The 57,671-nt window shown below is 59.2% G+C and carries 51 protein-coding genes and 2 tRNA genes (2 of these 53 running past the window's edge); 35 read left to right on the plus strand and 18 right to left on the minus strand.

Annotated elements, in window-relative coordinates; genetic code table 11:
- On the plus strand, window positions 1–1,051 hold the 3' portion of the coding sequence (locus GOB90_RS01560; protein WP_146890106.1) for a hypothetical protein. The gene continues 1,034 nt to the left of window position 1, outside the view; the window shows 1,051 of its 2,085 coding nt (coding positions 1,035–2,085); its start codon lies off the left edge, out of view; its stop codon occupies window positions 1,049–1,051.
- A gap of 127 nt (window positions 1,052–1,178) precedes the next feature.
- Here the strand turns inward: GOB90_RS01560 and leuD are convergent, their stop codons facing one another.
- The 7 genes from leuD to ffh form a co-directional block, all read right to left on the minus strand.
- Window positions 1,179–1,802 (minus strand): 3-isopropylmalate dehydratase small subunit, encoded by a 624-nt coding sequence (gene leuD, locus GOB90_RS01565; protein ID WP_146890109.1) that lies wholly within the window; start codon window positions 1,800–1,802, stop codon window positions 1,179–1,181.
- A gap of 23 nt (window positions 1,803–1,825) precedes the next feature.
- A complete protein-coding gene (leuC, locus tag GOB90_RS01570; protein WP_146890112.1) occupies window positions 1,826–3,235 on the minus strand; it encodes a 3-isopropylmalate dehydratase large subunit in 1,410 nt (469 codons plus the stop codon).
- A gap of 232 nt (window positions 3,236–3,467) precedes the next feature.
- A complete protein-coding gene (rplS, locus tag GOB90_RS01575) occupies window positions 3,468–3,860 on the minus strand; it encodes a 50S ribosomal protein L19 (protein ID WP_146890115.1) in 393 nt (130 codons plus the stop codon).
- Window positions 3,857–4,585 carry a tRNA (guanosine(37)-N1)-methyltransferase TrmD gene (gene trmD / locus GOB90_RS01580; RefSeq protein WP_146890118.1) on the minus strand — a complete coding sequence of 243 codons (729 nt, stop codon included), beginning with the start codon at window positions 4,583–4,585 and terminating at the stop codon, window positions 3,857–3,859. Before trmD ends, rplS begins: the two co-directional genes overlap by 4 nt.
- Entirely contained in the window at window positions 4,582–5,121 is a 540-nt protein-coding gene (gene rimM, locus GOB90_RS01585) for a ribosome maturation factor RimM (RefSeq protein WP_146890121.1), read from the minus strand. Before rimM ends, trmD begins: the two co-directional genes overlap by 4 nt.
- Window positions 5,122–5,154: 33 nt before the next feature.
- Window positions 5,155–5,502 carry a 30S ribosomal protein S16 gene (gene rpsP / locus GOB90_RS01590; RefSeq protein WP_146890124.1) on the minus strand — a complete coding sequence of 116 codons (348 nt, stop codon included), beginning with the start codon at window positions 5,500–5,502 and terminating at the stop codon, window positions 5,155–5,157.
- Between the two features lie 52 nt (window positions 5,503–5,554).
- A complete protein-coding gene (gene ffh / locus GOB90_RS01595) occupies window positions 5,555–6,952 on the minus strand; it encodes a signal recognition particle protein (RefSeq protein ID WP_146890127.1) in 1,398 nt (465 codons plus the stop codon).
- 265 nt (window positions 6,953–7,217) lie between these two features.
- On the opposite strand from ffh, the gene GOB90_RS01600 reads away from it, so the two are divergent.
- Window positions 7,218–8,030: a deaminated glutathione amidase gene (locus GOB90_RS01600; RefSeq protein ID WP_146890130.1), complete on the plus strand. Its 813-nt coding sequence runs from the start codon at window positions 7,218–7,220 to the stop codon at window positions 8,028–8,030.
- A gap of 148 nt (window positions 8,031–8,178) precedes the next feature.
- Window positions 8,179–10,701 carry an excinuclease ABC subunit UvrA gene (locus GOB90_RS01605; protein ID WP_146890133.1) on the plus strand — a complete coding sequence of 841 codons (2,523 nt, stop codon included), beginning with the start codon at window positions 8,179–8,181 and terminating at the stop codon, window positions 10,699–10,701.
- Between the two features lie 252 nt (window positions 10,702–10,953).
- Here GOB90_RS01605 and GOB90_RS01610 read toward each other — a convergent pair whose 3' ends face one another.
- Both GOB90_RS01610 and serB read right to left on the minus strand, forming a co-directional pair.
- The gene (locus GOB90_RS01610; RefSeq protein ID WP_146890136.1) at window positions 10,954–12,849 is read right to left on the minus strand and encodes an N-acyl-D-amino-acid deacylase family protein; all 1,896 of its coding nucleotides are present in this window, start codon (window positions 12,847–12,849) and stop codon (window positions 10,954–10,956) included.
- A gap of 152 nt (window positions 12,850–13,001) precedes the next feature.
- The gene (gene serB / locus GOB90_RS01615) at window positions 13,002–13,898 is read right to left on the minus strand and encodes a phosphoserine phosphatase SerB (protein ID WP_146890139.1); all 897 of its coding nucleotides are present in this window, start codon (window positions 13,896–13,898) and stop codon (window positions 13,002–13,004) included.
- Between the two features lie 50 nt (window positions 13,899–13,948).
- Between serB and miaA the strand changes: the two genes are divergently transcribed.
- The 4 genes from miaA to ilvC all read left to right on the plus strand — a co-directional run bounded on the left by miaA (window position 13,949) and on the right by ilvC (window position 18,640).
- Window positions 13,949–14,935, plus strand: coding sequence for a tRNA (adenosine(37)-N6)-dimethylallyltransferase MiaA (gene miaA / locus GOB90_RS01620; protein WP_146890142.1), 987 nt, complete (start codon window positions 13,949–13,951; stop codon window positions 14,933–14,935).
- Between the two features lie 117 nt (window positions 14,936–15,052).
- Entirely contained in the window at window positions 15,053–16,867 is a 1,815-nt protein-coding gene (gene ilvB / locus GOB90_RS01625; RefSeq protein ID WP_373322015.1) for a biosynthetic-type acetolactate synthase large subunit, read from the plus strand.
- 168 nt (window positions 16,868–17,035) lie between these two features.
- Window positions 17,036–17,572: an acetolactate synthase small subunit gene (ilvN, locus tag GOB90_RS01630; protein ID WP_146890173.1), complete on the plus strand. Its 537-nt coding sequence runs from the start codon at window positions 17,036–17,038 to the stop codon at window positions 17,570–17,572.
- A gap of 48 nt (window positions 17,573–17,620) precedes the next feature.
- Complete coding sequence (ilvC, locus tag GOB90_RS01635) at window positions 17,621–18,640, plus strand: ketol-acid reductoisomerase (RefSeq protein ID WP_146890176.1); 1,020 nt, start codon at window positions 17,621–17,623, stop codon at window positions 18,638–18,640.
- A 108-nt stretch (window positions 18,641–18,748) separates the two neighbouring features.
- On the opposite strand, the gene acuI is transcribed toward ilvC, so the two are convergent.
- The gene (acuI, locus tag GOB90_RS01640) at window positions 18,749–19,729 is read right to left on the minus strand and encodes an acrylyl-CoA reductase (NADPH) (RefSeq protein ID WP_146890145.1); all 981 of its coding nucleotides are present in this window, start codon (window positions 19,727–19,729) and stop codon (window positions 18,749–18,751) included.
- 258 nt (window positions 19,730–19,987) lie between these two features.
- On the opposite strand from acuI, the gene GOB90_RS01645 reads away from it, so the two are divergent.
- Window positions 19,988–20,338, plus strand: coding sequence for a RidA family protein (locus tag GOB90_RS01645; protein WP_146890148.1), 351 nt, complete (start codon window positions 19,988–19,990; stop codon window positions 20,336–20,338).
- A 203-nt stretch (window positions 20,339–20,541) separates the two neighbouring features.
- On the opposite strand, the gene GOB90_RS01650 is transcribed toward GOB90_RS01645, so the two are convergent.
- The 4 genes from GOB90_RS01650 to GOB90_RS01665 form a co-directional block, all read right to left on the minus strand.
- Entirely contained in the window at window positions 20,542–21,471 is a 930-nt protein-coding gene (locus GOB90_RS01650) for a hypothetical protein (RefSeq protein ID WP_146890151.1), read from the minus strand.
- A gap of 202 nt (window positions 21,472–21,673) precedes the next feature.
- Window positions 21,674–22,888, minus strand: a complete 1,215-nt coding sequence (gene metC / locus GOB90_RS01655) for a cystathionine beta-lyase (protein WP_146890181.1) — start codon at window positions 22,886–22,888, stop codon at window positions 21,674–21,676.
- A 19-nt stretch (window positions 22,889–22,907) separates the two neighbouring features.
- Window positions 22,908–23,762: a sulfurtransferase gene (locus GOB90_RS01660; protein WP_146890184.1), complete on the minus strand. Its 855-nt coding sequence runs from the start codon at window positions 23,760–23,762 to the stop codon at window positions 22,908–22,910.
- Window positions 23,763–23,816: 54 nt separating this feature from the next.
- Window positions 23,817–24,689, minus strand: a complete 873-nt coding sequence (locus GOB90_RS01665) for a helix-turn-helix domain-containing protein (RefSeq protein ID WP_173571878.1) — start codon at window positions 24,687–24,689, stop codon at window positions 23,817–23,819.
- Window positions 24,690–24,951: 262 nt separating this feature from the next.
- On the opposite strand from GOB90_RS01665, the gene GOB90_RS01670 reads away from it, so the two are divergent.
- The gene (locus GOB90_RS01670) at window positions 24,952–26,019 is read left to right on the plus strand and encodes an AI-2E family transporter (protein WP_146890154.1); all 1,068 of its coding nucleotides are present in this window, start codon (window positions 24,952–24,954) and stop codon (window positions 26,017–26,019) included.
- 80 nt (window positions 26,020–26,099) lie between these two features.
- A complete protein-coding gene (locus GOB90_RS01675; protein ID WP_338077391.1) occupies window positions 26,100–26,729 on the plus strand; it encodes an endonuclease/exonuclease/phosphatase family protein in 630 nt (209 codons plus the stop codon).
- Between the two features lie 50 nt (window positions 26,730–26,779).
- Here GOB90_RS01675 and GOB90_RS01680 read toward each other — a convergent pair whose 3' ends face one another.
- The 3 genes from GOB90_RS01680 to GOB90_RS01690 form a co-directional block, all read right to left on the minus strand.
- A complete protein-coding gene (locus tag GOB90_RS01680) occupies window positions 26,780–28,135 on the minus strand; it encodes a class I SAM-dependent RNA methyltransferase (protein WP_146890157.1) in 1,356 nt (451 codons plus the stop codon).
- Window positions 28,119–30,104, minus strand: coding sequence for a DEAD/DEAH box helicase (locus GOB90_RS01685; RefSeq protein ID WP_408737223.1), 1,986 nt, complete (start codon window positions 30,102–30,104; stop codon window positions 28,119–28,121). The genes GOB90_RS01680 and GOB90_RS01685 overlap by 17 nt, the downstream gene beginning before the upstream one ends.
- A 405-nt stretch (window positions 30,105–30,509) precedes the next feature.
- On the minus strand, window positions 30,510–30,959 hold the full coding sequence (locus tag GOB90_RS01690) for a hypothetical protein (protein WP_146890160.1): 450 nt from the start codon (window positions 30,957–30,959) through the stop codon (window positions 30,510–30,512).
- A 172-nt stretch (window positions 30,960–31,131) separates the two neighbouring features.
- Here GOB90_RS01690 and GOB90_RS01695 point away from each other — a divergent pair, with 172 nt between their 5' ends.
- From GOB90_RS01695 to GOB90_RS01810, 24 genes are all read left to right on the plus strand, one after another.
- Entirely contained in the window at window positions 31,132–32,574 is a 1,443-nt protein-coding gene (locus GOB90_RS01695; protein WP_173571879.1) for an NAD(P)H-hydrate dehydratase, read from the plus strand.
- A gap of 115 nt (window positions 32,575–32,689) precedes the next feature.
- Window positions 32,690–32,774 (plus strand) — tRNA-Leu (locus tag GOB90_RS01700).
- Window positions 32,775–32,895: 121 nt separating this feature from the next.
- The gene (tig, locus tag GOB90_RS01705; RefSeq protein WP_146886901.1) at window positions 32,896–34,227 is read left to right on the plus strand and encodes a trigger factor; all 1,332 of its coding nucleotides are present in this window, start codon (window positions 32,896–32,898) and stop codon (window positions 34,225–34,227) included.
- A 267-nt stretch (window positions 34,228–34,494) separates the two neighbouring features.
- A complete protein-coding gene (gene clpP, locus GOB90_RS01710; RefSeq protein WP_146886899.1) occupies window positions 34,495–35,133 on the plus strand; it encodes an ATP-dependent Clp endopeptidase proteolytic subunit ClpP in 639 nt (212 codons plus the stop codon).
- 143 nt (window positions 35,134–35,276) lie between these two features.
- A complete protein-coding gene (gene clpX, locus GOB90_RS01715; protein WP_146886896.1) occupies window positions 35,277–36,542 on the plus strand; it encodes an ATP-dependent Clp protease ATP-binding subunit ClpX in 1,266 nt (421 codons plus the stop codon).
- Between the two features lie 238 nt (window positions 36,543–36,780).
- Window positions 36,781–39,294 (plus strand): endopeptidase La, encoded by a 2,514-nt coding sequence (lon, locus tag GOB90_RS01720; RefSeq protein WP_146886894.1) that lies wholly within the window; start codon window positions 36,781–36,783, stop codon window positions 39,292–39,294.
- A 152-nt stretch (window positions 39,295–39,446) separates the two neighbouring features.
- Entirely contained in the window at window positions 39,447–39,731 is a 285-nt protein-coding gene (locus tag GOB90_RS01725) for an HU family DNA-binding protein (RefSeq protein WP_146886892.1), read from the plus strand.
- Between the two features lie 168 nt (window positions 39,732–39,899).
- Window positions 39,900–39,974: transfer RNA gene (locus GOB90_RS01730), tRNA-Val, on the plus strand.
- A gap of 429 nt (window positions 39,975–40,403) precedes the next feature.
- The gene (locus GOB90_RS01735) at window positions 40,404–40,781 is read left to right on the plus strand and encodes an NADH-quinone oxidoreductase subunit A (RefSeq protein ID WP_373322116.1); all 378 of its coding nucleotides are present in this window, start codon (window positions 40,404–40,406) and stop codon (window positions 40,779–40,781) included.
- 47 nt (window positions 40,782–40,828) lie between these two features.
- Complete coding sequence (locus GOB90_RS01740) at window positions 40,829–41,401, plus strand: NuoB/complex I 20 kDa subunit family protein (protein ID WP_146886890.1); 573 nt, start codon at window positions 40,829–40,831, stop codon at window positions 41,399–41,401.
- Between the two features lie 43 nt (window positions 41,402–41,444).
- Window positions 41,445–42,056: an NADH-quinone oxidoreductase subunit C gene (locus GOB90_RS01745; RefSeq protein WP_194300815.1), complete on the plus strand. Its 612-nt coding sequence runs from the start codon at window positions 41,445–41,447 to the stop codon at window positions 42,054–42,056.
- A 13-nt stretch (window positions 42,057–42,069) separates the two neighbouring features.
- Window positions 42,070–43,347: an NADH-quinone oxidoreductase subunit D gene (locus tag GOB90_RS01750; protein ID WP_146886888.1), complete on the plus strand. Its 1,278-nt coding sequence runs from the start codon at window positions 42,070–42,072 to the stop codon at window positions 43,345–43,347.
- A complete protein-coding gene (locus GOB90_RS01755; RefSeq protein ID WP_146886886.1) occupies window positions 43,344–43,997 on the plus strand; it encodes a complex I 24 kDa subunit family protein in 654 nt (217 codons plus the stop codon). Before GOB90_RS01750 ends, GOB90_RS01755 begins: the two co-directional genes overlap by 4 nt.
- Window positions 43,991–45,322: an NADH-quinone oxidoreductase subunit NuoF gene (nuoF, locus tag GOB90_RS01760; protein WP_146886883.1), complete on the plus strand. Its 1,332-nt coding sequence runs from the start codon at window positions 43,991–43,993 to the stop codon at window positions 45,320–45,322. Before GOB90_RS01755 ends, nuoF begins: the two co-directional genes overlap by 7 nt.
- A 5-nt stretch (window positions 45,323–45,327) precedes the next feature.
- Window positions 45,328–47,364 (plus strand): NADH-quinone oxidoreductase subunit NuoG, encoded by a 2,037-nt coding sequence (gene nuoG / locus GOB90_RS01765; protein WP_146886881.1) that lies wholly within the window; start codon window positions 45,328–45,330, stop codon window positions 47,362–47,364.
- A 4-nt stretch (window positions 47,365–47,368) separates the two neighbouring features.
- On the plus strand, window positions 47,369–48,391 hold the full coding sequence (gene nuoH, locus GOB90_RS01770) for an NADH-quinone oxidoreductase subunit NuoH (protein WP_146886878.1): 1,023 nt from the start codon (window positions 47,369–47,371) through the stop codon (window positions 48,389–48,391).
- Window positions 48,391–48,879: an NADH-quinone oxidoreductase subunit NuoI gene (gene nuoI / locus GOB90_RS01775; protein WP_146886876.1), complete on the plus strand. Its 489-nt coding sequence runs from the start codon at window positions 48,391–48,393 to the stop codon at window positions 48,877–48,879. The genes nuoH and nuoI overlap by 1 nt, the downstream gene beginning before the upstream one ends.
- Window positions 48,880–48,972: 93 nt before the next feature.
- Window positions 48,973–49,707, plus strand: coding sequence for an NADH-quinone oxidoreductase subunit J (locus tag GOB90_RS01780; RefSeq protein WP_173571880.1), 735 nt, complete (start codon window positions 48,973–48,975; stop codon window positions 49,705–49,707).
- Window positions 49,704–50,027 carry an NADH-quinone oxidoreductase subunit NuoK gene (gene nuoK / locus GOB90_RS01785; protein ID WP_173571881.1) on the plus strand — a complete coding sequence of 108 codons (324 nt, stop codon included), beginning with the start codon at window positions 49,704–49,706 and terminating at the stop codon, window positions 50,025–50,027. Before GOB90_RS01780 ends, nuoK begins: the two co-directional genes overlap by 4 nt.
- A gap of 6 nt (window positions 50,028–50,033) precedes the next feature.
- Window positions 50,034–51,977 (plus strand): NADH-quinone oxidoreductase subunit L, encoded by a 1,944-nt coding sequence (gene nuoL / locus GOB90_RS01790; protein ID WP_146886873.1) that lies wholly within the window; start codon window positions 50,034–50,036, stop codon window positions 51,975–51,977.
- Window positions 51,978–52,023: 46 nt separating this feature from the next.
- On the plus strand, window positions 52,024–53,448 hold the full coding sequence (gene nuoN / locus GOB90_RS01795; RefSeq protein ID WP_146886870.1) for an NADH-quinone oxidoreductase subunit NuoN: 1,425 nt from the start codon (window positions 52,024–52,026) through the stop codon (window positions 53,446–53,448).
- Complete coding sequence (locus GOB90_RS01800) at window positions 53,441–54,259, plus strand: biotin--[acetyl-CoA-carboxylase] ligase (RefSeq protein ID WP_194300814.1); 819 nt, start codon at window positions 53,441–53,443, stop codon at window positions 54,257–54,259. The genes nuoN and GOB90_RS01800 overlap by 8 nt, the downstream gene beginning before the upstream one ends.
- Complete coding sequence (locus GOB90_RS01805) at window positions 54,243–55,055, plus strand: type III pantothenate kinase (protein ID WP_146886868.1); 813 nt, start codon at window positions 54,243–54,245, stop codon at window positions 55,053–55,055. Before GOB90_RS01800 ends, GOB90_RS01805 begins: the two co-directional genes overlap by 17 nt.
- A gap of 8 nt (window positions 55,056–55,063) precedes the next feature.
- Window positions 55,064–56,710 (plus strand): ribonuclease J, encoded by a 1,647-nt coding sequence (locus tag GOB90_RS01810; protein WP_146886866.1) that lies wholly within the window; start codon window positions 55,064–55,066, stop codon window positions 56,708–56,710.
- Window positions 56,711–56,862: 152 nt separating this feature from the next.
- Here the strand turns inward: GOB90_RS01810 and GOB90_RS01815 are convergent, their stop codons facing one another.
- Entirely contained in the window at window positions 56,863–57,024 is a 162-nt protein-coding gene (locus tag GOB90_RS01815) for a hypothetical protein (RefSeq protein WP_173571882.1), read from the minus strand.
- On the opposite strand from GOB90_RS01815, the gene proS reads away from it, so the two are divergent.
- On the plus strand, window positions 57,023–57,671 hold the start of the coding sequence (proS, locus tag GOB90_RS01820; protein WP_146886864.1) for a proline--tRNA ligase. The gene runs 668 nt beyond the window's last position; the window shows 649 of its 1,317 coding nt (coding positions 1–649); its start codon is at window positions 57,023–57,025; its stop codon lies off the right edge, out of view. The two genes, GOB90_RS01815 and proS, sit on opposite strands and share 2 nt — an antisense overlap.

A 57,671-nucleotide genomic window follows, 5' to 3' on the forward strand; every position in this document is an offset into this window, starting at 1 on the left:
GAATTACGGTGCGGTCGCAGTGACGTGTCGCCCGGATCACCTGAGCGATCAGGCTCTGTCGCTGCTGGGCCACGTAACGCATCCGGAAACGGTGTGGAGTCTGCTGAAACGCAGTAATCTGCAGGAGCTTCTTCCTCTGGTTGCTGATCTTATCAGCCTCTTCGGTTCCCTGGATGCAGACGTATCCCCCGGGTCAGGATCGGCGAAGTTTCAGAACTGTCTGCAATCTCACTCGGAAATTGTTTATGGGCATCTCCGCCAGATCCTGACGGCGACATTATGTTATTTTCGCCAGGAAGGTCTTCACGAAGGGCGGGCTGGCATTGTCGATATTGGCTGGCACGCCTCTATGCAGGCTGCTGCTGGCGATATTTTGCGTGATGGCGGGCACTCACCGATGCTCTTTGGCCTGTATGCCGGGCTGCGGCAGGGGGCGCAGGCCAACAGGGCACGCGCCGGGTGGATCGAAGGCGCATTCAGCAACGATTACATGCGGGCAGAGCGTCTTTACGGCCTGTCTAATGCCGTCGCCATTCTGGAAAATGCATTCTCATCTCCGGAAGGTGTCACGCTTGGTTATGAGTGGCGGACGGGAGCCATGTGGCCTGTTCTGGGAGAACGGAGTTCACCGGACAGCCAGTATCATGATCTGATTGCTCCTTTTCAGGAGATGGCACTTTATGAAATCGGCCATATCTTCGCGGGAACGCATCCTTCCGGGCTGACCGAAGAGGATCTGACCCCGGAAGCAGGAAATGCGGCGATTGGCAGACTGGCCCTGTCACCGACACCACAGGAACTCGCTGTCCTGGGGCAGCTTCATCATGCACCGGATCTGGCGCACCATCATGTCGCACCGATGGTTCCCGAGTTAGAGCCTGACATGGCAATCGGGGAGCATCTGAATCTGGAGCAGTGTGAATGGGCCGTGGGCTCTGCTCTTGCGGCGCTCCGGCGCTGTGGAGACCCGATAAAACGCGAGCACATGGCGCATGATTTCCGAAAACAGTGCGGGTATTATGACGCCCGGACTCTCAGGCAGTTTACATAGATGTCATTTCTGAGAGGCAGACATGCCAGGATTTCTGCTCAGGGGACATTGTGACTGACGCATAATATGTGACAACTGTGATCGGTTTCCGCAGTGGTTCAAAACCGGCTTCCGGACATTGTGCCGATTAATCCAGGGTAACAGACGGAAACCAGGGTTCGTCTTTTTTCCGCTTTACCTCAAAATTTTCAATGGCATTTTCGTGTTTGAGGGTCTGACCGATATCGTCCAGACCCTCCAGAAGCAGATGCTTGCGAAGCGGATCAATTTCAAACGAAATTTTGGACCCATCCGGGCGGATAACGACCTGACGAGCGAGATCGACAGTGATGCGGCTGTTTGCACCAAGCTGAGCATCGTCAATTAACGCGTCACAGATTTCGCGCGGCAGACAGATCGGAAGAATGCCATTCTTGAAGCTGTTATTAAAGAAGATATCAGCAAAGGAAGGCGCGATAACGCAGCGAATGCCAAAATCGAGCAGCGCCCAGGGGGCGTGTTCACGGGAGGAACCACACCCGAAATTCTCATGCGTAATCAGAATTTCCGCTTTCCGGTAAGGCTCACGGTTAAGCACGAAATCCGGGTTTTCAGATCCGTCATCGCGATATCTCATGCTGTCGAAAGCATGGACACCCAGTCCGGTACGCTTCGTTGTCTTCAGAAACCGGGCCGGAATGATTTTGTCCGTGTCGATATTGGCTTCCGGCAGAGGCGCCGCGATAGCTGAAAGGGTCGTGAATTTTTCCATCGGATCAGATCCTTTCTGCCGGATTATGCCGCAAGTTCACGCGCATCGGTGAGCATGCCTGTTACGGCGGCAGCGGCGGCCATGGCGGGCGAAAGCAGATGCGTCCGCCCGCCCGGCCCCTGGCGGCCTTCAAAGTTACGATTCGATGTAGAGGCGCAGCGCTGACCCGACGTCAGCTTGTCAGGGTTCATGCCGAGGCACATGGAGCAGCCGGCTTCGCGCCATTCAAAGCCTGCATCAAGGAATATCTGATCCAGCCCCTCGTCTTCAGCCTGGGCTTTAACCAGACCGGAGCCAGGGACGACCATAGCCCGTACACCGCTGGCAACCTTGCGGCCGGCGGCAATGGAAGCAGCTGCGCGCAGATCTTCAATCCGGCTATTGGTGCATGAGCCGATGAACACGACATCGACCGGGGTACCCGCAATTTTCTGTCCGGCTTTCAGATCCATATAATCCAGCATCCGCTGAAGCTGAATACGCCTGACCTCATCGGGTTCACTGGCAGGATCGGGAATTGTGCCGCTGATCGGCAACACCGTTTCCGGACTGGTGCCCCAGGTCAGACAGGGCTCGATATCTTCGGCACGCAGAGTGACTTCGGTGTCGTAAACGGCGCCTTCATCGGAAGGGAGCGTGCGCCAGTAGGCCACCGCAGCATCGAAATCTTCATTCTTCGGGGCGAAGCGACGACCACGAACATACTCAAATGTGGTGTCGTCGGGCGCGATCAGACCCGCGCGGGCGCCCGCTTCAATGGCCATGTTGCAGACTGTCATGCGCCCGGCCATATCCAGACCGCGGATAGCAGACCCTGCGAACTCGATGATATGACCGGTGCCGCCTGCCGTGCCAATTTTACCGATGATGGACAGCACGACGTCTTTCGCCGTTACACCGGGATTAAGCTCTCCTTCGACGGAGATACGCATATTTTTTCCAGGCTTCTGCAGAATGGTCTGCGTGGCCATTACATGCTCGACTTCGGACGTTCCGATGCCGAAAGCCAGTGAGCCCATGGCGCCATGGGTCGAAGTATGAGAATCGCCGCAGACGATAGTCATACCGGGCAGGGAAATACCCTGTTCCGGTCCAACGACATGTACGATGCCCTGATTCGCTGACAGCAGCGGAAAATAGGGCACGCCGAATTCTTTTACGTTCCGCTCAAGCGTTTCGATCTGATTCCGGCTTTCCGGTTCCTCGATCGGCTTCGTGCGGTCGGATGTCGGTACATTATGATCGACAACAGCAATCGTGGCATCCGGATGACGCAGTCTGCGGCCGGCAAGACGAAGGCCCTCGAAAGCCTGAGGACTGGTCACTTCGTGAACGAGATGGCGGTCGATATAGAGAATAGCCGTGCCGTCTGACAGGGTATCGACGATATGGCTGGCCCAGATCTTGTCGAACAATGTGCGCGGCGACGACATGATAATTCCCTCAAATGGATACAGAGCAGCAAACGGCCTTTTGGCTCAAGCCCGAACCCGAAAGAGGCAGCCGCCTCCCTTAGCCCCGGATCAGGTTTAGGAAACCGGTTTTCAGAAGGCCGCGATCTCTGGCGGGATCAGGAACAGAGTTCCCGATAACCTGTCCGGCGAAAATCGGTTCTGGCCGGAGCTTTTGCAAGTCCGGCCAGATAACGGTTTACTTGTCCGCCAGTTACTTTTTGGCGGCAGCCGCTTTCTCACCCGTGTCACGGGCGCGCTCGGCGATACGGGCAGACTTACCGCTGCGACCACGTAGATAATACAGCTTTGCACGACGAACTTTACCGCGACGCACAACGTGGATTTCAGCAATGGTCGGCGCATAGAGCGGGAACACGCGCTCGACACCTTCACCATTCGAGATTTTGCGAACCGTGAAGTTGCTGTTCAGACCCTTGTTGGAGCGGGCGATGCAGACGCCTTCATAAGCCTGCACGCGCTCACGCTCGCCTTCCTTAACGCGAACGGACACGCGGACGGTGTCGCCCGCCTGGAAGACAGGAACCGCGCGGATGGCGCTGAGACGAGCGATTTCGTCGGCCTCATACTGCTGGATAATGTTCATATCGGATGTCCTTCCTGAACCGATGATCGGGTTGTATTCGACAGGTGGGCTGCCCACAGATCGGGCCTGCGCTCACGCGTGACCCGTTCGGATTGTTCGTGCCGCCAGCGTGCGATGGCGGCGTGGTTGCCGGACAGCAGGATGTCCGGCACCGCACGGCCATTCCATTCTGCCGGGCGGGTGTAATGGGGGTATTCGAGAAGACCGTTCGAGAAGCTTTCTTCGACACCGCTTTCCGCCGATCCCATGACACCCGGCAAAAGCCGGACGCAGGCATCGAGCAGAACGAGAGCCGCCGTTTCGCCGCCGGAGAGGACATAATCGCCGATTGAAATCTGCTCGACGGCGTGCGCTTCAAGAACGCGTTCATCCACACCTTCATAGCGGCCACAAAGCAGGGTAACCCCCGGTCCTGCGGCATAACGGCGAATATCGGCCTGAGTCAGCGGGCGACCTCGCGGAGTCAGATAGACACAGGGCGCTCCATCGTTCCGTGAGGCCGCTGTCAGGGCGGCATCCACCACATCCGGCCTCATCACCATGCCCGCTCCGCCACCACAGGGCGTATCGTCCACGGCGTGGTGCCGTCCGAAACCGAAAGCGCGCAGATCCCGCGTATCGCAGCACCAGACGCCGGAGTTCAGGGCTTTGCCCGCCAGAGACTGGCCAAGCGGACCCGGAAACATATCCGGAAACAGCGTCAGGATCGTTGCTGTCCAGCTCATGTCAGGCCTCCATGAGCTTTCGCTCGTTTCGGCTCCTGATCGGCTTCACCAATGACCTCGACCGGACGTGAAATCGTCAGGTGTCGGCCGGCAAAATCAATCTCCGGTACGCAGGTCCTGGTGAACGGAATGACCAGACCGGAATCGAGTTCAAGACTCGCTCCCGCGCCGTAGTCATGCACGATGGCAACGTGACCCAGGGTCTCACCATTTTCCCGTGCGTCCAGTCCGATGAGATCCGAATGATAGAACTCATCAGCATCCGGTTCCGGCAGTTTGTCCCGGCTTACATAAAGCTTGCGGTTGACGAGAGCCTGCGCCGCGGTGCGATCGGCCAGGGAGCCTCCCCGTGCGTCACGCAGTTCGGCCACGCCATCGCCACGCCATGACAACGTCCACTGTGCGCCATGATCGTCCGTCAGCATGCCATATGAAGCCAGAGAAGACGGATCGGCCGCGAGGCTGTGCACATGCACCAGCCCCCGCACACCGTGCGGTCTTCCTATAACTCCGATCTGGATGCGAGCATCTGCCATGGTGCGTGAGCGGCTTTACGGTCTTTCCGGTCCTCAGGCCGCGGCAGCCGCTTTTTCAGCAGCAGCGGCGCGTTCCTGGGCCTTCTTCTTCGGTGCGGACTGCTTCGGCTGCTCGTTCCAGGTCGGCTTCGCGATCAGGCCGGCATTACCGAGAAAGCGGGCGACGCGATCGGTCGGCAGGGCGCCCTGAGACAGCCAGTGCGTAATACGCTCGCTGGTCAGACGGACACGCTCGGCGTGGTCGGATGGCAGCATCGGATTGTAGGCACCAACTTTTTCGATGAAACGGCCGTCGCGGGGAGAGCGGCTGTCGGCAATGACGATGTGGTAATAAGGGCGCTTTTTTGCACCGGCGCGGGCGAGACGGATTTTAAGGCTCATTCAGACTACTCCGGAGATTGTCAGAAAAGGGAAAACGGGTGGGGACAAAGGGTCAGCCGAAAGGTGGCCGGCCACCGGGAGGGCCGCCACGGCCCCCGCCGCCCCCGGACATGAGCGCGGATGCCTGACGCATGAGGCCCTTCAGCCCCATTTTGTTGATCCGCTTCATCATGGTGGACATATCATCGAACTGCTTCAGCAGCTTGTTGACGTCCTGAACTGTGGTGCCGGACCCCGAGGCAATGCGCTTCTTGCGCGAAGCCTTGATCATGGCGGGCGTTTTGCGCTCCGTCTTCGTCATCGAGGAAATGATGGCCTGGTGACGTTTGAAGACCGTCGTGTCGATGTTTTTCTCATCGACCATGTCTTTCAGCTTGCCCATCCCCGGTAACATGCCAAGGATACCCGAAATCGACCCCATCTTCTGGATCTGTTTGAGCTGGGAGACATAGTCGTCAAGATCGAACTTGCCGGCCATCATCTTTTTGGCCAGCCGCTCGCCTTCTTCCTGATCAAGCGTATCGGTGGCTTTTTCCACGAGACCCGCGATGTCACCGAGGCCAAGGATACGGCCGGCAACGCGCTCGGGGTGGAATTCTTCGAGCGCATCGAGCTTTTCGCCCGAACCCGTCAGTTTGATCGGCGCGCCGGTAATGGCGCGCATGGACAGCGCCGCGCCGCCACGGGCGTCGCCATCCATGCGGGTCATGACGACACCGCTGACGCCGATCGCCTCATTGAAGTGCTTTGCCGTGTTGACGGCGTCCTGACCCGTCATCGCATCGACGACAAGAAGGGTCTCGGCAGGCGACGTGACATCGCGGATCTGCCGGACTTCCTCCATCAGGGCTTCGTCGATCGACAGGCGACCGGCGGTGTCGAGGATGACAACGTCATAACCCTGACTGCGCCCGGTCTCCATTGCGCGTTTCGCGATTTCAACAGGCGTCTGACCGGCGATGATCGGCAGGGACGTAACCCCCGCGCGTTCGGCAAGCTGCTGCAACTGAAGCTGCGCAGCGGGACGCTGCGTATCAAGCGAAGCGAGCAGGACTTTCTTCCGCTCGCGGGTCGCGAGACGGAGAGCGATCTTGCCGGATGTAGTGGTTTTGCCGGACCCCTGGAGGCCGACCATAAGGATCGGCACAGGCGGGACGGCATTGAGGTTGAGCGGAACGGCGCCCGCGCCACCGAGCGCATCAATCAGCGCATCATTGACGATCTTGGCGACAGCCTGACCGGGAGAGATGCTTTCCAGCACTTCATGCCCGACCGAGCGTTCCCTGACCTTGCTGACAAAATCCCTGACGACCGGCAGCGCGACGTCGGCGTCCAGCATCGCCAGACGGACTTCGCGCATGGCTTCGGCGACATCGGCCTCGGTCAGCGTGCCACGCTTGCCGAGATCACCAATAACGCCGGAGAACCTGTCGGAAAGAGACTCGAACAAGAACCGTTTACCCCAAAAGATTACGCGCCACTGCGCGAATACTCGCGAGGTGACGGGACTTATGCTGGACCGGGGCTTTACCCGCCTGACGGGAGGGGTGTCAAAGGTTTTTGTCGGATTCCCATGCACGGGGCCGTTGTCCCTCGCGGGGCCGGGCAAAATCCCTGCATCTTCCACCGCCCGAAAGGTGGTAGTTGGCGACTCCGCTCCGATGTGACTTCATGGCGGTATCACCAGTGTCCCATTATGCCGGGGAGAAAAGCCGATGAAAGTTGCTCTGGGTCAGTTCGCGGTGGCGTCCGAATGGAGCGTCAACCTTGCGCATTGCGTCTCTCTTGTCGAAAGAGCCGCAGCCGAAGGCGCCGGATTGCTGGTGCTGCCGGAAAGTATCATCGCGGCCGATATAAAGGACCCCGGCATTACCGTGCGGACAGCGCAGCCGCTGGACGGCCCGTTCGTGACCGGACTGGCAGAGGTACTTGAGGGAACGGAGCTGACCCTGATCGGCTGCATTTCAGTGCCGGCGCGACCAGGTTTCGCCTATAATTGCCAGATTGTTGTGAACGGGACCGGCGTGGTTGCAGTCTATCGCAAGCTTCATCTGTACGACGCGTTTTCGATGAAAGAGTCAGATCATTACGTGCCAGGGAATGAAGTTCCGGCGCTGGTCAGGGTCGGGGACATCAATGTCGGGCTGATGACCTGTTACGATGTGCGCTTTCCTGAACTCGCGCGCCGACTGGCTCTGGACGGCGCGGATCTGCTCACTGTTCCGGCAGCCTGGGTGCGTGGCCCTTCCAAAGAATGGCACTGGGAAGTGATGGTCACGGCGCGGGCGCTGGAGAACACCTGCTATGTTGCAGCGGTCGGGGAGTGCGGCCTGCGCAATATCGGGTGCAGCATGATGGTCGACCCGCTGGGCGTGGCTGTCGTGCGCGCCGGAATCGCGCCGGACCTGCTATTCTGTGATGTGAGCCGGGATCGAATTGTCGCGGCGCGGCAGGCGTTGCCGGTGCTGGCGAACAGGCGGTTCGCGGAACCGGAACTGCATGCACAGACTGTGACAGAGCGTCATTGACGCAGGTCACTTTAATATCCCCAAGCACTGATTTCCCGGGTTGCAGCAGAAAGGGTGCTTCGCCGGGCCATTTCTCTTTAGTCAGGATCTGATCTGAGGCCAGGCCGCGTGACGCGCACCGGCCCGTTCAGGGTTGCGGAGTTGCCTGATGTCGAAAGTTCAAACGCCCCCGGGTCTGGCGGCAGACAGCTTCGTTCGTGTGCGTGGCGCGCGGGAACATAATCTGCGCGATGTCAATGTGGACATCCCGCGCGATAAGGTCGTGGTATTTACAGGGGTTTCCGGATCGGGGAAATCCTCGCTTGCCTTCGGAACGCTCTATGCGGAGGCCCAGCGACGTTATCTGGAATCCGTTTCTCCTTACGCACGCAGGCTGTTTCAGCAGATGCCGGTGCCGGAAGTGGATTCCGTCGACGGGCTGCCCCCCGCGATCGCGCTTCAGCAACAACGGGGCGGGAGCTCCGGTCGTTCATCCGTAGGCAGTATCACCACGTTATCGAACCTGCTCCGAATGCTGTATTCCAGAGCAGGCACTTATCCGGCAGGGCTGGAGCGACTGGAGGCGGAAGCTTTTTCGCCCAACACACCCATGGGCGCCTGCAAAACGTGTCATGGTCTTGGCCGTATCCTTGACGTGACAGAAACCTCGATGGTGCCGGATGACAGCCTGTCCATTCGTAACCGTGCCGTGGCCTCATGGCCGACAGCCTGGCAAGGGCAGAATCTGCGCGACATCCTGATTACGATGGGGGTGGACGTGGACTGCCCCTGGCGCGATCTGCCCCGCAAAACGCGGGACTGGATTCTTTACACAGATGAAACGCCTGCGGTGCCGGTCTATCCGGGTCTGACACATGAAGAGGTCCAGGAGGCGATCGGGCAGAAGAAAGAGCCCGGATATAACGGGACCTTTACAGGAGCGCGGCGATATATCCTGCAAACCTTTGCCCGTTCGCAGAGCGCCACGATGCGTAAGCGGGCGGAATCGTTCATGACAGCTGCGGAATGTCCGGAATGTCATGGTCAGAGACTGAATGCCGATGCGCTGCGCGTGACATTCGGAGGTCTGAATATCGCTCAGCTGACCGCTTTTCCTCTGGAAGAGATTGCCATAAAATTATCCGATTCAGCGAAGAGTTATCAGAATGAGTCCGGAAGTGCGAAAATAATCGCGGCTCAGCGGATTGTTGCGGATATGAGCGCCAGAATCGGCGTACTGCTTCATCTGGGACTTGGCTATCTGCAAATGGATCGCGGCGTGCAAACGCTGTCGCCAGGCGAGTATCAGCGCCTGAGGCTGGGAACGCAGATTTATTCCAACCTGTTTGGCGTAGTCTACGTGCTGGACGAACCGTCATCCGGTCTGCATCCGGCGGATACGGAAGCCCTGCTGGAGGCATTGTCAAAACTGAAGGCCGCCGGGAACTCTCTTTTTCTGGTCGAGCATAATCTCGATATCATTCGTCAGGCTGAATGGATCGTCGATGTCGGGCCAATGGCTGGTGAGGCCGGAGGGGAAGTGCTGTATTCGGGGCCGCCGGACGGATTGCGGAACGTGGCAGCCTCCAGAACGCGAACCTATCTGTTCTCGCCTCAGAGTCTGCCGCACAGAACGCCCCAGACACCGACAGGATGGCTGAAACTGAACGGTATTTACAGGAACAATCTGAATGATCTGTCAGTGTCGTTTCCGCTTGGTGTGTTTACATCGGTAACAGGTGTATCCGGATCGGGAAAATCGTCGTTGGTGAGCCAGGTTCTCACGACTGTGGTCGCGCAGGCTCTGGGGCAGTCACTGCCTGACACGGAAGATGGTGATGGTGACACATTATCTTCACTGACACCCGCAGGATCTCCCCGGGGACGAATTATCTCCGGTCTGAATGAGGTACATCGGCTGGTGGTGATCGATCAGAAACCGATTGGCCGGACGCCACGGTCGAACCTCGCAACTTATACCGGGCTGTTCGATACGATCCGAAAAATTTTCGCACGTACGAAGCTGGCGCGGGAGAGGAAATATGATGCGGGCTGGTTTTCCTTCAACATTGCCAAAGGCCGCTGTCCGCATTGTGAGGGTGCCGGGTCCGTCATGGTGGAGCTTCTGTTCCTGCCGGGTGTTTACGCACCATGCCCTGTTTGTCACGGCTCTCGATATAAGCCGGAAGTTCTTGAAGTTACATATCGTGGCAAATCGATCGCGGATGTGCTGGCTATGAATGTGGAGGAAGCAGCGGCTTTCTTCGCTGATGATCCGGCGCCCTCCGCGGCTCTGTTGACATTGATGAAAGGCGGCCTGGGGCATCTGCGTCTCGGACAGCCTGCGACCGAACTGTCAGGGGGTGAGGCGCAGCGGATCAAACTGGCAACAGAATTGCAGAAACAGCGACGTGGTCACACGCTTTACGTTCTGGATGAGCCGACAACAGGTCTGCACCCGCTGGATGTGGACCGTCTGATGGACCACCTTCAGGAACTGGTGGACAGCGGTAACACAGTCATCGCGGCGGAGCATGATATGCGACTTGTAGCGCGTGGAGACTGGGTGATCGATATGGGGCCGGGGGCAGGAAGCCGGGGCGGGCATGTCGTTGCAGCGGGAACGCCGTCGGACGTGGCTGCGACAGCAGGAAGCATGACCGCCCCTTTTCTGCAGAAGTATATAACCTGAAGATAATTCTTAAGCGGGTCATCCGATAAAGCAGACCGGGAGTGACCGGAGCAGACTTTTCGGGAAAGTGTTTTCTCGTCTCCGACGGCTCTGTTAGCCTTCAGGTTTTGAGGGCTCTGTCCGAACCCGGCAGGGGCCTCAGGCCCCTGCACCCCGATTTGTTGATAATATAAACAGGTTTCCAAAGGCCTCGGCCTTCTCTCCGAAGGCCGGTTTACCCGAATAAGCTGAAACCCGGGAAAGTTTTCAGAACTACGCTGAAATTTTTGCCTGTTCCACAGGATGGTCCTTCGCTCTCAGCACACGCCCGAACGCGGATTTCCCGAAACCTGCTGTATAAACACCATCATTCCACACGACCTTACCCGCGATCATGACCTGTTTCACGACACCCGCCGGCCGGTTAATGACCTGTCGGCAACCAAACTGAGTACGATAAACGAACTCATAGGTGCCTTTCGGGTCCCAGCGGCGAAGAGCGTCAGGGTCGATCACGCACAGATCGGCCTGAGCGCCGACCCGTAATACACCGGCATTGATGTTAAAAAACTTCGCGGGAAGACCTGTAAGTCTGTAAACCATCTCGGAAACTCTTTCCGGTCCGTCCTCCTGCGCGAATTTCAGAGCGCGCAGATTGCCGTCGTAGAAAGCGATATTCGCGAGATGAGCGCCGCTGTCATTGAAGCCGGGAACTGTCTGAGGATGAAAAAGCAGCTTCTTGACTGTCTTCGGATTGCAGTTTGCAACAGTCGTTTCCCAACGAAAATCCGTATCCCATTCGCGAAGGAGATGAAGGAAAAATTCCGCATCATCCATAATGGGGTTTGGGAAATGCGAAAAAAACTCTGCTTCGGCGGCATTCGTGGCGCCCCGCTTTCCGCCCGATTTCTGCCAGCGGCGGAGACGGCGATATGGCGTTTCCAGAGTCTCGCCATTCCAGTTGCTCAAAGGACAGTCCGAAACAGTCATGTCCTTCAGATTGCGGGTCAGGACGACATCTTCCAGTCTGATCAGGCGCTGCAATGTGGCGATTGAAAAGCCCTTTTTCCCTTTAAGCCACATCTTCCTGAACGCGACAACCCAGTCCGGATCGCTGAGGATACGGGCGCGGCCTGCCCGATCTTCCGGTTCCAGTTCATTAAGTTCTCTGAATTCAACAATCTCGTCAGCCATCAGGTTAATAGCGCCATCACTCCACAGCCGGAACGACGACGGCATCGCCTGAAAATGAAAAGAACCCTTCAGAACACGCGAATTCAGAATCCGCGAAAGCATCAGGCACAACGCGACAGCCGAGCGGTTGGTCCTCAGATCAATGGCAGCCAGAACCGTTGTCTTCAGCGGGCGGCCAAAAATCCGGCCACTCGTCAGCAAAAAACTGCGAACCGCTTCGAAGATATCTTCTTTCGGGGGCGTTGCCTGCCAGACGCGACCATGACGGCGTACGACACTCGTCAGACGTGAGAGTTCACGGAAACTGGCATACTGCGTCGGTATCCGTTTTTTCTTATGCGGATCATTGGCCAGAAAATGAAAAGGCAGCGCGTCTGTCGAGAGCCCGAGATAACCCTGATTCATGCCGGCTTCGACCATGTCCCGCATGCAGTCGAGCTCGCGCGGCGTGGCCAGTCGGGAAATGGAATCGTCCAGTCCCATGACAGCCACGCGCAGCATGGAATGGGGAATCAGCGGAACGACGTTCGGGCCGAGCGCCTGACCATCAAGATGATCGAGATATCCCTGGGAGTCAGTCCAGGTGCAGGCCTCCGCAACCTTTGTCAGCACGCATTTCGGCATGTTCTCGACCCGGGCGAAACAGGAGACGATCGGATCATCTCCGTTACGGCGCAGATTACCATAGGTAATGCCGAGGGAGCAGTTGCTGATGACAACGGTTGTTGTGCCGTGGCGGACCACTTCCGGCAGCTCCGGCGCGATTTCAAGTTCGAGATCGAGATGAGTGTGGATATCGAGCAGGCCAGGCATCAGCCACAGACCCTTGCAATCGACTTCGGCAGTTTCGGCTTCAACGTTGAGATGAGAACCGATTGCGGAAATTCTGCCGGCAGTTACAGCGATATCTGAAGTTACCGGGGCGGAACCCGTGCCGTCGAAAAAGAGTGCGTCACGGTAAACGGTATCTGTCACACAGGCCTCCGGGGGTGGCGAACAACGCAATGTGACAGTCCTGGTGTGAGACGTCGATGCCTGTCTGAATCACGAGATATGTCAGATTGCGTTTTCTTATAAACAGCTGACCCCCCTTCCGGTTTCCTGGACGCAGATGGAGGCATCTGCTTTTAAGAGGTGAGGAATTCATCGGCTCTGTAGCCCTGCACGAACAGCGCACTGCGAAGCGAAGTATGATCGATACGGTTGACGATCTGCTTTCGCACGACAGGTTTGGCGTGAAAGGCGATCCCGAGGCCTGCCGCCCGCAGCATGGGCAAATCATTCGCGCCATCACCAATGGCCAGGGCATCCGTGAGCGGGATATCCGCGGCATCGGCAATCCGGGTCAGGTGGCAGAGTTTCGCATCCGGCCCCAGGATCGGCTCTTCCACTGTTCCGCTCAGCACCTGCCCGGAAATATCAAGCCGGTTGGCATGATGTTCCGAGAAACCGCAAAGACGCGCCACGCGGGACGTAAAAAAGGTGAAACCACCCGAAACCAGGGCGGTAACGGTCCCGCTGGCGTTCATCGTGGCAACAAGTGTCCTGGCGCCTTCATTCAGTCGCATGTGTAAAGCCGCGTCTTCCAGCAGAGACGCCGGCAGACCTTCCAGCAGGGCCACGCGGTTGCGGAGCGAGGTCTGAAAGTCGATTTCGCCATTCATGGACTGCCGGGTGACAGCCGCGACCGCCTCGCCGATACCCGGCCGGAGGCGCTCGGCTTCCGCCGCGATATCATCGAGCGTTTCAGAAGCAACCATGGTGCTGTCCATGTCCGCAACGAGCAGGCGTTTACGCCGTCTGACGCCGGAGGCGAGCAGAACATCGACCGGACGCGTGCCAAGAGCCTCGCGGATGATGTCGAGTTCTTCCGGCGAAACCGGACCGCAGGCAATATCCACCGCCTCCCCGGAAGAAAGAACCGTCTCCCTCTGCCCCCGGGACAAAGTCGAAACGGTGTCGATATCGAGCGGTGTCAGGGTCGTGGCTTCGCGGTTCGCGACGAGTGTCAGTATAGCGTCCATAATGTTTTGCGTGTGGCAGGGTTGGGGTGAAGAGGCAAGCGGACGGAAAGATGGATCAAGGACGGGACAGACAGATAGCTCTGATTGTGGCGGGGCCGACCTGCTCGGGGAAGTCGGCGCTGGCGCTGACGCTCGGGGAGCGGTTCGGCGGGACGGTCATCAATGCGGACTCGATGCAGGTTTATCGTGAGTTGCGTATTCTGACGGCCCGGCCGTCACCGGAGGAAGAACGACAGCTGCCGCACCGGCTTTACGGAATCAGTCCCGCGGTGAAGGCGCGGAGCGTGGCATGGTGGCGACAGCAGGCCCTCGTCACGATGGACGAAGCCTGGCAAGCGGGACGATTGCCGATCCTCTGCGGGGGCACGGGTATGTATCTGCGGGCGCTGACGGACGGTCTCGCGGAAGTTCCGGACCCCGGTCAGGAAGCCCGCGCCGAAGCCCGTCAGTTCTCGGCTGATCCGGCAGCGTTGCACGCCCGGCTGACGGAAGCTGATCCGGAAACGGCCGCAGCGCTGAAACCCGCCGACACACAACGCCTGGCACGCGCGTGGGAGGTCTGGCGGGGCACCGGACATGGCCTGGCATGGTGGCGCGCGCAGCCGGGATTGCCGGCCGCGCCATGCCGGTTCATCGCCGTGCGGCTCGCGCCGGATCGCGCGGAACTGCGTCAGGCGATCGCAGCCCGCTTCAGCAACATGATCGCCCGGGGCGCCGTGGACGAAGTGCGCGCCCTGCTCGAACCCGGGCTGGATTCCGCCCTCCCTGCGATGAGAGCGCACGGCGTGCCGGAAATCGCGGCAGCACTGCGTGGTGAAATCACCCTGGCGCAGGCGACGGAGCAGGCCGTGCTGGCGACAGGTCGTTACACGAAACGTCAGACGACCTGGTTCGGGCACCATCCGCTGGCAACAGAAAACGATACAGTTATTTTTGAAAATAGAATCACATCATCTGAGCAATATATGGAAAGAAAATACGATAAAATTATCTCTTTCGTGCATGAGCGCATTGACGCGGCTCGTTCAGGCGCTTAAACCCGCGCTCCCGTCACCGGCATCGGGTCCGGAGGCGAACCGTGCTGGCCAGACAGAACGCAGCAGAATGCCAGGCTCACATAACCCGGGAACGAAGGCCCCGGGGGAGAAGATAACATGAACGCCACCACACAGATGACCGCCACTCACTCCAGAACAGCCACGACGCTGACCGGAGCCGAGGTGCTTATGCGCGTCCTTGTGGATCAGGGCGTTGAGGTTGTCTTCGGCTATCCCGGCGGTGCGGTCCTGCCGATTTATGATGCCCTGTTTCAGCAGGATCGCATTCGCCACATTCTGGTGCGCCATGAGCAGGCCGCCGTTCACGCAGCGGAAGCCTATGCACGGTCGACAGGCCGCGTCGGAGTGGTGCTGGTCACGAGCGGGCCTGGCGCCACCAATGCGGTCACCGGTCTGCTCGATGCGCTGATGGATTCCGTGCCGGTCGTCTGTCTGTCCGGGCAGGTGCCCGTGCCTCTGATCGGTAATGATGCATTTCAGGAAGCCGATACGACAGGAATCACCCGGCCGGTCACCAAGTATAATTATCTGGTGAAGCGTCCGGAGGATCTGGCGCCGGTGGTAAACGAGGCCTTCGAGATCGCCCGTTCAGGACGGCCCGGCCCGGTTCTGGTTGATCTGCCGAAAAATATCACGGTCGGTCCAGCCCCTTACGCGCCGCCGTCCGGCGCGACCCGACGCTCCTATCAGCCACAGACCGAACCGGACCGGGAAGCTGTCGCGCGTGCCGTGGCCGCGATGAAAAAGGCAAAGCGGCCGCTGTTTTATGTCGGCGGAGGCGTGATCAATTCAGGGCCACAGGCCTGTGCCGATCTGACACGCCTGATCCATATGACCGGCTTCCCCTGTACGGAAACCCTGATGGGGCTGGGAGCCTTCCCGGCCAGCGACAGGCAGTTTATCGGCATGCTCGGCATGCATGGTACATACGAAGCCAATCTGGCGACGCATGACTGCGACGTCCTGATCGCGCTCGGGGCCCGTTTCGATGATCGGGTGACTGGTCGCGTGGACGCGTTTTCTCCGCATTCGTTCCGGATTCACGCCGATATCGATCCCTCCCAGATCAATAAGATCATTCATGTCGATGTGCCGGTTGTCGGCGATGCCGGACGCACCATCGCAATGATGATCGAAGCCTGGGAAGCGGATGCGACCCGCCCGGATCAGGCTGCGCTGAAAACCTGGTGGACGCGCATCGACGCCTGGCGCGGGCTGGACTGCCTGCGCTTCACCCAGGATCAGGCGCCCGATGCCGTCATCAAACCCCAGCAGGCGATCCGGCGGATCTACGAACTGGCGGTCGAAACCGGTCGCGATACCTTTGTGTCCACGGAAGTCGGCCAGCATCAGATGTGGGCCGCTCAGTTTTTCAAATTCGAGAAACCAAACCACTGGCTGACCTCCGGTGGTCTGGGAACGATGGGATATGGATTGCCGGCCGCCGTCGGCGCGCAGGTAGCGCACCCCGATGCGCTGGTGATCGATGTGGCGGGTGAGGCCTCGACCCTGATGAATATTCAGGAACTGGGCACGATCGCGCAGTATCGCCTGCCCGTGAAGATCTTCATCATCAACAACCATTATATGGGCATGGTCCGGCAGTGGCAGGAACTCCTCCATGGCTCGCGCTATTCGGAGAGCTACAGCGATGCCTTGCCGGATTTCGTGAAACTCGCCGACAGTTTTCATGCAAAAGGCTTCCGCGCCACGAAGCTGAGTGAACTGGATGACACCATCCGCGCGGCTCTGGAGCATGACGGTGCCGCTGTTATCGATATCTGCGTGGCGGAAGGCGAGAACTGCTTCCCGATGATTCCGTCAGGGGCCGCGCATAACGAAATGATTCTGGGACCGGAGCAGGAAGCGCAGGGTGCCCGGATCACGGATGAGGGCAAGATGCTCGTCTGACAGGCACCGTCCGGATCATGGCTTTCGGGTCATGATCCATTGGAGTGGCGGGCTGATCTGCCCGATCCTCTCTTTCCTTTTGTTCCGTTGGCGATTACAGCCCCCGGGACGTCGTAACGGTTCGGATTCCGGATTCAGTCGATGAAATATACTCCCGGCCTGCCCCCGATGGTGGCACCGTCTTCTTCTTCCGATGCTTCGGATGAACCCGCCAGCCGGGCCGTGATGTCGGTCCTGGTCGACAACGAAAGCGGCGTCCTTGCCCGCGTTGTTGGCCTGTTTTCAGGGCGCGGCTATAATATTGAGAGCCTGACCGTGGCGCCTGTCGCAGCCGATGGCGGTCTGTCACGGATCAACATCGTGACCTCCGGTACGCCGGCGATCATCGAACAGATCCGCGCGCAGCTCGAGCGGCAGGTGCCTGTCGCCCGTGTCGCCAATCTGACGACACTCGGTTCGCATATCGCCCGCGAAATGGTTCTCGTAAAGGTCGTTTCCACCGGCGAGGCCCGCACGGAGGCCCTCCGGATTGCCGAGGCGTTCCGGGCGCGGGCAGTCGATACGACGGCAAGCTCGTTTGTGTTCGAGCTGACTGGCGCGAGCGACAAACTCGACAGTTTCGTCGAGCTGATGGCGCCGCTCGGTCTGGCCGAGGTTTCCCGCACCGGCGTTGCGGCTCTCACGCGGGGGCCACGTACGCTCTGACGGCTTTCCGCTGAATTCTTCTTACTGAAAGGCAAAAAAACGATGTCCATGCGTGTCTATTATGATCGCGATGCCGATGTGAACCTGATCAAGAATAAAAAGGTCGCCATCATCGGCTACGGCAGCCAGGGCCATGCTCACGCCAATAACCTCAAGGACAGCGGCGTGAAGGAGATCGTGGTCGGACTGCGTCCGACCTCGTCAGCTGTTGCAAAAGCCGAATCCGCCGGCTTCAAAGTGATGACCCCGGACGAAGCTGCGAAATGGGCCGATGTCGTGATGGTCCTGACGCCGGATGAAGGTCAGGGCGCGCTCTACAAAGAGTCGCTTGAAAAAAACCTGAAACAGGGCGCCGCCCTGGCCTTCGCGCATGGCCTCGCCATCCACTTCCGCATCATCGAAGCACGTCCCGATCTCGATGTGTTCCTGATCGCACCAAAGGGCCCGGGCCACACGGTCCGTTCCGAATATCAGCGTGGCGGCGGCGTGCCTTCCCTGGTCGCCGTGGCGCAGAACGCTTCGGGCAATGCGCTTGAGATCGCTCTGTCCTATGCATCCGCCAATGGCGGTGGTCGCGCGGGCATCATCGAGACGTCGTTCAAGGAAGAGGTCGAAACCGATCTGTTCGGTGAGCAGGCTGTGCTGTGTGGCGGTCTGGTCGAACTGATCCGCGCCGGTTTCGAGACGCTGGTCGAGGGGGGGTATGCACCCGAGATGGCTTATTTCGAGTGCCTGCACGAGATGAAGCTGATCGTGGATCTGATCTACGAAGGTGGCATCGCGAACATGAACTACTCCATCTCCAATACCGCCGAGTACGGAGAGTATGTGTCCGGTCCGCGCGTGATCACGCCGGAGACGAAGGCCGAGATGAAGCGTATTCTGACCGACATCCAGGATGGCACTTTCGTGCGGAACTTCATCCTTGAGAACCAGTCAGGCAATATCGGCTTCAAGGCAGTGCGCGCCCGCAACGACGCGCACCCGATCGAGGCGACCGGCGAAAAGCTACGTGCGATGATGCCGTGGATCGCGAAGTCCAGACTCGTCGACAAAGCAAAGAACTAAGCAAGACGCTTTCGGATTTTGTCCGAAGCCGGGCAGGGGTCACAGACCTCTGTCCGGAAGCACTTTATCTCTGGCGGATGTCAGCGCGGAGCCGTGAAGAATTCCGCGTCATTGCATACGGACGATCACCCGCCCGTGCATCTTCCCTGCGAGCAGATCGTTTGCCGCCGCAACCGCGTCCGACAGCAAACACTCACTGACGACAGAGTCCAGTTCTTTCGGATCAATCAGGTCCGCCAGACGGCGCCATGCCTCCTGCCGTTCCGCCTGCGGACAGGATGTGCTGTCGATACCGAGCAGGCTGATACCACGCAGAATAAAGGGCGCGACCGTGAGAGGGAGATCCATCCCTCCGGCAAGACCACAGGCCGCAACAGCGCCGAGAGGCAGAATGGCCGCACAGAGACTGGCCAGCACCTGTCCTCCGGCAACATCAACAGCCCCTGCCCATTGAGCCTTTTCGAGTGGTTTGCCTTTATGGGTAAATAACTCACGGTCGATAATCTCGTCGGCTCCAAGGCTTTTGAGGTAGTCTGTCTCTGCCGGCCGGCCGGTCATGGCGACAACGGTATACCCCAGCCTGCCAAGCAGCATGACAGCAATGCTCCCGACGCCACCCGACGCCCCTGTCACCAGGACAGGGCCTTTGTCCGGAGTCACATTCGCATTTTCCAGCGCGATGACGCACAGCATGGCGGTGTATCCCGCCGTCCCGAGACTCATGGCTTCCCGCGTGGTGAAAGCAGACGGAACAGATGTCAGCCAGGCGCTTCTGACACGCGCGTGCCGGGCGAGACCGCCCCAGTGTTTCTCTCCGACACCCCAGCCGTTGAGCAGAACCCTGTCACCGGGTCTGAACTGCCCGGACTCCGAACCGATGACTTTTCCGGCCAGATCCACGCCCGGAACCATCGGAAAGGATCTGACAACCGGACCTTTACCCGTAATGGCAAGAGCATCTTTATAATTGATCGTGGACCACTCGACATCAATGAGCACGTCGCCCTCGGGAAGCATCGCGTCACTGATCCGTCGGACCGATGCGGTTTGTCCTTCTCCGTTTTTTTCGATCAGCAGCGCATCGAACATATGAGAGGCTCCTTGATACCGCGTTTTCGGGAGTGCTTTCTGTCTTCCTGCAATCTCGGATATATCGACGAAAAGCGTCAATCGGTCTGACAGAGTCAGACCGCATGAAGCGTTTCACAGATGCGTGGTGCGATATCGGAAGCAGCGTTTAATTGCTGTCCGAAATCCGTTTTTCGTGCGTTACCGCGCCAGGAGGCATAAGCGGGGACGCATGAGCACCCCCCGGTTTCTGGGTTTTTTTATCCTCGGAGTCTTTTCATGACCATCACACGCTTACTGCCTGAAGAACGTCTGAGCGGCGCTTCTGTTCATAACGGACTTGTCTATCTGGCCGGGCAGGTTGCCGACGATGCGAGTCTGGATGCGGAGGGGCAGACAGCGGATATCCTGAAGCAGATCGATGCGTTGCTGGCTGAAGCCGGCACCGGCAAAAGCAATCTGCTGTCTGTACAGATTTTTCTGGCAGATATATCGGATATGGCAGCCATGAACCGGGCATGGGACGCATGGCTCGATACTGCAAACAAGCCGGCCCGTGCGACAGTCGAGGCCAGACTGGCCGACCCGGCATGGAAGGTCGAGATAACCGGAATCGCGGCAATCAGATAAGCCGGGCGACAGACATCGAAGGCACTCCCGGTATCTTCCCGCTCCGGAATCCGGTTTTGCCCGGACCCGGTAAAGTGCGCTGCACACCCTGCGACCCTTAATAAAACGGATTCCACAGAACCCGGACCCGTGGCGGGGGCAGAGCAGCCTCAATGAATGACCCCGGCAGAGCCCGGAGGCCGGTTCACTGAGGCTGCCGTCTGTTAACAGACGTTCGCATCCTCGTTTCGCGCGCGGAAATAGCGTTCGATTTCCCGACGAAGACGTGGCTTATTCCCCGCCAGCTCCCACACGCTCCAGATATTGCGAATCAGATCTGTTTCCGGATCAAAGTGGTTGCGCGTCAGAACATCCCACCGGCTCTGATAGGCACGATCGCTCTTTGAACCGTGAAAACGATGTTCAACCGTTCCGGGCAGAGCACCGATATTCCCCGCGATATGGTGGCGGGCTCTCTCCTGCCAGCGCAGAAGCGGGCGTTTGTAACCCTCTGTCACGTTGGAAGGATAGCTTTCGCGGACCCGGTCGATCAGCGCCAGCGCCATATGATGATCGGCCGATCCGAGAATGGCCGTATCAATCAGACCGCCAAGGCGATCCAGGGCGCCCCGCGTTGCCGCCCAGGCGTAGCCGGGATGAGCAAAGCGATAGGGCGAACGATGCGCGCGTGGTCCCTGCAGGATCGGCTCATTGTCCATCCACAAACGACAGAATGAACGATGCAGGAACATATGCTCGCCAGTCGGGCCAAGATCGTAACAGTCCGACCAGGGCTGGATAACATCGAAATGCTGGAGCGCCTCGACCGTTTCGCTGGCCCAGTCCGGCTGGCGGAAAAAGATATCGCTGTCGATCCATGCGACATATTTCCAGTCCTGAGGCAGGCTGGAGATACCGATATTGAGGCAGCGTTCCTTGACCCATGTCAGTGTGCGCGCCCGGACGCCAACGTGATTGACGCCCGGCATCTGGCAGGTAAACGGGCGATCACCATACTGACATTCGACAACGGTGAGCGAGGCACCGCTGGCAAGAATATGTTCAGCCCACTCGCGATAAATCCTGTCTGGAACAGTCCAGCGAAGAGGATTGGCGCGGGCGGTGATAACGTGAAGCTGTGCCGCTTTCATCACGTCCGGTTCCGGACGCCGGATGGAACGGGCGCAAGAGTGGCGATAAAAACATTCTGTGCGTCAGGAGACGCGCAGACGGCGATAAGATGCATGAATACTGATTTCCTGGACGATGAAATAACCCGGCGCGGGCCTGTCCAGAAATAGCTGTCTCATGCGGTGTACTGGTGATGCCGGGTCGTATTTTCCGAACAGTCGTGTCTCAGAGACGTGCCAGGCCCTGCTGAAGATCGGCAATAAGATCGGCAGGATCATCAAGCCCGATTCCAAGACGAAAAGCCGGGCTGTCAGCGTGACACTCCGGCAGTGAGCGCGTGACTCCGCCTGTAGTCGGCAGCACAAGACTTTCAAAGCCACCCCAGGAAGCACCGATTCCAAAACGTGACAGGGAATTGACCATCGTTTCCATGGCCGCCCGAGAATATGAGGGCTGAAGGACCACACTGAACAGCGGCCCGGCTCCGGAAAAATCGCGCTGCCAGAGAGCATATCCCGGATCATCGGGAAGAGCCGGGAACAGAACGCGGCGCACTTCCGGACGATCGGCCAGCCATTTAGCGACGATCAGGGCTGTGCGGGCCTGGCGTGCCAGACGAACGCCCATGGTGCGCAGACCCCGAAGGGTCAGCCAGCATTCATCAGGAGCGGCGAGTTGTCCGAGTTGAATCGCGGCATCACGCAGACGGTGCCATTCTTCCTCTTTCGCGACAGTGATGGCGCCGATTACAACGTCGGAATGCCCCCCTGCATATTTGGTCAGCGCCTGAACAGAGACATCCACGCCGTGATCGAACGGTGTGAAAATCCCGAAACCCCAGGTGTTGTCGAGAATAAGGCATGCCTTATGCGCGTGGGCGACGCGGGCAAGCATCGGAATATCCTGGATTTCAAATGTATGGCTTCCCGGACTTTCGGCGAACACAACCTGCGTCTCCGGTCGCATAAGCGCGCGAAGCCCGGCTTCGGAAATCAGAGGATCGTAATAGGTCGTCTCCACTCCGAAACGACGAAGCATGGTGTCCGCGAAACGGCGTGTCGGTCCATAGCAGGAATCCGGAATCAGACAGTGCCCGCCGGAAGCGGTCCATGTAAGAAGCGCGGTCGTGCAGGCAGCCAGACCCGATGAAACAATCTGCGTGTCACGACCGTTTTCAATGGCGGCGACAGCGCGTTCAAGCTCATGCTGCACCGGTGTTCCCATCGCGCCATAAATCGCGATGTGGTCATAGCGACCATTTCCAACCCGTCGCATGGTATCGAGATCGGGAAACAGTACGGTCGAGCCGCGCGTGACAGGCATGTTGACCAGTGTCCCGGTGTTTCGGAACGGCGCGTCATGCGGGGCGGGTCGGGCAAGCCGCACGAGAAGAGAATTGAGTCTTTCCCATCCTGCCGCGACCTTGTCTTCGTCTGTCATCATCCCGTTCTCCGCCGGATTATGCCTGATTGGTTTTTTCGATCGGAGCGCCTGGCATGGCAGCCCATTCAGCCCAGGAACCGTCATAAAGCGATGCAGGGCCAAGACCTGCTATTTCCGCGCCGAACACGATCGCCGCCGCGGTCATGCCGGACCCGCATGTCGCGACAAGGGGCATGTTGCCATGCACACCTGCTTTAGCGAAACGCTGTCTGAGGACATCCGGAGGCAGGAAAAGCCGTTCCTCTGTCAGAAGCTCACCAAAAGGCAGATTTGCAGCGCCCGGCATATGTCCGGAGGACAGACCCGGACGTGGCTCAGGGGCTGTCCCGTCGAAACGACCGCGTGAGCGGGCATCGAGGATAGCGGTTTCGCCACCTCCGGCACAGAGCGCGAGCATATCTCCGAGACCCTTCAGAAAGCGCGTGTTAAGACGGGTTTCGTAACGGGCTTCAGGAACAGGAGCCGGAACACCTGCTTCAACCGAACCTCCGGCGTTGCGCCAGGCCGGCAGGCCACCATCAAGGATGCGAACGCGTTCATGTCCGAAAAGCCGCGCAAGCCACCAGGCCCGACATGAGGAAGCGATATTTCCCTGATCGTAAAACACGATCTCTGTATCCCGCGTCAGTCCCAGTCGCCCGGCCTGTCGGGCGAATCCTGCCGCGGAAGGCGCCATATGAGGCAGCGGATTTTCCGGATCAGAAAATAATTCGATATCGAATCGACGGGCGCCCGGAAGATGCGTTTCAAGGAGTTTTTTTTCCGGGTCCGTCTGCTCGCCGGGAAGTTTTGCTGTCGCATCAAGTGCGACGATGGCGCGTGTTGCACGCGCGGCAATGAGTTCCCGGGAAGAGATAAGCGGCGAAGACATGGTCATGATTCTCCTCCCTGTATCCGGGACCGGGTTACAGGGAGGCAGAGTGAATCACCTGATGGCGTGCTGTGCAAGCAGGCCGCGAAGCTGTTCAGCCGCGTAGCGCCCTTTTATGGATTCTCTCCAGAGCGCCTCGATGACACGCTGATGGGCGTTGACGGCTTCCGGAGCGCTTGTCACCAGCGACACGCCGGTCGTGGCCGAAGGGCTGGTGTCGCAGCGAAACGGATTGATAGCGAGCATCATGCGTTCCCGGCCGCGCATGAGCATACAATTTGTTGTGTTATCGATATCGGAGAGAAGACTGAATTGCAGGCCGATCGGCTCTGCTTCAATCATTTCAATGATATTTTCGATTTCCTGTGCCGCAATACGCCGGGCTTCGATGCGAAGTTCATCCGACATCGTAATGGCCTCGCCAACGCCACGTGTCAGAAAACGCTCGATCGTCGGTTCGCTCAGCATGATGATCATTGTCGGCCGGCGGACGCGATAGCATTCCTTGCGGGCCGTCAGGATAGCGAGATGCTGTTCCGCGAGCTGCGCGTCATCTGTCTGCTCCAGAATGGCCCGCGAGAGCAGCCGGTCATAATCCTGCGATGTCACGAGATAGGCGACCGGGTCTGCAATCTGCAGAATCTGATCCGCTTCTTCCTCTACCTGGCGCGCACGTTCGAAAAAACTAAGCGGGCGACTGTAATATTCGACTCCGATCCCCAGAAGGGTGAGAGGCGAAACTTTCAGCAGCTCGGCAAGCCGCTGGACAGTATCCAGCTTAATAACCTCACCTTTTTCGTAACGATAGAGCGCAGCGCGCGATACGCCGAGGCGGGCAGCTATTTCGTCCGCACGCATTCCCGATTCAAGACGGAAAGCACGGAGCTGCTGTCCGATCTCGCTGAGACGCATAGTCACAGCAGCCATGTCTGGTCGTTCTCCGGATATGAACAGGGATAATTCGTCAATAATACGTTAATTCTCACAACTGTAAAGGTATCTCAAATAGGAATCATCAGCACTTATTGTCGTTTTTTGTGCTTCACCGGTCGTCCCGATGAGACACGCTCATTCTCTGGTCAGAGACCGGCATATACGGCACAAACATAACAGCCATGAATTGCAGCAGGTGACCCCGCTCCGGACATTGGGGAACAAGTCAGAGGCGATGCATAATGTCAGGGAGCTCATGAATACGGAACGCATCATCACGGGTCTGCTGATCCTGGGCGTTGCGTACGGATGCGTGATTGTCACAGCTCCGTTTCTGTCCGCGATATTATGGGCCGGAATCCTTACATTCGTAACCTGGCCGGTCCTGAGGATGTTACGCCGCCGGGTCCGACCGGTGACGGCGGCCATCTGTATGACAGTGCTCTGTGCCGTGGTTTTTCTGCTGCCCGTGGTGCTGATTGCGTCGAAAGGCGTTGCCGATGCACCGGAAGTCATCACCATGATGACCGATTCCGTGCTTCCGAAACTCCGGCTGCCTCCGGTTCCTGACTGGGTGGCAAAAATTCCTCTTGCCGGACCGGATTTTGTGCACTGGTGGAACCAGGCCGCCAGTGACATCAGCCACATCAGACAGAGCGTGCAGCCTTATGCCGGAGATATTGCACAGTCCCTGATTTCACTTCTGGTTCAGGCCGCCAGCGGCGGGCTGCATCTGGTCATGGCGCTCTTTCTGGCATTTTTCTTCTGGATGAGCGGTGATTCACTGGGTCGAACACTCGTGGCGCTCATCAGGCGTGTTGCCGGACGCCACGCCGACCGCATGGTGAGAATTATCGGCGGAACAGTGCGGGGCACCGTTTACGGCGTGCTTGGCACGGCCATTGTCCAGGGCGTCCTCACAGGCGTTGGCTTCGCCATTGTGCGTGTTCCCGAGCCGGTTCTGTTCGGTGCGATCGCGTCATTGTTTTCGGTCATGCCAGTCGGTGCGCCGCTGATATGGATTCCGGCCGCTGTATGGCTCGTCGCCTCGCATCATCTCTGGCGCGGTCTGGCCCTGGCGCTTTACGGCGTCATCGCGATTTCCGGCGCTGATCATATCATCCGTCCCATGTTCATTGCGCGCGGTGCCCGGTTGCCTTACCTGCTGACGCTCATCGGCGTGATTGGCGGTGTTATGGAATTTGGCGGATTAGGAATCTTTCTCGGACCGGTCCTGCTTGCCGTGGGATACACGCTGACGGTCGAGTTCGCCGGAGGGAGCGTTTCTGCTCTGACAACGCCGGACAGGGAGCAGGCAGAGTGAGAAGCGGTCTGAAAACATCCCGATTTCTGCCGAAGGTTTTGCGCAGGTCCCGACTCCTGCGTGCTGCGTCCGGCAGCGCCGTGACAGCCGGCGATGCCAGACCGGTTAAGATCGTGAGCTGGAATCTGCTGCATAGTGTCGGCGCTCGCATCGAGGATGTGATTCAGCTGATCGAACGTGAAAAGCCGGATCTGCTGCTCATGCAGGAGGCGACTGTCGGGATGGACGCGCTGACGGAGCATGTTGGCGGGTACTACGCAAGAACCCCCCTGCCGGGACGTATTCACGGCCCGGCCTGCTGGACTCCGTCGCCCTTCGCCCGCAAACCCCGCGCCTGCGTGATCCCGTCGGGAGCGCTGGTGCGCCGGGTCGCCCAGATCGTTCATCTCGATAATCTGACCATCGCAAACGTGCATCTGTCTCATGGCCAGATCATGAATCGTCGTCAGTTGCGCAGGCTTGCGGCCGTGTTACCGGCACCGGCCGCCATTCTCGGCGATTTCAATCTGGTGGGCCCGACACTGGTTCCCGGATTTGCTGATGTGGGACCGCGTGAACCCACCCACCGCATGGCAGATCTGGTTCCGATCCGAATCGACCGGTGTCTGGTGAGAGGTATGGTCTGCGAACAGTCCCGCGTTCTGCCGGTCTTCGCCTCCGATCATCAGCCGATCATGGTCTGGCTCAAAACCGCCAGAGATCTGGCCTGAAGACATCATCCCGTTATCCGCGGAATAATTTCCCTGAGAAAATCTGTGATTTACCGTCTGCGCGGGCGTGAAAATCGGCACACCGTTTCGATTTCGGCCGACCAGAGAAACTGATCGATCAGTGTGACAGTGTCCGCCCGATACCCGTTAGCGACCAGTAAAGCCGTGTCCCTGAAAAGCACTTTCGGATTGCAGCTCACATAGACGAGCACATCCGGCTTCCCATCCAGGATTTGCGTCATCTGAAGACCGGCACCGCTGTAAGGCGGATCCAGAACGACTGCGAGCGCGCCCGCGAGATCCGAAGCCTCGACCGGCTGCCGGTTAAGATCACGCAGAGTTGCTTCAATGCGTTTGCCGGTTGCGGCCAGCTGTAAAGACCGCACCGCAGCGGGATGACCTTCAAAAGCCTCGGCACGAACATGTTCAGCCAGCGGCAAAGTCAGCGTTCCGCAGCCGGCATAAAGCTCGATCACGCGGGATTTTCGACCGGGGATGCGGGGCAGTGCTCTGATGACCGCATCCTGAATGGCGTGTTCTCCATCCCGGCTGGCCTGGAGAAAAGCGCCGGGCGGAGGTGCAACGTCAGTGTCAGCGAAACGAATCCGGACAGGGCCAGTCTGTACGAGGATTTCAGGCTCACCCGCCGCCCCGGCATGCTGCCACGCAATGCGCGGAATGGCGTATTGTCTCGCAAAGTCAGCCAGCCGGGACCGGTCCGCCGTAGTGGGAGTGGCATCCGACGAAAACAGCAGATCAGGCCCGGAGTCGAGCTGGTTGATGAGTAAATCTCCCTCCCGCTTCAGCAGATCCGTTTTGAGAAGCAGGTTCCGCAGAGGCGGGAGCAGACCGATCAGATCCGGATGCAGCAGGTGGCATCCGGTCAGATCAACGGGATCGCCTCCGCGCTGATGCAAACCGATAAGAATGGTGTCTTTTTGTCGTCTGAGCGCAAAATCGGCTCTGCGGCGCATGCCGGGCAGAGTCTGAATTGTCTCGACAGGCGGAATGACAGACAGACCGGCTTTCCGTAATCCCTCTTCCAGCCGGGCTTTTTTCCAGTTGAGCGTCCAGGGCGCCGAAATATGCTGAAGCGAACAGCCACCGCACTGGCCAAAGAGAGCGCATGGCGCTTCAACGCGCTCAGGTGCCGGAATGACGACCTGTTCAGAAACAGCACGGTCACGACCTGTGCGCCTCGCCAGCACCCGATCACCCGGAGCGGTAAACGGAATGAAAACCAAGCTGGTTCCATTAGCCGGATCGGATGGCCGCGCCAGACCATCTCCCCCATCGCCTAAAGCCGTTACGTCGAAGAGCAGGGATGAAGACGTATCGGGCCCGGTCGTCTCAGTGGACTGGCGTGACCGTGCCGGGCGTCTGCCCCGCTCAGCTCTCCGCCGCATCCTCAGTCATGTCAACATGCACAGGCACACGACGCGGCAGCGACATGAAAGCCGGCATATCGGCACCAAATCCAACGACATTTTCCGCCGATGCATCGGGAATTTCCGACCCGCGTGGACGACGATCCCTGCGACGATCCTGCTGCTGCGGTGCGCTCTCGCGTTCTGCCTTCTTTTCCGGAGGAGCCGCGACCGGAACCACATCCGGTGTTTTATGACGCGCCTCCGCCGGCTCTTTCTCTTTTACGGGCTGCGGAGCAGGTTTTTCCCTGCCACGATCATCACGACGTTTTTTCCGACCGCGCCCGTCTTTCGACCGTTCCTCATCGGACCAGTCAAGCTGCTTCACTCCGTCCACATCCAGACGCGGAATCGCCTCCCCGGTCAGAGCCTCGATCGCTTCGGCAAGCTTTTGCTCATAGGGGGTGGCCAGGCTGTAAGCACGTCCCTTACGGCCCGCACGCCCGGTGCGCCCGATACGATGAACGTAATCCTCGGCGTGGAACGGCAGATCAAAGTTAAAGACGTGCGACAGACCGCCGATATCAATGCCGCGCGCGGCAACATCGGAGCAGACCAGAATCTTCAGTTCGCCGGATTTGAACTTTTCCAGCGTCTGAAAGCGGACAGACTGAGGCAGATCGCCATGCAGTGCACCGGCTTCGAAGCCGTGCTTCACAAGCGACTTCAGCAGAATATCGACATCGCGCTTGCGGTTACAGAACACAATCGCGTTCTGCACGTTTTCCGCACGCAGCAAATGACGCAGTGTTCTGCGTTTATCGTGTTCATCGACAATGACGAGACCTGCCTCGATCGTCGTCGCAACGGTAGAAGGCCGGCTGACCGTGATCTCGCGTGGCGATTGCAGGAAAGCGTCTGCCAGACGTTTGATCTCCGGTGCCATCGTGGCGGAGAAAAACAGCGTCTGACGTGTTCGCGGCAGCAGACCGGCAATACGCTCGATATCCGGGATAAAACCCATATCGAGCATACGGTCGGCTTCATCGATGACCAGAATCTTTGCCTGATTCAGCAACAGTCCGCCACGCTCGAACAGGTCGATCAGACGTCCCGGCGTCGCAATCAGAACGTCAACGCCCCGATTCAGCACCTCTTTCTGATCGGCCATGCTTTCACCGCCAATCAGCAGCGCATGATTCAGTTTGAGATGCTTGCCGTAGTTGACGAAATTCTCCGCGACCTGAAGCGCAAGTTCGCGCGTCGGCTCAAGAATCAGAGAACGTGGCATACGCGCCCGTGCACGCGATCCCGAAAGGATCTCCAGCATGGGCAGGGTGAAAGAAGCGGTTTTGCCAGTGCCCGTCTGAGCAACGCCAAGAACATCCTGTCCCCGCAACACGGCAGGAATAGCCTGAGCCTGAATAGGAGTGGGATGAACATAGCCCATCTCCGAAATCGCCTTCAAAATCGGCGCAGAGAGACCAAGATCAGTGAAAACCGGCTCATCGGTCTTCTCCGAAGCGTTCGCAGGAGGAGCCGGCTCCGGTTGTGTCTCCACAAGAGCAACCGGTTCGACCGGAGTCACTTCAGCGGGGACATCAAGAGCGCCCGTGACATGTAACGGATGCGCGTCGGAAACTTCCGAAACGCCACCAGCGCTACCTTCGGCAGCCGCAGTCGGTTGCTGCTCAGGTTCGGGTTTTTTCTTCCGCGTCCCGGTCCGGGTGCCTGGAGAAGCAGACTTAGATGCGGCTTTTGATGGCCTGCTCTTTGGCGAAGCCGCTTTCCGCTTCGGAGCCTCTTCCGATGCCGCAGCTTCGGGTGCGGCAGCCTGCACGGCTTCCTCAGCCGTCCCGGCAGCTTTCGGACGTGTTGCTTTCTTCGCCGGTGTTTTGGGCGCAGCCTTCTTCGTTGCCGCTTTTCCAGGTGCCGCGGCTTTGGTGGCGGCAGCTTTCACCACGGGCGCCTTTTCAGACACGGCGCTTCCGGCAAGCTCTGCCGTCACGGCCTTCTTTCGTGGCGTCGCGGCTGTCTTTGCCGTGCTGGCGGCCGCGCGCTTTCGCGGTGTGGCCGCCGGTTTCTTCGGCGTCTCCTCAGTCACCACATTTTCCGCAACTACGGCTTCGGCCGCTTTGCGTGTACGAGGACGCGCAGCGGGTTTCCGCGGCTTTTTCTCAGATGTATCAGTCGTTTTGGGGCTCAAATCGCTCTCAAACTTGTCGGACGCACAAAGGCGATGGTCTGGCACCTGTGCTTGGCGGGAACCTGAAGACGGAAGGCGCGCTGAAACACGGGGAAACCCGGTGCCCGTCGGTAGGCCGTCCTGACTAAAAAATCAAGCATTCTGCCAGGCGCCGGACATGGTTTCATGAAAATCCCGATCATGCCGGGAAAGCCGGAGTCGCCGGCCTCAGAACCCGTGTCCGAGCGAGGCACACAGAATGGTCAGCATGCCGCAGGCAGCCACGCCAAGCACAAGCGTGCGGATGGAGTCGAAGGTGGCCGGCTGCGGGCGGATCGCGCGGCGGGCCTTCTGATAAGGACCGTAGAATACACGCAGGAACAGACCTGCCATGACAAGACCGAGAAGCTGCATCACGTTGGTCGTCCAGGGCATAACCGCAAACCCACCCTCATGAAAAATCATCAGCCAGCCGGTAATCAGCACGATCGGCATCACGTGCCAGACCACGCGAAGAAATTTTTTCAGGCTCAGCAGATGGACCGCGCTACGCTGGGCATTGTCCAGCAGAGTCAGGCTGGGTCGCAGGATCAGAGCGGCATAGGTGGCGCCGCCGACCCAGATTGCCATTCCCCCGATATGCAGGGCCAGAATAAGACTCCAGAGGATATGAGGCATGATGACTCCTGGCAGCGACGACAAATGATGCCAGGTTGATCGCTAATTCGGTCGGCGAACGCAAGCATCTGTTATCGCCCGCTCACATACCTTTCCTGTCCCGGGTGCGACATGTTGTGGTGCCATACAGAATAGTGATGCAGTCAGAATGTCAGTCGGAATGGAGTGTCGCATGCCTGATCGCCATAACCTGCTCGCCCTGCCGTCTCCGGAAGAGATGGGCAGGATCGATCATCTCGCCTCCGCTACGGTGCCGGTCGCGGTTCTCATGGAAAACGCCGGACGCGCGGTGGCGCGCGCGGTGCGGCGCTTCACGCGCCCCTGCCGCGTGCTGGTCCTGTGCGGACCGGGAAATAACGGCGGTGACGGATATGTCGCGGCGCGTCACCTGTCGGATGCAGGCTGGCCTGTCTCAGTTGCCGCTCTCGCGGCGCCCCGATCCGGTTCGGATGCCGCCGCCGTGGCCGCGCGCTTTCGCGGACCGCGTGTCGCGTTTGTGCCAGAGGAGGCCGCACGCGCGGATCTGGTGATCGACGCGGTCTTCGGCGCCGGGCTCAGCCGGGATGTGGGGGAGCCGGTCTCGTCAGTGCTGGACGCCGCAACGCGCGTCGTTGCCATCGATATGCCTACGGGCATCGACGGGAGTAACGGGCAGGTGCGGGGATACGCACGAAAAGCAGACCTGACCATTACGTTTTTTCGGGCGAAGCCGGGCCACCTGCTGTTGCCGGGGCGGGAATATGTCGGCACCTTCGAAGTGCGGGCGATCGGGATACCCGCTTCGGTCATTGATGCCGTTGATGTGCGTACGTGGCAAAATGAGCCGGGGCTGTGGAAACTGCCGGTCCCGGGCCTGGAATCGCAAAAATACAGTCGCGGCGTGGTGAGCCTGGGCGCCGGTGAGGCAATGCCAGGCGCCGCGCGGCTGGCGGCAACAGCGGCCCGCCGGACCGGCGCCGGGCTGGTCCGGATCGCCGCGGGGAAGGCTGCCGCCATTTTCCGCAGCAACGAACCGGGCCTTATTATTGACGAACAGCCTCTGGACGAGCTGCTCAAAGACGAGCGGCGCAAAGTCTGGATCTGTGGCCCGGGTCTGCTGCCCGAAGAAGTGGGTGAAATGCTGCCGAAATTGCTGGAAGCGGGACGATGTGTACTGGCGGATGCCGGCGCCTTCTCCTGGGCCGCCGGCAAACCGGACCGGCTGCGCGGTGTGGCCGTCGTCACCCCGCATGCCGGCGAATTCAAACGGGTTTTCGGGGCGCCGGGCACGGACTCCGTGGCGGCGGCCCGCGCTGCGGCTGCGGCGATTAACGCGGTCGTCGTGCTGAAAGGGGCGACAACGATCATCGCGGCGCCTGACGGTCGGGCGGCCCTCAATATCCACGCGACGTCCGCCCTCGGCACGGCCGGCTCGGGCGACACCCTGTCAGGCGTGATCGGCGCCCTGCTGGCTGCCGGGATGGATCACTGGGAGGCCGCCTGTGCCGGTGTGTGGCTGCATGGTGATGCCGGGCGGCGGGCCGGTGACTGGCTGATCGCGGAAGATCTTGATGCGCATCTGGGCGCAGCCAGGGATGCGGCGACGGCGCAGCAGGAGAAAACCCGGGCTTCCTGATAACTGAAGTCAAATGTGCGGGGATTCCGGCAGAATGGGGCGCCGCGCTTGCCGAGACCGGCAGTCTGCGGTAATGCGAGCGCCTTCGGCGACCCGGGGTGCGCTGTGATACCACGCGGGCGTGGTGGAATTGGTAGACACGCCAGATTTAGGTTCTGGTGGCGCAAGCTGTGGGGGTTCAAGTCCCTTCGCCCGTACCATCGGCTTCGCGCCGCTGGCGACGGCAGCATCCCGAACTGTTTTGCCGATCCGTTTTTCTGCGGCCAGTCGGGCCGCATTGTGTCTTTATGACGAGTTCGTACGAGAGGATGGCCTGGGCATATGCAGGTTACTGAGACGCTTTCCGAGGGCCTGAAGCGCGCCTTCACCGTGGTCGTTCCGTCGACCGAACTCGAGAGCAAGGAGACGGCACGTCTTAAGGAAGTCGGCGGTTCCGCCAGCCTTCCGGGATTCCGTCCCGGCAAGGTGCCTCTCTCAATCGTGCGTCAGCGTTTTGGCGATTCAGTTAAGCGTGAGGTATTTGAGCAGGCTGTCTCCGATGGCGTGCGCGACCTCCTGCAGGAGCGTGGTCTTCGCCCGGCGCAGCAGCCGAAGGTCGATCTGGTCTCCGGCGGAGATGGCAAGGGCGACCTTGAATTCAAGGTCGAGATGGAAGTGCTGCCCGAGATCGCGGAGCCGGATCTTTCGGATCTGTCCCTCGTTCGTCTGAAGGCGACTCCGGACGCGGAGACAGTCGATAAGGCTCTGAACGATATCGCGAAGCGCCAGCGGGAGTTCACAGAGATCGAGGAAGTCCGCCCGGCTGAAAACGGCGATGTTGTCGTCGTTGATTTCGTCGGAAAACGCGATGGCGTTCCGTTTGACGGCGGCACGGCGCAGGATGTGAATGTTGAAATCGGCGGGGAAGGGTTCATTCCCGGTTTCGCCGAGCAGATCGAAGGCATCAAACCGGGCGAAGAGCGTCAGATATCGGTCACGTTCCCGGAAGATTACAGCGCTGAAGAGCTTGCCGGAAAAGTTGCGACCTTCGACATCACGGCAAAGGGACTGAAGCGCCCCGTTGAAGTGGCTGTTGACGACGACCTGGCGAAGAAAATCGGATTCGAGAATCTCGACAAGATCCGTGAAGTGATCACAAAGCAGGTCGTCGACGAATACGACCAGCTTTCACGTCTGCGTATCAAGCGCGATCTTCTCGACGAACTGGCGAAAAAGACTGATTTCCCGGCACCGGAAAGCATGGTCGAAGCCGAGTTCGAGCAGATCTGGGCTCGCGTCGAGGCCGACCGTAAAGCTGGCGAACTCGACGATGAGGACAAAGGCAAGGACGAAGAGACGCTTAAGGCCGATTACCGTAAGATCGCCGAGCGCCGCGTGAAGCTGGGCCTTCTGCTGGCTGAAATCGGTCGGACAAAGGGCATCACCGTTACGCAGGACGAGATGGCGCGTGCCATTCGCTCGGAAGCCATGCGGTATCGTGGCCAGGAGCAGGCGGCATTCGACTTCTTTATGAAGAATCCGCAGGCCGCCGAGTCTCTGCGTGGACCGATCTTCGAAAACAAGGTCGTCGATTATCTGATCGAGTTGGCGAAAGTAGAAGATAAGGAAGTGACACCGGAAGAGTTGGCTGACATGCCGCCTGCCAACGTCTGAGTCTGAGGCGTCATTCCTGAGAGTCCGGATGTGCGGCATTTTTCTCTTCTTCAGGAGAAAAATGCCGCATGTTTTTTTTGCTGATGTCTGGCTGGCGCGTTCCGGATCGGGTGATTTTCGTCGGACGGGGTGGCGCCGGCCCTGTTTATCTCTATCTTAAACAAACCGGGCCTCTTTTCGGAACGTGCACCGAAAGCGAAGTACAGAACTGCTTTGCGATTCGGAAGCCGGGCTGAAACGTGGCGCACAGAAGTCGGGAATGGTGTGATGCGGGATTCGAACCCTGTCGAGATTTACAATAACGCGCTCGTGCCCATGGTGGTCGAGCAGACGTCCCGTGGTGAGCGCGCCTTCGATATCTATTCGCGTCTGCTGCAGGAGCGCATCATCTTTCTGACAGGCCCTGTCTACGATCAGGTGGCATCAGTCATCTCCGCGCAGCTCCTTTATCTGGAGAGCGTGAACCCGACGAAAGAAATTTCGTTCTACATCAACAGTCCGGGTGGCGTCGTGTCCGCGGGGCTCGCGATCTATGACACCATGCAGTACATCCGTAGTCCGGTCAGCACGGTCTGTATCGGTCAGGCCGCTTCAATGGGCTCGCTTCTCCTCGCCGGCGGCGCGGCCGGAAAACGCTTCGCCCTGCCGAATGCGCGCGTGATGGTCCACCAGCCTTCCGGCGGCGCACAGGGACAGGCGAGCGATATCGAGATTCAGGCGCGGGAAATTCTGACGATTCGTAAGCGCCTTAATGAGATTTACCGGGAGCACACGGGGCAGTCGCTGGAAGATATCGAGCAGACGCTGGAGCGCGATTCCTACATGTCGGCGGAAGAGGCCAGGTCGTTCGGAATCGTGGATGAGGTGATTAAAAATCACGCATCCCAGTCGCCGGAAAAATCATAAGGTACATAAGACGTGATGGCAGATAGTGCTGTATCGCGGTTTTCTCCCCATGGCTTGATGAGGGCTCTGGGTATGGATACGGTTTTCACATTGTCCGGCTCTGAGCCGGGAGGCCCGGTCAGGGCGAAGTCAGGGGACGGCAGATGAACGCGAAGTCCGGCGATTCCAAGAACACGCTTTACTGCTCGTTCTGCGGAAAGTCGCAGCATGAGGTCCGTAAACTGATTGCGGGACCGACTGTCTTCATTTGCGATGAGTGTGTTGAACTCTGCATGGATATCATCCGTGAGGAGCACAAGACGACTCTTGTGAAATCTCGTGACGGTGTCCCGACGCCGAAAGAGATCGCCACGGTTCTGAATGATTACGTCATCGGGCAGGATGATGCGAAGAAGGTCCTCGCCGTCGCGGTTCATAACCATTACAAGCGTCTGGCTTACGCACAGAAAAACAACGATGTCGAAATCGCCAAATCGAACATTCTGCTGCTCGGTCCGACCGGCACGGGTAAAACCCTGCTGGCCCAGACACTGGCGCGGATTATCGATGTGCCGTTCACAATGGCCGATGCAACCACTCTGACCGAAGCCGGGTATGTGGGCGAGGATGTTGAAAACATCATCCTGAAGCTGCTCCAGGCCGCGGATTATAACGTGGAACGGGCACAGCGCGGTATCGTTTACATCGATGAGATCGACAAGATTTCCCGTAAATCCGATAACCCGTCAATTACCCGTGACGTCAGTGGTGAAGGCGTCCAGCAGGCCCTGCTGAAACTGATGGAAGGAACGGTCGCCTCTGTTCCGCCACAGGGAGGACGTAAACATCCTCAGCAGGAGTTCCTCCAGGTCGATACCACAAACATGCTCTTTATCTGTGGTGGCGCCTTTGCCGGTCTGGATAAAATCATCTCGGCCCGGGGTAAGGGATCAGGGATCGGTTTCGGGGCAGATGTTCAGGCGCCCGAAGACCGGCGCACCGGCGCGGTTCTGCGCGGCGTCGAACCGGAAGATCTGATGAAGTTCGGTCTGATTCCGGAGTTCATCGGTCGTTTGCCGGTGGTGGCCACACTGAATGATCTGGATGAAGCGGCGCTGGTACAGATTCTGTCCGAACCAAAGAACGCGCTGGTAAAACAGTATGCCAAACTGTTCCAGATCGAAGGCGTCAGGCTGACCTTTACGGACGACGCGCTGAAAGCAATCGCGCATCGTGCCATAGAGCGTAAGACCGGTGCCCGCGGGCTGCGCTCCATTATGGAAAGCATCCTGCTGTCCACCATGTTTGACCTGCCAGGTCTCGATAACGTCGACGAGGTCGTGGTCAATAAGGACGTCGCGGAAGGCAAAGCGGCACCTGTTTATGTTTACGGCAAGGCAAAAGAAATCCCGGCGGAGCAATCCGCCTGACGGTCTGCAACCACCCCGTCCGCCAGCATAGCGAGGGTCCCGCAGGGGACTCTCTCATGTTGGTGATCGGCTCTTGCGGGGCCGGAAATCATCCCGATATTAATCATCATACGCGAGAGTCGGGCCTGACATTCTGTGTCGGGTCCGGTCTGCGTCTGCCAGACAGGCAGGATCGCGATGAGTGTGCCGTCATCGGATGCGCATCGCAGGATCGTCCATTCAGGAGGTCGCCTATTTCATGACAGAAAAGAAGAAAACATCGGCTCCCCGCCGCAAGCGCGCGTCCAAAGCTGAGGCCGCTCCGGTCACGGCAGACGTTGAGAAGGCTGGCCCTGCGGATTCAGTAACTGCTGTCGCTGAAGTCCCGTCTTCGGATCGCGTTGCCGTCCTGCCTCTGCGGGATATCGTTGTGTTCCCGCACATGATCGTTCCGCTTTTTGTCGGTCGCGAAAAATCGGTGCGGGCTCTGGAATCCGTGACCAAAGATGACAAGCATATTCTGCTGCTTGCTCAGAAAGACGCCGCACAGGACGATCCGGGACCGGACGATGTTTATCGTTTTGGCACAATCTCTACCATCCTCCAGCTTCTGAAGCTTCCCGACGGCACGGTTAAGGTGCTGGTGGAAGGCAACCGTCGGGCACGTGTGACAAAGCTGCTGGAGGTGGACGGCCATTTCGAGGCTGAGATTGAGCCGGTGGTCGAGGAGACGACCGCAAACGAAGAAACCGAAGCGCTCGCACGGGCCGTGGTCGGTCAGTTTGAGCAATATATCAAACTGAACAAGAAAATTGCCGCCGAGGTGATGGTCTCGCTGAACCAGATCAGCGATCTCTCGAAACTGGCCGATACAGTGGCCAGCCACCTGAATCTGAAAATCTCCGAGAAGCAGGATATTCTTGAGCTGCCGTCCGTCACGAAACAGCTGGAGAAAATTCTTGCTCATATGGAGGCCGAGATCGGCGTCCTTCAGGTGGAGAAACGCATCCGGAACCGCGTGAAGCGGCAGATGGAGAAGACGCAGCGCGAGTACTATCTGAACGAGCAGCTCAAGGCGATTCAGAAAGAACTTGGTGAGGGCGAGGACGGCAAGGACGAGACAGCCGAACTCGAAGAGAAGATCGCCAAAACAAAACTGAGCAAAGAAGCGCGCGAGAAGGCGATGGCGGAGCTCAAAAAGCTGCGTGCCATGAGCCCGATGTCCGCCGAGTCGACCGTCGTCAGGAATTATCTCGACTGGCTGCTTGGCGTCCCCTGGAAGAAGCGGACAAAAGTTAAGAACGATCTCGCGGAAGCCGAGAAGGTTCTGGATGAGGATCACTATGCGCTGGAGAAGGTCAAGGAGCGTATCCTTGAGTATCTGGCCGTACAGACCCGCTCCCAGAAGCTGAAAGGGCCGATTCTGTGTCTCGTCGGGCCGCCGGGCGTCGGTAAAACGACGCTGGCACGCTCGATCGCCAAGGCAACCGGGCGTCATTACGTGCGGATGTCGCTTGGAGGCGTGCGCGACGAATCCGAAATCCGCGGACACAGGCGGACCTATATCGGTTCCATGCCGGGCAAGATCATTCAGGGAATGAAGAAAGCGAAAGTTTCGAACCCGCTTTTCCTGCTGGATGAAATCGACAAGCTGGGCGCGGACTGGCGCGGCGATCCGTCCTCTGCCCTGCTGGAAGTGCTCGATCCGGAGCAGAATTCAACATTCGCGGATCATTATCTGGAAGTCGATTACGACCTCTCGGATGTGCTGTTCGTGACCACGGCCAACAGCCTGAATATGCCGCAGCCCCTGCTTGATCGCATGGAGATCATCCGTCTCTCCGGTTATACCGAAGACGAGAAGGTGAACATTGCGCGCCGGCACCTGATTGCCAAGCAAAGCGAAGCCCATAATCTGAAGCCGGATGAATGGTCTATCTCCGATGACGCTCTGCTGGAGCTGATCCGCTCTTACACAAGGGAGGCGGGCGTCCGCAGCCTTGAGCGGGAGATTGCCAGGCTGGCCCGTAAAGTCGTGAAGGAAATCGTGACCGGGAAGGCGAAAAAAGTCGCGATCACGGTGAAAAATCTCGGAAAATTCGCCGGCGTGAAACGGTTCTCTCATGGAGAGACCGAGGCCGTGGATATGGTCGGAGTTGTGACCGGCCTGGCCTGGACCGAGGTTGGCGGTGAGATTCTGACGATTGAAAGCGTCATGGTGCCAGGCAAGGGCGCCGTTAAACAGACCGGCAAACTGGGTGACGTGATGCAGGAAAGCGTGTCCGCCGCGCTGTCCTACGTTCGCAGCCGGGCTACCCGGTTCGGCATCAAGCCAACCCTGTTTGAAAAACGGGATATCCATGTGCATGTGCCGGAAGGCGCGACTCCAAAGGATGGCCCGTCGGCCGGTATTGCGATGGCGACATCGCTGGTCAGCGTGCTGACCGGCATTCCGGTGCGGCGCGACGTCGCCATGACAGGTGAGATTACGCTTCGTGGTCGTGTGCTGCCGATCGGCGGCCTGAAGGAAAAGCTGCTTGCCGCGATGCGGGCAGGGATCAAAACAGTGTTCCTTCCGAAGGATAACGAGAAGGACATTGCAGAGCTTCCTGATGCAGTGAAGAAAAATCTCGAACTCGTTCCGGTTTCTCACGTCGACGAAGTGATTGATCGTGCGCTTGTCCGGCTTCCCGTGCCGATTGAATGGGAAGAAGAGTCCGAGTCGATGACGCCGATCGCGGCATCGGGCACGCCTGTTGCTGTCGCGCACTGATCAACAGGAAAAGGCGCCGGAAGCGGGAAAAATTGCCTGCTTTCGGAGGCCTGAGTCGGTTGACGTGGCGGAAAACGGCTTCATAGTGCGCCGCGGAATGTCCGTCGCGACGTCAGGTGGCGACAGGGACCTGAACAGAGAAAGGCGTATGTATGGATAAGCCGCTTAATAAGCAGGAACTCGTCACAATCATTGCTGACGAAGTTGACCTGCCGAAAGCGAAAGCTGGCGAAGTGGTGGATGCCGTTTTTGCTGCGATCGAGAAGGCTCTGAAGCAGAAGCAGGAAGTCCGTCTCGTTGGATTTGGTTCGTTCGTGACTGCGCACCGTAAGGCGACCAAGGGCCGTAACCCGCGCACCGGTGAAGAGATTGATATCCCGGCTTCGACCTCTGTCCGGTTCAAGCCTGGAAAGACACTGAAAGACGCCGTTAACTAAGACGGATTTTTTCAGATACAGGCGGGCAAGGCAGGTTTCTGTCTTGCCCGTTTTTTTTTGCGCAGCAGGGTAAATGATCCGCTCATCTGCTTTCCCGCAAGGAATGAAGTCTGAATTATATGCGGAAGACGGTTGATTGATTGTCCGGATTTGTTTAAGCAGCGCGACGGGCGATTAGCTTAGCGGTAGAGCATCTCGTTTACACCGAGAGGGTCGGCGGTTCGATCCCGTCATCGCCCACCATTCCCCGATAATACTGATCGTATTTTTAACTCTTTTCTATACGACGATGTGCGTCTGTAAGAGTTATAGACTTCTGGGATAAATAGTTTTTTGCTCCTGATCGTCACGTGACCAGAATAATCAGTACCATTTTCCGGTCTGTATGACCCTGACGAAAGTCATTGCGGCTTTTGTCTTATCAGGAAACCGGTTTTTCAAAAATTCTCTGTGCAGAAGGCAACCCGTGCAAACAGTTCTTCTGCCGCTCTCACGCGCTGCGGAACGTTGTCTCGAATTTGTGTTGATCGCACATCTCCCGGCATTCATGACACGGCGTTCCGGTTCACGGGAAAGTTCCTGATATCGTCGGATCGGCCTCTGGCCACAGGAAGCTGCCGGGCATAGTTTCAGCCCTGTCGTCACAGCAGCAGACGCGCGTGACAGAAGCATATGGGGGCGATCTTGCATCCGGTTATTTATGATTACCTTCCGGTTCTTATTTTCGGTGCCCTGTCCGTTGTGATCGCAGGCGCCATGCTCGGAGCCTCCCTGATCTGCGGGCATCAGAAGCCATATGCAGAAAAACTGTCCGCCTATGAATGTGGATTTGAAGCATTCGACGATGCCCGACGCCGCTTTGATGTGCGGTTTTACCTCGTGTCCATCCTGTTCATCATTTTCGATCTGGAAGTCGCGTTTCTGTTTCCGTGGGCGATCAGTCTCTCGCGCATTGGCGCGTTCGGCTTCTTTTCAATGATGGCCTTCCTCGGTGTGCTCGGTATCGGGTTTCTTTATGAGTGGCGTAAGGGTGCGCTCGACTGGGATTGACAGAGCTGACCGGCTTTTAGTCTGACAGTAAATGAGGGGTGCGCGCAGTGAGCAGTGACGTTACAGGCGGATCGACAGAAAACGTCGTCTGGAACCGCGATGCGGTTCCTCCCGGTCCGGAGCAGGACGCGATTGTCCGCGGCATTACCGGCGAGATCAGCGAAAAGGGCTTCGTCGTCGCAAGTCTCGACAAGCTGGTGAACTGGGGACGTACGGGAAGTCTCTGGCCGATGTCGTTCGGCCTGGCATGCTGTGCGGTGGAGATGATCCACGCCTACATGCCGCGCTACGATCTGGATCGTATGGGCGTCATTCCGCGAGGCTCTCCGCGGCAGTCGGATGTGATGATCGTCGCCGGCACCCTCACCAACAAGATGGCGCCTGCACTCCGGCGCGTTTACGATCAGATGGCCGAGCCTCGCTGGGTGATCTCCATGGGGTCCTGCGCCAATGGCGGCGGCTACTATCATTACTCCTATTCCGTGGTACGCGGCTGTGATCGCGTAGTCCCGGTCGATGTCTACGTCCCCGGGTGCCCGCCAACAGCAGAGGCGCTGATCTACGGCATCATGCTGCTTCAGAAGAAAATTCGCCGGACAGGGACGATTCTGCGTGGTTGACGGTCAGGTCCCGGTCAGCGTGGGTGCCCGCGCATCCACCGGTCTGCCTTCTCTGGCATTTGTACTGTCCACGTCGCTGCCGGGCATCGCATCCGCAGCGCTGGAGGGCGGAGAACTCGTGGTCCGCGCGGAGCTTGAGCGTCTGATTCCGCTGATGGCGCTGCTCCGCGACGATCCGCGCTTTCGCTGCGAACAGCTGATGGATCTCTGCGGCGTGGATTTCCCGCAGCGCGAAAACCGGTTTGACGTCGTCTATAATCTGCTCTCCGTCAGTCACAATCACCGGATCAGAGTGATCGTCACAACCGATGAACTGACGCCCGTTCCGTCCGTGCATACGCTCTGGCCATGCGCCACCTGGTGGGAGCGTGAATGTTACGATCTGTTTGGCGTCTTGTTTTCAGGACAGCCTGATCTGCGCCGTATCCTCACGGATTACGGTTTTGAAGGCCATCCGCTGCGGAAAGACTTCCCGCTAACCGGCTATGTCGAGGTGCGCTACGACCCCGAACGGCGACAGATCGTGCGGGAGCCGGTATCGCTGACCCAGGATTTTCGTGATTTCGATTTTGTTTCTCCCTGGGAAGGGGTTCTGACCCTGCCGGGTGATGAGCGGGCGCACGAACTGCGTCAGATCATGCAGAAGCTGAAGTGACAGGAGCTTTCTCATGACACAGACTATCAGCCAGAATCTTGAGACCGAACTCCTCGGTGAAGGCGCCCTTCCGGAAGCTCTTCTGCCTGAAGGCGTTGCGGATCAGGCGGAGCGGCGGACCGTTGAAATCGACAGCCACGCACTGAACTTCGGCCCGCAGCATCCCTCCGCGCATGGTGTGCTCCGTCTCGTGCTGGAGATGGAAGGCGAGGTCGTGGCGCGCGCCGTGCCGCATATCGGATTGCTGCATCGCGGTACGGAAAAGCTGATCGAGTATAAGACGTATCAGAAGGCCCTGCCGTATTTTGACCGTCTCGATTACGTCTCTCCGATGTGCGAGGAGCATGCCTTTGCACTGGCAACGGAAAAGCTCCTCGGGATCGAGGCACCCGACCGCGCAAAGTGGATCAGGGTCATCTTCGCCGAGATCACACGCATCCTGAATCACATCCTTAACCTGACTGCGATGGGACTGGATTGCGGCGCGGTCACGCCCGCCCTGTGGGGTTATGAAGAGCGCGAGAAACTCATCGAATTTCACGAAGCAGCGTCCGGCGCCCGGTTCCATGCCAATTACTTTCGCCCGGGCGGTGTCGCGCGCGATCTGCCGGCCGGTCTCGAAGAGCGGATTTCGAACTGGGCCGAAGAATTTCCGGCATGGATCGACGATCTGGAAAGCCTGCTGACGGAAAACCGGATATGGAAACAGCGCACGGTCGGCATCGGTGTTTTCACCAGCGAGCAGGCGCTGGCCTGGGGCTTCAGCGGACCCTGCCTGCGTGGCTCCGGCGTGCCCTGGGATCTCCGTCGCTCGCAGCCTTATGATAACTACGACAAGGTCACCTTCAACGTGCCTGTCGCGCGTCATGGTGACTGCTACGACCGCTACCTCGTGCGCGTTGCCGAGATGCGCGAAAGTGTAAAAATCATCACGCAGGGTCTGGAACAGATTCAACCGGGTCCGGTTAAAATCCAGGACCCGAAATTCTCCGCGCCGCCACGTGCCGTCATGAAGCGGTCGATGGAAGCCCTGATCCATCACTTCAAGTTGTTTACCGAGGGGTATCACGTGCCGCCCGGCGCGACATACACCGCTGTGGAGACCCCGAAGGGAGAGTTCGGCGTGTATCTCGTCGCGGATGGAAGCAACCGGCCGTATCGCTGCAAGATCCGGCCGACAGGGTTCTCTCATCTGCAGGCGATTGACGAATTGTCCCGGCGGACAATGCTGGCAGATACCGTCGCAATTATCGGATCGCTGGATCTTGTGTTTGGTGAGGTGGACAGATGAGCGACGTGAATCGCGAACAGCCCGGGCACTTTGAATTCGACGAGATCAGCGAAGCCGAGATTACAAAAATCCTCGTGAAATATCCGCCGGAACGAAAAGCAAGCGGATCGCTTCCACTGCTTTATGTCGCGCAGAAACAGATGGGCCGGCAGACCGGAAGCGCCTGGGTGCCGGTGGTGGCAATGGACCGGATCGCGGAACGGCTGGAAATCGCGCCGATCCGCGTCTACGAAGTCGCAACTTTCTATTTCATGTTCAACACAAAGCCGATCGGCCGGTATCATCTTCAGGCCTGCACCACGACATCCTGCTGGCTGCGCGGATCGGACGATGTCGTGGCCGCCTGTAAAAAAGCAACAGGTGTAAAGCATTTTGGCGAGACCAGCGCGGACGGTCTGTTCACGCTGAGCGAAGTTGAGTGTCTGGGGGCCTGTGCCAATGCGCCGATCCTGCAGGTCGATGATGATTATTACGAAGATCTCGACGGTCCGCGCACCGAGGCGCTGATCGAGGCACTCCGTCGGGGCGAAAAACCCGAGTCCGGACCGACGATCGACCGGCTGGGATCCGCCCCTCAGGGAGGCCGGAAAGTTCTGCTTGAGGCGGCGCACGAAGATCCTGCTTCGGCTCAGGGAGAGCGGTCATGCTGAACGATAAAGACCGGATATTCACCAATCTCTACGGTCAGAATGACTGGCGTCTTGCCGGTGCCCGTATGCGCGGCGACTGGAACGATACAAAAGCGATCCTGGAAAAAGGTCGGGATGGCATCGTTGCGGAAATGAAATCGTCCAGCCTGCGTGGACGGGGCGGGGCGGGATTCCCGACCGGTCTGAAATGGTCTTTCATGCCGAAAGGCGACGGGCCATTGCCGCGCTATCTCGTGATTAATGGCGATGAATCCGAGCCAGGCACCTGCAAGGATCGCGAAATTCTCCGGCACGAGCCGCATAAGCTGATCGAGAGTGCGCTGATCGCATCTTTCGCGATGGGCGCGCATGCCGCCTACATCTATGTCCGTGGCGAATTTTATAACGAAGCACGGCATCTCCAGTTCGCTGTCGATGAAGCCTACGAAGCCGGCCTTCTCGGGAAAAATGCAGCAGGAACCGGGTGGGATTTCGATTTCTACATTCATCGCGGAGCAGGGGCGTATATCTGCGGCGAAGAAACCGCCCTGCTCGAAAGTCTGGAAGGTAAAAAAGGCCAGCCCCGTATGAAGCCGCCATTCCCGGCCGGCGCCGGTCTGTACGGTTGCCCGACGACGGTGAACAATGTTGAAAGCATCGCGGTCGCATCGACAATTCTTCGTCGCGGTGGCGCATGGTTTGCCGGTCTCGGGCGCCCGAATAATACCGGATCGAAGCTCATGGCCATCTCAGGCCATGTGAATACGCCCTGTGTTTTCGAGGAAGAGCTTGGCGTTCCCCTGAAAGAAATCATCGAGAAACACGGCGGCGGCGTGCGCGGCGGATGGGATAATCTTCTCGCCGTCATCCCCGGCGGCTGCTCAGTGCCCCTGCTTCCGAAAGACATCTGCGAAACCGTCCTCATGGATTACGACAGCCTGCGCGCCGAGCGGTCCGGGCTGGGCACAGCCTGCATGATCGTCATGGATAAATCCACTGACATCATTAAAGCCATTGCCCGGTTCTCACAGTTTTTCAAACATGAAAGCTGCGGACAGTGCACGCCCTGCCGTGAAGGCACGGGCTGGATGATGCGGGTGATGAACCGCATGGTCGAAGGACGGGCCGAGATCGAGGAAATCGACATGCTCGAACAGGTCACCCGTCAGGTCGAAGGCCATACGATCTGCGCTCTTGGCGACGCGGCGGCCTGGCCGATTCAGGGGCTGATCCGTCATTTCCGGCCGGTCATGGAAGAGCGGATTCAGACCTATAAGCGGCAGCACGGTGGCGTGCAGATTCAGGTGCCCGCCGGCACACCTGTTGTAACCCTGGCGGCGGAGTAAGACGGATGGTCAACGTGATCGTCGACGGCATTCCGGTTGATGTCCCCGCCGGCTCTTCCGCGCTTCAGGCCTGCGAAGCCGCCGGCAAGGAAATCCCGCGCTTCTGTTTCCATGAACGCCTGTCAGTGGCGGGAAACTGCCGAATGTGCCTCGTGCAGGTTGTCCGCGCGCCTAAGCCGGTCGCATCCTGCGGCTTTCCCGTCGCCGAAGGGATGCAGATCCTGACAGATACGGAGGTTGTCCGAAAAGCCCGGCGTGCGGTGATGGAATTCCTCCTGATCAATCACCCGCTCGACTGCCCGATCTGTGACCAGGGTGGCGAGTGCGATCTTCAGGATCAGGCATACGGCTATGGTTCGGGCATTTCCCGTTATCATGAAGAAAAACGAGCCGTAACCGACAAAAATCTCGGTCCCCTGGTCAAGACGGTGATGACCCGGTGCATCCAGTGTACCCGCTGCGTCAGATTCTGCACCGAAGTCGCCGGCACCCCGGAACTCGGCGCCGTGTCGCGTGGCGAAAACATGGAAATCACCACCTATGTCGAAAAGGCGCTCACCTCCGAACTGTCCGGAAATCTGATCGACATCTGCCCCGTCGGCGCCCTCACTTCCAGGCCGGGAGCGTTTCAGGCGCGGCCGTGGGAAATGAAGAAAACAGATGCCATCGACGTCGTGGATGCGCTCGGCACGAATATCCAGATCCAGGCGCGCGGCGGCGAGGTCAAGCGGATCGTTCCCCGGGTTAATGACGATATCAACGAAGAATGGCTGTCGGATAAAGGCCGTTTTTCGGTCGATGGCCTGAAGCGCCGCCGCCTTGATCGCCCATGGGTGCGCGTACATGGCAAACTCCAGCCGGTGTCCTGGCAGGACGCGTTTGTCGCGATCGCGCGACGCCTCGACGGCGTGCCGGGATCGCGGATCGGCGCCATCGTCGGCGATCTCTGCGAAGCCGAAAGCATCATGGCTCTGCGTGACCTGATGCTGGCTTTGGGCTCCCCGAACCTCGACTGCCGCCAGGACGGCGCGCAGTACGATATGTCCGACAGATCGCGCTACGTGTTCGCCAGCGGTATCGCCGGCATCGACGAAGCCGACGCGCTGCTGGTGATCGGCGCCGATCCGCGACATGACGCGCCGGTGCTGAACGCGCGTATCCGCAAACGCTATCTCTCAGCGGGACGCGGCGGCTTCCCGATCGGCGTGATCGGCAACGTCGGGATCAACCCGACCTGGGCTTATGAAAGCCTCGGCGACGGGCCGGGCGCGCTCCGTGATCTTACCGGCGGCTCACATGCCTTCACTGAGATCCTGAAGACCGCGAAAAAACCGATGATCATCATCGGGCAGGAAGCGCTTGCGCGTGAAGACGCCACCGAAGTGTTCGCGCTTTGTGTGCAACTGGCGGAGGCCGTGGGCGCGGTGGTCGAAGGCTGGAACGGCCTGAACATTCTGCATACGGCAGCCTCACGCGTGGCCGGGCTGGATCTCGGCTTTGTGCCCAGGCCCGGCGGCCGCAGCGTGCGCGGCATGCTGAGCGGCGGCGTCGATATAATGTGGCTGCTCGGAGCGGATGAATTCCCGGTGCATGCCATAGGCCCCGAGACCTTCGTGATCTACCAGGGCCATCATGGCGACGCCGGTGCCGCCCGCGCCGATGTGATTCTGCCGGGCGCCGCTTACACGGAAAAACCCGGCACATGGGTCAATACGGAAGGACGCGTTCAGCAGAGTTTCCAGGCAGTGTTCCCGCCCGGCGAGGCGCGTGAGGACTGGCGGATTCTGCGTGCGATCTCGGAAGTTCTCGGCCATACGCTCCCCTATGACACGCTGGAAGATCTGCGCGGACATCTGCGCCTGGGCCGCGACGCCGTGCCGGTCCGGGCCGAAGGTGCGAACACACGGGGCGGGCTCGATACACGACCGTTTGTTCCGCTTACACAGGGATATTACCTGACAAATCCGATCAGCCGGGCCAGTCCGACGATGATTGAATGTGCGCGTGTCCATGCACCGCACACGGCTATAGCGGCGGAGTAAGAGCGTGGCGCATTTTTTCTTCGATACGCTGATCGGCCACGTCATCCTGATCGTTCTCGAGGCGCTTGCGGTCCTCGTGCCGCTGCTGATTGCGGTCGCTTACCTGACGCTGATGGAACGCAAGGTCATGGCGGCGATGCAGATGCGTCGCGGCCCGAACGTGAACGGCATCTTCGGCCTCCTTCAGGCCTTTGCCGACGCCATCAAGATGATCACGAAAGAGACGATCATCCCGTCGGGCGCCAGCAGGTTTCTGTTTCTCTTCGCGCCGTTCCTGACCTTCTCGCTGGCAATGATGGCCTGGGCCGTGATTCCGACAGGAAACGGCCTCGCGGTGGCGAATATCAATGTCGGCATCCTCTACCTGCTGGCGATCTCGTCTCTGGGCGTCTACGGCATGCTGATCGCCGGCTGGGCCTCGAACTCGAAATACGCATTCCTGGGCGGTCTCCGGTCCGCGGCGCAGATGGTCTCATATGAAGTCTCCATCGGCCTGGTCATCGTCTCGGTGCTGCTCGCCGTCGGCAGCCTGAACCTCAACGACATCATCCTCGCGCAACGGCATATCTGGTTCTGCGTGCCGATGTTCCCGATGTTCATAGTCTTCTTCATCTCGGCGCTGGCCGAGACGAACCGGGCGCCGTTCGATCTGCCGGAAGGCGAGAGCGAACTGGTGGCGGGCTTCTTCGTCGAATATTCCTCGCTGTCCTTCGGGCTCTTCTTCCTTGGCGAATATGCCAACATGATCCTCATGTCCGGCATGGTCAGCATCCTCTTTCTGGGCGGCTGGCTTCCACCACTCGGAATCGCACCCTTTACGTGGATTCCCGGCCCGCTCTGGCTGATCGCCAAAATTCTTTTCTGTCTTTTTGTCTTTATCTGGACGCGCGCAACCTTCCCCCGTTATCGCTACGACCAGCTCATGCGGCTGGGCTGGAAAGTCTTCCTCCCCGTCTCGCTGCTGTGGATGATCGCGACGGCAGGATTCCTGCTTGCGACCGGACTGTTGCCGCAGGGAGTAAGCTGATGGCCGGCATGGATCGCGCATTAAAGGCATTTCTGCTGACCGAAATCGTCTCCGGCATGGCCGCGACATTCAGGACGATGTTCAGGCCGAAAGTGACCCTCAACTACCCTTATGAAAAAAGTCCTCTGTCACCGCGCTTTCGTGGAGAACATGCCCTGCGGCGCTATCCGAATGGTGAAGAGCGCTGCATCGCCTGCAAGCTGTGCGAAGCAGCCTGCCCGGCGGAGGCCATCACGATCGAAGCCGAACCGCGCGACGACGGATCTCGCCGCACGACGCGCTATGACATCGACATGACGAAATGCATCTATTGCGGCCTCTGCGAAGAGGCCTGCCCGGTCGATGCCATTGTCGAAGGACCGAACTACGAGTTCGCGACCGAGACGCGCGAGGAGCTGATGTACGACAAGGACAAGCTTCTCTCCAACGGCGATCGCTGGGAAAGTGTTCTGGCGCGGAGGCTCGAACTCGATGCGCCCTACCGCTGAGCGAGCGCTCCTCATGACAGATCCTCTCTGCCCGGAATTTTCCATAACTGCTGTCCGGAGGGGGTCGGCCCTTCCTCACGGAGGAGAGCCGGGATGATGATTCAGCTGGTTTTCTACGTCTTCTCTGCCGTGCTCGTTGCTTCGGCCGCCATGGTCATCAGCGCGCGCAACCCGGTTCACTCGGTCCTGTTCCTGATCCTCGGCTTCTTCAATGCCGCGGGGCTCTTCCTGGTTGCCGGTGCCGAGTTCCTCGCGATGATTCTGGTCATCGTTTATGTCGGCGCAGTCGCGGTGCTGTTCCTGTTCGTCGTGATGATGCTTGATATCGACTTCACGAAAATGCGGGAAGGACTTCAGCGGTACGCCCCGTTCGGCGCCGCCGTCGGCTGTATCCTGTTCGCGGAACTGGTGATGGCCGGCCTGCACTGGGTCACGTCGCCGGTCATGCCGGCACCGGTGACCGGCGGGCTGGGCGAACCCGGCGGTCCGATGACCAACACCGCCGCCCTGGGCACCCTGATCTATACTCATTATATCCTGCTGTTTCAGCTTTGCGGCCTGATCCTGCTCGTTGCCATGATCGGCGCGATCACGCTGACCCTTCGCGAGAAACCAACCGGCCGCCGTCAGATCATTACCAGACAGCACGAACGGATGCGCGCCGATACGCTGGAGATGCTCGACCTGCCACTCGGCAACGGCACAAACTCCAACGGCGGTTTCCTGCGTCCGCCGGGCTCTTATTATGACACCGCCGTTCCCGGTTCATACGGCATCCCGTCATCCGACAGCCAGGTATCCGAAACCGGGAAAGGAGAGCCGGAATGAATTCCGCGATCGCCCAGATCGGGCTCGGACCCTTTCTGACCGTCAGCGCGGCACTTCTGGTGCTGGGTGTGTTCGGGATTTTTCTCAACCGGAAAAACATCATCATCATCATGATGTCGATGGAGCTGATCCTGCTCTCCGCGAACCTCAATTTCGTGGCGTTCTCCGGAGCGCTCGGCGATCTCTCCGGACAGGTGATGGTCCTGTTCACGCTGACCATTGCGGCAGCCGAAGCCGCAATCGGGCTCGCCATCCTCACTGTCTATTTCCGCAACCGTGGCTCGATCCAGGTCGAGGACGTTGCGACGATGAAGGGCTGAGCGGATATGCAGGCGGCACTGATTCTCTTCGCGATAGCCATCCTCGCCCCGCTGGGCGGCGCGGCCATCGCCGGACTGACCGGGCGGCGCATCGGCGACGGCCCGGCGCAGACGATTACCATTTTCTTCATGGGTGTGGCCACCCTGTGCAGCTACGGCGCCCTTATCGGTGGCATGACGACGGGCGGCATGCCCGGCGTCGCGCTTCTGGCCCACTGGGTTGATGCCGGCTCGTTCCATGCAAACTGGGCGCTCCGGTTTGATACGCTGTCGGTGACGATGACGGCGATGGTGCTGACCGTGTCTCTCCTCGTCCACATCTACAGCCTCGGCTACATGGCGCATGACGCCATGCCGCGTTACCGGTTCTTCTCCTACCTGTCGCTCTTCACCTTCGCGATGCTGATGCTGGTCTCGTCCAACGACCTGATCCAGCTCTTCTTCGGCTGGGAAGGCGTTGGTCTCGCGAGTTATCTGCTGATCGGCTACTGGTATAACAAGCCTGCCGCGACAGCTGCGGCGATCAAGGCCTTTGTCGTCAACCGCATCGCCGACCTGTTCTTCCTAGTCGGAATCGGCCTGATCTTCGTAACCTTCGGCACCGTTCAGTACGACGATATTTTCGCCATGGTCCCCGACCAGATCCAGACAGGCTACCAGCTCTTCGGCTCGACCCATTCGATGCTTGAAATCATCGCCACGCTCCTCTTCATCGGGGCAATGGGCAAGTCGGCGCAGCTCTTCCTGCACACCTGGCTGCCGGACGCCATGGAGGGTCCGACGCCCGTTTCCGCGCTGATCCACGCCGCAACCATGGTGACCGCCGGCGTATTCCTGATGGCGCGCATGTCGCCCCTGGTGGAATTCGCCCCCGATACGCGGATTTTTATCGTCCTGATCGGCGCAACGACCTGTTTCTTCGCCGCCACAGTAGGGCTGGTGCAGCCCGACATCAAACGCACGATCGCTTACTCAACCTGCTCGCAGCTCGGCTACATGTTCATGGCCATCGGCGTCGGCGCCTATCAGGCGGCGGCTTTCCATCTGACGACGCATGCGTTCTTCAAGGCGCTGCTGTTTCTCGGCGCGGGCTGCGTCATCCACGCCGTACACGATGAGCAGAATATGTTCCGCATGGGCGGGCTGTGGAAAAAAATCCCCGTCACCTACGCGATGATGTGGATCGGCAGTCTCGCACTCGCCGGCGTGTTTCCCTTCGCCGGATACTGGTCGAAAGATGCGATCCTGAACGCGGCCTGGGTTTCGCACAGCAGCATCGGCACCTATGGCTGGATCATGGGCACGATCACGGCCTTCATCACGGCCCTTTACAGCTGGCGCCTGATCTTCCTCGTGTTCCACGGCCAGCCGCGCGACATGCATCTGCATGAAGGCGCGCATGAAAGTCCGCCGGTCATGCTTGTGCCGGTCGTGCTGCTGTCAATCGGTGCCGTCCTCGCCGGTCTGGTCCTGGCGCCCCTCTATATCGGCGGTAAACAGGCCGCTTTCTGGGGTGGCGCGATTTTCAACGCACCCGGAAACACAGTGATGGCATCGCTCGAAGATGTGCCGACGATGATCGGCCTCATGCCGAGCATCGTCGGCCTGCTCGGCATCGGCGTGGCGTATTTCCTGTATATCGCCCGCCCGGAACTGCCCGCTTCCCTCGCGGCTTCATTCCGCCCGGCTTACCTCTTTCTGCTCAATAAATGGTATTTCGACGAGCTCTATGACCACATCTTTGTCCGCCCGTACCGCGCGATCGCACGCGCGCTGTGGAAAGGCGTCGATGAAGGCGTCGTTGAGAAAATCCCTGTCGAGCTGGCCCGTGTCACCTGGGGCAGCGCCGTGGTCGCCACGCGCACGCAAACCGGCTCAATCGCTGTCTATGCCCTGACAATGCTGGTCGGCCTCGTGGTTCTGGTGACGACGGTGGTGTTCTTCCAATGACAGATTTTCAGAAAAACTTTGGTGTCGGCGCCATGGAGAACAGGCGATGAACTGGTTACTCGGTCTGCCGGAGCTGGTGCTGGCCATCTGCGCGCTCGTCATTCTTTCGGCCGGTGTTCTGCAGAAAAAAGACGAAGCCTTCCTTCCGTGTGCGATGCTCAGCATCGGTGCATTCGTAGTGACCGGCTTTCTGGTCGTGGGAGCGCCGGACGGCATCGCCTATAATGGCCTGTTCGTCGTCGATGCCTTTTCAAGGTTCATCAAGCTGCTGGCCATCATCGGCGGGGCTGCGGCAATAGCCCTTTCCATCGGATATTCGGATGGCCAGCGCAAATTACCCTTCGAGATGCCGGTCCTGGTGCTGTTCTCTACGCTTGGCACGATGGTCATGGCCTCTTCCGTTAATCTGATGACCCTGTTCGTCGGGCTCGAACTGTCCTCCCTGTCGATCTACATTCTCTGCGCGATCGAGCGGGATCGCCTCGGCGCGGCGGAAGCCGGACTGAAGTATTTTATTCTCGGATCGCTGGCCTCCGGGTTGCTGCTTTACGGCATGTCACTGGTTTACGGCTATGCCGGAACAATGGAATACGCGCCGATCGCTGCGGAGATTAACGGAACCGGCATCGTGCCGCTCGGCCTGGTCATCGGCACAGTGTTCATCATCGTCGGTCTGGCGTTCAAACTGTCCGCCGTGCCGTTCCATATGTGGACCCCGGACGTTTATCAGGGCGCCCCGACCCCTGTGACGGCTTACATGGCCGGCGCCCCGAAATTCGCGGCATTCGCTCTGATTCTGCGTGTGATGAGCGGCCCGTTTGGCGCCATGTCCCCGCGCTGGCAGATGCTGATCGAAGTCATCGCGGCGCTGTCGATGCTGTTCGGTTCGTTCGCGGCTATCCCACAGCACAATATCAAACGCCTGATGGCTTATTCCTCCATCGGTCACATGGGCTACGCGATGATGGGGCTGGCCGCCGCGTCTCCCGCCGGCACGACAGGCACGCTGGTTTATCTCGCCGCTTACCTGGTCATGAATGCCGGTACCTTCGGCGTTATCGCGGCGATGCGCCGTCGCGGGCACGAAGTCACCGAGATTTCCGATCTCGCCGGGCTGGGCCGGAACAATCCGGGCCTGGCTCTGATCCTGGCAATCTGCATGTTCAGTATGATCGGCGCCCCGCCGCTGGCCGGCTTCTTCGGCAAGTTCATGGTGTTTGCAGCCGCCTGGCACGCCGGGCTCTATCCGCTGGTCGCGGTTGGTGCCGTGTCCGCGGTCGTCGGCGCCTTCTATTATCTGCGCCTGGTCAAGGTGGCGTATTTCGACGCGCCCGCCGTGCCGTTCGATCGTCCGGCCCCGTCGGTCTCTTTCGTGTCGATTGCAATGGGGCTTGCCACAGTCCTTTTTCTGATCGGTCTCGGACCCATCAGCGCGGCGGCTCAGGCTGCGGCCCGGGCACTCATTGGTTAGCGCCGGCCCGATTCCGGCAGAGGCCGCCGGAACAGGCCAGCCGACTCCGTCGCCGTGGCGTTTCGAATGTCATGATGAGCTGCCATCCACGTCTGATACCTGCATCGAAAGAGGCCGGGCCGGCGAAGGCGACGGGCTCGCCGTGCTGGCCCTCAGCCAGACGCGGGCGCGCGGCAGCCGGGGGCGCATCTGGGCAGACCCCGGCGACAGCCTGGCCCTTTCGGTTCTGCTGAAGCCGGAGCAGGCGGAGCGGGAGACCGGCGGGGCCTGGGCCTTTATCGCGGCTGTCGCGTTTTACGACGGGCTGGCCAACGGAATCCAGTCCCCTCGTTTACGCATCAAGTGGCCTAATGACATATTGCTGGACGGACGTAAGCTGGGCGGCCTGCTTGTCGAAATCGACGGCACGCCGGCGGAACAGGTGGTGATCGGGTTTGGCGCCAATCTGGTGCGCTCGCCCCGGGTCGAAGGGCGGTCTCTCGCTTGCCTCGCAGAGCTCGCCGTCCTCTGCGATCCGCGCGTCGTCGCCACCCGCATTCTGGACCGGCTGACGTACTGGAGAGGCGTTTTTCTGCGGCAGGGCTTTCCCGCGATCCGGCAGGCCTGGCTCGCACGAGCGCTGCCCGATGGCTCGGCCCTTGTGGTAAGCGACGGAAAAACCTATTCTCATGGTTTGTTCAGAGGCATCGGAGAAGGCGGGGAACTGCTTCTTGAGTATGAAGGGAAGCTCAGACGATATGTCACCGGTGAGATTTTTTATGGTGATTTCCCGTTGAAGAAGGTGGAAGCCAGTCGTGCTTCTGGTTGTTGACGCAGGCAATACAAACGTCGTTTTTGCTGTCCACGACGGTGAAAAATGGCGCGGTTCATGGCGCATTTCGATGCAGACACAGCGTACGTGTGACGAGTACGCCGTGTGGCTGAGAACGCTGCTTGAAATCGAAGGGCTGTCAGCGGTGAACGTAACGCATGCGGTCATCGGTACCGTGGTGCCTGCTGCGCTTTATCATCTGAGGCAGTTGTCAAGGCGTTATTTTGACGTCGAACCGCTGATTGCCTCGCCCCGGCTTGACTGGGGGTTCAGAATCGCGCTCGACAACCCCGGAGAAGTCGGGGTCGACCGGCTGCTCAACGGTCTGGCCGCGCACCGGATGTATGGCGGCCCACTGATCGTGATCGATTTCGGCACGGCGACCACGTTCGATGTTGTCGGTGAAGACGGAAGCTACCAGGGCGGCGTGATCGCGCCGGGCATTAATCTTTCGGTCGAGGCCCTGCACAGTGCGGCGGCAAGGCTGCCGCGTATTGGTGTGGGGCGCCCGGAAGGGGGGCTGGTGATTGGAAAGAATACGAACGCGGCGATGCGGTCGGGCGTATTCTGGGGATATATAGGGTTGGTTGAGGGGATCGTTGAGAGGATCAGACGGGAATTCGGAGCGCCGATGAAGGTGCTCGCGACCGGCGGTCTGGCTCCGCTCTTCTCAGAAGGAACAGGTGTTTTCGAGCATATCGACTCGCAACTGACGATCAACGGACTGCGCTTTCTGGCCGCCAGAAATCCCGAGCCTGATCTGAGCCATGACAAAGACCATTCAGCAGAAGGATAATATTAAGAATGACAGAAAAAGAAGGCGGTCTTGCCTTTCTGCCACTCGGCGGAACAGGCGAGATCGGTATGAATCTCAACCTTTACAGGCTGGACGATACATGGCTCGCGATTGACTGCGGCATCGGGTTCTCGGGCAATGACACCCCCGAGGCCGAAATCCTCACGCCTGATCCGACATTCATTATGGAACAGCGCGATAAACTCGCGGGTCTCGTCATTACCCACGCGCATGAAGATCACATAGGCGCGGTCGCCCATCTCTGGTCCCGGCTTCAGTGCCCGGTTTATGCAACGCCTTTCGCCAGCGTCGTGCTGCGCCGCAAACTGGGCGAGGCCCGGCTGGATCAGAAAGTTAAAATCCACACGATCAAATGCGGCGGCCGGTTCAATGTCGGTCCTTTCGACATCGAGTTCATTCCGGTCACCCATTCAGTGCCGGAAGCGCAGGCGCTTGCCCTGCGGACCCCTTACGGGCTGATCCTCCATACAGGCGACTGGAAGCTCGACCCGACACCGCTGGTCGGCCCGCCAACAGACATCGACCGCCTCCGGGAAATCGGCGATGAAGGCGTTCTCGCCCTCGTGGGCGACAGCACGAACGTGATGACACAGGGACCGTCGCGCTCCGAAGCCGAAGTCCGCGAAGGCATGACGGCGCTGATCGGCTCGCTCAAAGGCCGTATCGCCGTCACCTGCTTTGCGTCCAACGTCGCCCGTGTGGAGACGATCGCCATGGCCGCCCAGGCCGCCGGGCGCACGGTTGTCCTCGTCGGCCGGTCCCTCCGCAATCTCGATGTCGCGGCCCGTGAATGTGGCTATCTGTCCGGAGTCCTGCCGTTCCTGACCGAGCAGGACGTGAACAATCTGCCGGATGACCAGGTGGTGATGATCATTACCGGAAGTCAGGGAGAACCCCGCTCCGCCCTGTCCCGTATCGCATCGGACGTCCACCCGAACGTGGCGCTGGGGGAAGGCGACACCGTCATTTATTCCAGCCGCATGATCCCGGGCAACGAGCGCGCGATCATGCAGGTGCAGGACAATCTGACACGCCGGGGCGTCACCGTCCTGACCGATCGTGACGCGATGGTGCATTGCTCCGGCCACGCCACCGGCGACGATGTCCGAACGATGTACGAACTGATCCGGCCGCAATACGCCGTCCCCACGCATGGTGAGTGGCGTCATCTGACCGCTCACGCGGCACTTGCTCAGGAAAAAGGTATCCCGGCGATTCTGCTGGAAGATGGCGACATCCTGAACCTGGCGCCCGGTGTCGTCGAGGTCGTCGATACGGCCCCGACAGGACGTCTGGCCGTGGATGGCAACAGACTGCTGGCCATGAACGGCGACGTTCTCGCCGCGCGCCGCAAGATGCTGTTCAACGGCATCGTGCTCGCCAGTTTTGCCGTCGATGACGAAGGCTACGTTATCGGTGAGCCAAAAGTCAGTGCCCCTGGCCTGCTTGATTCGGACGAACCGGAAAACATCCGCGTGCGTGAGGAATTCGCCAACGCCATCGACGAGATCCCCGATGAGTTGAGAATGGATGACCAGTCTTTCCGGGAAGCGGCAAAAACGGCTCTGCGCCGCGCGCTCGGACGGAAAATTCAGAAGCGCCCGCTCGTGGATGTCCACGTCCTGCGCGTCTGAGCAGAGCAAAAATGATAAGCGGTGCTCCGGATAACCGAAACACCGCTTATCATCACTCTGTGTATTTTTGTTATTCTTATTTTGGATAAATCTATCGTCGCCTGTTCAGAATGCAAGCAATGATGTGATCACAAGCCGGTGTGCGTTCCGGCTCACGGGATGACGCTTGCATCCGACATCAGCGTGCGGGATAGGCGGTGTCTGAGTCCGGACGCACCGTCGCCATTGCCCTGCGTGCCGCCACACACGCAGCCGGACGTTTTCATCCGACCGGTCACAGCCGGTTCGTTTTCAGGGACGAGAATCGTTACCATGCGCCTGTCACGCAGTTTTCTGCCTACCCTTCGGGAAACACCTTCCGAGGCCCAGATCGCCTCGCACAGACTGATGCTGCGGGCCGGGCTGATCCGTCAGACGGCCTCCGGGATCTATGCGTGGCTTCCGGCCGGACTGCGGGTGCTGCGTCATATCGGACAGATCGTCCGCGAAGAGCAGGATGCCATCGGTGGCCAGGAAGTGCTGATGCCGACGCTGCAACCGGCGGAACTGTGGAAGCGCTCCGGTCGCTACGACGCTTACGGGCCGGAAATGCTCCGCATCCGTGACCGGCACGAACGGGATCTTCTCTACGGCCCCACCAACGAGGAGATGATCACCGATCTCTTCGGACAGAGCATCAGATCCTACAAAGAACTGCCGCAGGTTCTCTACCATATCCAGTGGAAGTTCCGCGATGAAGTGCGTCCCCGCTTCGGCGTGATGCGCGGCCGGGAATTCCTGATGAAGGATGCCTACAGCTTCGACATCAGCTACGAGGCCGCCGTCGATACTTACCGCCGCATGATGCTGGCCTACCTCCGCACCTTTCAGCGCCTCGGCGTCCGTGCCGTCCCCATGGTCGCCGATACCGGCCCCATCGGCGGCGATCTGAGCCACGAATTCCTGATCCTGGCCCCAACCG

The sequence above is a fragment of the Acetobacter oeni genome, from assembly GCF_011516825.1.
Taxonomy (GTDB): domain Bacteria; phylum Pseudomonadota; class Alphaproteobacteria; order Acetobacterales; family Acetobacteraceae; genus Acetobacter; species Acetobacter oeni.

Bases quoted from the DNA above. Each gene is read 5' to 3' on its own strand.
- leuD (WP_146890109.1), bottom strand. From the start codon at position 1,802: ATGGAAAAATTCACGACCCTTTCAGCTATCGCGGCGCCTCTGCCGGAA.
- leuC (WP_146890112.1), bottom strand. From the start codon at position 3,235: ATGTCGTCGCCGCGCACATTGTTCGACAAGATCTGGGCCAGCCATATC.
- rplS (WP_146890115.1), bottom strand. From the start codon at position 3,860: ATGAACATTATCCAGCAGTATGAGGCCGACGAAATCGCTCGTCTCAGC.
- trmD (WP_146890118.1), bottom strand. From the start codon at position 4,585: ATGAGCTGGACAGCAACGATCCTGACGCTGTTTCCGGATATGTTTCCG.
- rimM (WP_146890121.1), bottom strand. From the start codon at position 5,121: ATGGCAGATGCTCGCATCCAGATCGGAGTTATAGGAAGACCGCACGGT.
- rpsP (WP_146890124.1), bottom strand. From the start codon at position 5,502: ATGAGCCTTAAAATCCGTCTCGCCCGCGCCGGTGCAAAAAAGCGCCCT.
- GOB90_RS01600 (WP_146890130.1), top strand. From the start codon at position 7,218: ATGAAAGTTGCTCTGGGTCAGTTCGCGGTGGCGTCCGAATGGAGCGTC.
- GOB90_RS01605 (WP_146890133.1), top strand. From the start codon at position 8,179: ATGTCGAAAGTTCAAACGCCCCCGGGTCTGGCGGCAGACAGCTTCGTT.
- serB (WP_146890139.1), bottom strand. From the start codon at position 13,898: ATGGACGCTATACTGACACTCGTCGCGAACCGCGAAGCCACGACCCTG.
- miaA (WP_146890142.1), top strand. From the start codon at position 13,949: ATGGATCAAGGACGGGACAGACAGATAGCTCTGATTGTGGCGGGGCCG.
- ilvB (WP_373322015.1), top strand. From the start codon at position 15,053: ATGAACGCCACCACACAGATGACCGCCACTCACTCCAGAACAGCCACG.
- ilvN (WP_146890173.1), top strand. From the start codon at position 17,036: ATGGTGGCACCGTCTTCTTCTTCCGATGCTTCGGATGAACCCGCCAGC.
- ilvC (WP_146890176.1), top strand. From the start codon at position 17,621: ATGCGTGTCTATTATGATCGCGATGCCGATGTGAACCTGATCAAGAAT.
- acuI (WP_146890145.1), bottom strand. From the start codon at position 19,729: ATGTTCGATGCGCTGCTGATCGAAAAAAACGGAGAAGGACAAACCGCA.
- GOB90_RS01645 (WP_146890148.1), top strand. From the start codon at position 19,988: ATGACCATCACACGCTTACTGCCTGAAGAACGTCTGAGCGGCGCTTCT.
- metC (WP_146890181.1), bottom strand. From the start codon at position 22,888: ATGACAGACGAAGACAAGGTCGCGGCAGGATGGGAAAGACTCAATTCT.
- GOB90_RS01660 (WP_146890184.1), bottom strand. From the start codon at position 23,762: ATGTCTTCGCCGCTTATCTCTTCCCGGGAACTCATTGCCGCGCGTGCA.
- GOB90_RS01665 (WP_173571878.1), bottom strand. From the start codon at position 24,689: ATGGCTGCTGTGACTATGCGTCTCAGCGAGATCGGACAGCAGCTCCGT.
- GOB90_RS01670 (WP_146890154.1), top strand. From the start codon at position 24,952: ATGAATACGGAACGCATCATCACGGGTCTGCTGATCCTGGGCGTTGCG.
- GOB90_RS01680 (WP_146890157.1), bottom strand. From the start codon at position 28,135: ATGCGGCGGAGAGCTGAGCGGGGCAGACGCCCGGCACGGTCACGCCAG.
- GOB90_RS01690 (WP_146890160.1), bottom strand. From the start codon at position 30,959: ATGCCTCATATCCTCTGGAGTCTTATTCTGGCCCTGCATATCGGGGGA.
- GOB90_RS01695 (WP_173571879.1), top strand. From the start codon at position 31,132: ATGCCTGATCGCCATAACCTGCTCGCCCTGCCGTCTCCGGAAGAGATG.
- tig (WP_146886901.1), top strand. From the start codon at position 32,896: ATGCAGGTTACTGAGACGCTTTCCGAGGGCCTGAAGCGCGCCTTCACC.
- clpP (WP_146886899.1), top strand. From the start codon at position 34,495: ATGCGGGATTCGAACCCTGTCGAGATTTACAATAACGCGCTCGTGCCC.
- clpX (WP_146886896.1), top strand. From the start codon at position 35,277: ATGAACGCGAAGTCCGGCGATTCCAAGAACACGCTTTACTGCTCGTTC.
- lon (WP_146886894.1), top strand. From the start codon at position 36,781: ATGACAGAAAAGAAGAAAACATCGGCTCCCCGCCGCAAGCGCGCGTCC.
- GOB90_RS01725 (WP_146886892.1), top strand. From the start codon at position 39,447: ATGGATAAGCCGCTTAATAAGCAGGAACTCGTCACAATCATTGCTGAC.
- GOB90_RS01735 (WP_373322116.1), top strand. From the start codon at position 40,404: ATGGGGGCGATCTTGCATCCGGTTATTTATGATTACCTTCCGGTTCTT.
- GOB90_RS01750 (WP_146886888.1), top strand. From the start codon at position 42,070: ATGACACAGACTATCAGCCAGAATCTTGAGACCGAACTCCTCGGTGAA.
- GOB90_RS01755 (WP_146886886.1), top strand. From the start codon at position 43,344: ATGAGCGACGTGAATCGCGAACAGCCCGGGCACTTTGAATTCGACGAG.
- nuoF (WP_146886883.1), top strand. From the start codon at position 43,991: ATGCTGAACGATAAAGACCGGATATTCACCAATCTCTACGGTCAGAAT.
- nuoG (WP_146886881.1), top strand. From the start codon at position 45,328: ATGGTCAACGTGATCGTCGACGGCATTCCGGTTGATGTCCCCGCCGGC.
- nuoI (WP_146886876.1), top strand. From the start codon at position 48,391: ATGGCCGGCATGGATCGCGCATTAAAGGCATTTCTGCTGACCGAAATC.
- GOB90_RS01780 (WP_173571880.1), top strand. From the start codon at position 48,973: ATGATGATTCAGCTGGTTTTCTACGTCTTCTCTGCCGTGCTCGTTGCT.
- nuoK (WP_173571881.1), top strand. From the start codon at position 49,704: ATGAATTCCGCGATCGCCCAGATCGGGCTCGGACCCTTTCTGACCGTC.
- nuoL (WP_146886873.1), top strand. From the start codon at position 50,034: ATGCAGGCGGCACTGATTCTCTTCGCGATAGCCATCCTCGCCCCGCTG.
- nuoN (WP_146886870.1), top strand. From the start codon at position 52,024: ATGAACTGGTTACTCGGTCTGCCGGAGCTGGTGCTGGCCATCTGCGCG.
- GOB90_RS01810 (WP_146886866.1), top strand. From the start codon at position 55,064: ATGACAGAAAAAGAAGGCGGTCTTGCCTTTCTGCCACTCGGCGGAACA.
- GOB90_RS01815 (WP_173571882.1), bottom strand. From the start codon at position 57,024: ATGGTAACGATTCTCGTCCCTGAAAACGAACCGGCTGTGACCGGTCGG.